Genomic DNA, 48435 nt, shown 5'->3' with positions numbered 1-48435 from the left:
GGCGGCGCGGCCGCGCCACCTGCGAACTCTGCTCGGCAAAATAGTGCTCCAGCAGCTGCTGCATGGCCGCCAGGCCCTGGCGCAGCTCACCGTTGGTCAGCTTCTGCGGATTGCGCACCAGCTCGCGCGTCAGCTGATCCAGCTGCTGCGCCAGCGCCTGGGTATCGGGTTTGCGTTCATCGCCGAGGCTGCTGGGGCGCAGGCGGCGAATAAAGCGCGCGTCGCGCAGGCGCAATACCGGGTGGATGCGGATGATGGCGTGGGCCAGCTGTTCGATATGGTGCAGTTGAAAGGCGTTGCCGTCGGCGTCGAGAAAACCGCGCCAGGTGCACACCGTGCCGTCGTCGGCCAGCTCGCCTTCGCAGCGGTAATGAATGCGGCTCAGGCCATCCTCGCCCTTGACCCACAGCGGCGTCAGGTGGCGATAGCGCGGCAGGTGCGCATGGCCGATGTCTTTTTCGCAGAAGGTGAACACCACCTGCAGGTGGCGCTCTTTAGCCGACTCTTCACCGGGGGGGAAATGGAAGTCGTGCGCTTCAAACCGATACAGCTTCTGCTCCGGCGCCAGCAGCAGCGTCAGCGCATCCAGCAGGCTGGATTTACCCCAGGCGTTTTCGCCGAGCAACAGCGTGTTGTCGTCCAGCATCAGGGACAGCCGATTAATGCCGCGAAAACCTACAATTTCGATACGCTCCAAGAACATCCGCCGCCTCCCGTGCGCGCCGTCGCCTCTTCAATGAGGTGACCTTCACAGAGCATGGTCAAAAAACCCCTTGCAGGTCAAGCGGCCAACGTCAAATCTGCCGCTTTACTCCGGCCGGGCTTTTGGTTAGCGTGTGCTCCTCGCCGCCGTTCGGCGCGCTTCAAAACTCAAGGACACAAGCTGCACCATGTACTCAGGACTGTTGATTATTCTGTTACCGCTGATTGTCGGTTACCTCATTCCCTTACGCCATCGCCCGCTGCTGGTGCTGATCAACCGGCTGCTGAGCTGGATGGTGTACGTGATCCTGTTTTTCATGGGTATCAGCCTGGCGTTTATGGAGGATCTCAGCAGCAACCTGGTGCTGATCTTCCAGTACAGCGCGGTGTTCTTCTTCTGCATTCTCTGCGCCAATCTGCTGTTGCTGGCGCTGCTGGAGCGGCGCATGCCGTGGCGCAGCAGCCATAAACAGGAAAAGCTGCCTTCGCGCGTGCACATGGCGCTGGAGTCGCTCAAGCTGTGCGGCGTGGTGCTCGGCGGCTTCCTGCTCGGCCTGACGCAGTGGCAATGGCTGCAGTTCGCCCATAAAGGCAGCGAATATGCGCTGATCTTCCTGCTGTTGCTGGTCGGCATTCAGCTGCGCAACAGCGGCATGACGCTGCGCCAGATTGTGCTCAACCGCCGCGGCACGCTGGTGGCGTTGGTGGTGACCGTCGCGTCGCTGGCCGGCGGCGCGCTGGCGGCGCAGCTGCTGGGGCTGCCGGTCAAGGCCGGGCTGGCGATGGCCTCCGGCTTCGGCTGGTATTCGCTGTCGGGCATTCTGATCACCGACGCCTACGGCCCGGTGATGGGCAGCGCCGCGTTCTTCAACGATCTGGCGCGCGAGCTGGTGGCGATCATGCTGATCCCGACGCTGGTGCGCCGCAGCCGCTCCACCGCCCTCGGCCTGTGCGGCGCCACCTCGATGGACTTCACCCTGCCGGTGCTGCAGCGCAGCGGCGGGCTGGACATGGTGCCCCCCGCCATCGTGCACGGCTTCCTGCTCAGCCTGCTGGCGCCGGTGCTGATCGCCCTGTTCTCCTGATCCTTTCCCCTGGGGGCCGCCCGGCCCCCAAAGGGTAATAATTCCCATCCGCACGGCAAAATTGCGCTAAATCAAACTTGCCCGCAGTAGTCGCACAAAAGCCTTTTGCAACCCCGATCGTCGATCTATGCTTTTAAACAAGCATTACAAATGCAACTTTAAAAATAAAAGGAAGCGACTATGTTCTGTGTGCAATGTGAACAAACCATCCGTACCCCGGCAGGCAACGGCTGCGCGTATGCTCAGGGCATGTGCGGCAAGACGGCGGAAACCTCCGATCTGCAGGATCTGCTGGTGGCGGCGCTGCAGGGGCTCTCCGCCTGGGCGCTGCAGGCGCGTTCGCTGGGCATCGTCGACCACGAGATCGACAGCTTCGCCCCGCGCGCCTTCTTCTCCACCCTGACCAACGTTAACTTCGACTCTCAGCGCATCATCGGCTACGCGCGCGAAACCCTGCTGCTGCGCGATTCGCTGGCCGCCCGTTGCCGGCTGCTGGACGCCGGCGTACGCGTCGATCACCCGATGGCGGCGCTGCAGCTGGCCGGTGACGATATGCCTGCGCTGCTGCAACAGGCGGCGCAGTTTGCCCTCAACAGCGACAAGACCGAGGTAGGCGACGACGTCCACGGGTTGCGCATGCTGTGCCTGTATGGCCTGAAAGGCGCGGCGGCCTATATGGAACACGCGCACGTGCTCGGCCAGTTCGACGAGCAGCTCTATGCCGACTACCACGCCTTTATGGCCTGGCTCGGCACCCGGCCGCGCGACGTCGACACCCTGCTGAACAACGCCATGGGCATCGGCAAGATGAACTTCAACGTGATGGCGATCCTCGATCGCGGCGAAACCCAAGCCTACGGCGATCCGCAGCCCAGCGCGGTCAACGTGCGCCCGGTGGCCGGGAAAGCCATTCTGATCTCCGGCCACGATCTGAAAGATCTGCGTATGCTGCTCGAACAAACCGAAGGGCAAAACGTCAACGTCTACACCCACGGCGAAATGCTGCCGGCGCACGGCTATCCGGAACTGAAAAAATTCAAGCATCTGGTGGGCAACTACGGCAGCGGCTGGCAGAACCAGCAGACGGAATTCGCCAAATTCCCCGGCCCGATCGTGATGACCTCCAACTGCATCATCGATCCGAACGTCGGCAACTACGGCGATCGCATCTGGACCCGCAGCATCGTCGGCTGGCCGGGCGTCAACCATCTGGAAGGCGACGACTTCGGCGCCGTGATCCGCCAGGCGCAGGGCATGAACGGCTTCCCTTACACCGAGATTGAGCACCTGATCACCGTCGGCTTCGGCCGCCAGACGCTGCTGAACGCCGCCGACACGGTGATCGATCTGGTGTCGCAGAAAAAACTGCGCCACGTCTTCCTGGTCGGCGGCTGCGACGGCAGCCGCGACGAGCGCAGCTACTTCACCGACTTCGCCCGCAGCGTGCCGCAAGACTGCCTGATCATGACGCTGGCCTGCGGCAAGTACCGTTTCAACAAGCTGGACTTCGGCACCCTGGAAGGGCTGCCGCGCCTGCTGGACGTCGGCCAGTGCAACGACGCCTACTCCGCCATCATGCTGGCGGTCAAGCTGGCGGACACGCTCGGCTGCAGCGTCAACGAGCTGCCGCTCAGCCTGGTGCTGTCCTGGTTTGAACAGAAGGCGATCGTCATTCTGTTGACGCTGCTGTCGCTGGGGGTGAAAAACATTGTCACCGGCCCGACCGCGCCGGGCTTCCTAACCGACAACCTGATGGCGATCCTCAACGAGAAATTCGGCCTGCGTCCGATCACCACCGTCGAGCAGGATATCAACGCGCTGCTCGCCTGATGCCGTTACGTTATGGGGCCGCCTGCGCCGGCCCCTTTGCTTTTTGAGGTGCCCCGATGACTCAACCCACTCCGCTTTGCCCGAACCGCATGCAGGTGCATTCCATCCAGCGTGAAACCGCCGACGTCTGGACGCTGAACCTGATCTGCGACGTTTTCTACCCCTATCAGGCGGGCCAGTTTGCGCTGGTCAGCATCCGCAACAGCGAGGAGACGCTGCGCGCCTATACGCTCTCCTCCTCGCCCGGCCAGAGCCGCTTTCTCAGCATCAGCGTGCGCTGCCTGCCGGACGGCGTCGGGTCGCGCTGGCTGACGCAAGAGGTCAAGCCCGGCAACACGCTGTGGCTGTCCGATGCCCAGGGCGAGTTCAGCTGCGAGCGTCACCCGGCCGATCGTTATCTGATGCTGGCCGCCGGCTGCGGCGTGACGCCGATCGTCTCGATGTGCCGCTGGCTGACCGCCAACCGCCCGGCCTGCGATATCGCCGTGATCTTTAACGTGCGCACCCCCGCCGACACGATTTTCGCCGATCAATGGCGCGCGCTGTGCGCCGCCCATCCGCAGCTGCGCCTGACGCTGATGGCCGAGCGGGATCTGCAACCCGGCTACCTCAGCGGCCGCATCGATGAACAGACGCTGCGGCAGGCGGCGCCGGATATCGCCGAACGCACGGTGATGACCTGCGGCCCTGCGCCCTACATGGAACAGGTGGAGCAGCTTTGCCGCCGGCTCGGCGTGCCGGCCGAGCGTTTCCATAAAGAGCAGTTCCACACGCCGACAACGCAGGCCGATGCCACCGAAGGGCTGACGCTGCGCGCCGCCCGCCCGCTGCGCGAATTCCGCGTGCCAGTCGGCAGCACGCTGCTGGCGGCGATGGAGGCCAATGCCCTGCCGGTCAACGCCGCCTGCCGCGCCGGGGTGTGCGGCTCGTGCAAAACCCGCATCCTCGAGGGCGACTACACCACCACCAGCACCATGACGCTGAGCGCAGAAGAGGTAGCGCAAGGCTACGTGCTGGCCTGCAGTTGCCAGCTGCAGGGCGACGTCACATTGGCGTGATCCCCAGGCCCCATCGCCGCGATGGGGCATTTATCGGCAAGCTCCCTCATCCCCGCCCGGTTACACTTTCCTCCGTCCTACGCTCTTTACCCTTCCTGACCGCATCTCGTCCACAGCCGGTAAGCTATGCTTGCAGTTGTTCTGCTGACACTCACCGGATCGAGTACACATCGTTTTTCAAACCATGTTTGGGGGAACCATGAAGCAAACCGTAGCCACACTGATCGCCAAAACGCTGGATCAAGCCGGCGTAAAACGCATTTGGGGCGTGACCGGCGATTCGCTCAACGGCCTGAGCGACAGCCTGCACCGCATGGGCACCATCGAATGGCTGGGCACCCGCCATGAAGAGGTGGCCGCCTTCGCCGCCGGCGCCGAAGCCCAGCTCACCGGCCAGCTGGCGGTGTGCGCCGGTTCCTGCGGCCCCGGCAACCTGCACCTGATCAACGGGCTGTTCGACTGCCACCGCAACCATGTGCCGGTGCTGGCGATCGCCGCACACATTCCTTCCAGCGAAATCGGCAGCGGCTACTTCCAGGAAACGCATCCGCAGGAGCTGTTCCGCGAATGCAGCCACTATTGCGAGCTGGTTTCCAACCCGGAACAGCTGCCGCGCGTGCTGGAGATCGCCATGCGCAAGGCGATCCTCAACCGCGGCGTCTCGGTGGTAGTCTTGCCGGGCGACGTGGCGCTGCGCATGGCGCCGGAGGACGCGACCCTGACCTGGCATACCCCGGCGCTGCCGCTGGTGCAGCCGCCGATGAGCGAGCTGAACAAGCTGGCGGAGACGCTGAATCAGGCGAAGAACATCACCCTGATGTGCGGCAGCGGCTGCGCCGGCGCGCACGATGAGGTCGTCAAGCTGGCCGAGCTGCTGCAGGCGCCGGTGGTGCACGCGCTGCGCGGCAAGGAGCACATCGAGTGGGATAACCCGTACAGCGTCGGCATGACCGGGCTGATCGGCTTCTCCTCCGGCTATCACGCGATGATGAACGCCGACACGCTGGTGCTGCTCGGCACCCAGTTCCCCTACCGCGCGTTCTACCCCACCAACGCCAATATCATTCAGATCGACATCAACCCCGGCAGCATCGGCGCGCACTGCCCGGTCAACATGGCGCTGGTGGGCGATATCCACACCACCCTCAGCGCCCTGCTGCCGCAGCTGGAGCCCAAGCGCGACCGGGCGTTCCTCGACAAGGCGCTGGAGCATTACCGCAACGCGCGCAAGGATCTCGACGGGCTGGCGACCGCCAACGACGACCAGCCGATCCACCCGCAGTATCTGGCGCAGCAGCTCAGCCAGTACGCCAGCGACGACGCCATCTTCACCTGCGACGTCGGCACGCCGACGGTGTGGGCCGCCCGCTACGTGAAAATGAACGGCAAGCGCCGCCTGCTCGGTTCGTTCAACCACGGTTCGATGGCCAACGCCATGCCGCAGGCGATCGGCGCCCAGGCCACCGCGCCGGATAAACAGGTGATCGCCATGTGCGGCGACGGCGGCTTCACCATGCTGATGGGGGATTTCCTGTCGCTGGCGCAGCTCAAACTGCCGGTGAAAATCGTGGTGTTCAACAACAGCGTGCTGGGGTTCGTGGCGATGGAGATGAAGGCCGGCGGCTATCTGACCGACGGCACCGACCTGCATAACCCGGACTTCGCGGCGATCGCCAACGCCGCCGGCATCAAGGGCATCCGCGTGGAAAAAGCGTCGGATCTGGACGGCGCGCTGCAGGAGATGTTGGCGCACCCCGGCCCGGCGCTGCTGGACGTGGTCACCGCCAAGCAAGAGCTGGCGATGCCGCCGCAGATCAAGTTCGAACAGGCCAAAGGCTTCAGCCTGTACATGCTGCGCGCCATCATCAACGGCCGCGGCGACGAAGTGGTCGAGCTGGCGAAGACCAACTGGCTGCGCTAAGCAAGCTGCCCCCGGTGAAATAAGGGTATATGATGCCATGTACCCTTTTCCTCTCCCTTACATTCCAGGAACCCTATGCTTATCGATCTACGCAGCGACACCGTCACCCGCCCCAGCGCCGCCATGCGCCAGGCGATGGCTCAGGCAGAGGTCGGCGACGACGTCTACGGCGATGACCCGACGGTCAACGCGCTGGAGGCCGAGGCGGTACGCCTGTCGGGCAAAGAAGCGGCGCTGTTTTTGCCCAGCGGCACCCAGGCCAACCTGGTGGCACTTCTGAGCCACTGCCAGCGCGGCGACGAATATCTGGTCGGCCAACAGGCGCACAACTATAAATACGAGGCCGGCGGCGCGGCGGTGCTGGGCAGCATCCAGCCGCAGCCGATCGAGGCCGACGCGGACGGCACGCTGCCGCTGGATAAGCTCGCCGCCGCCATCAAACCCGACGATATCCACTTCGCCCGCACCCGGCTGCTGAGCCTGGAAAACACCATCAGCGGCCGAGTTCTGCCGCAGGCGTACCTGCAGCAGGCGTGGCAGTTTACCCGCGAGCGGCAGCTGGCGCTGCATATCGACGGCGCGCGCATCTTCAACGCCGCCGTGGCGCTGAACCTGCCGTTGAAAGAGATCGTGCAATACTGCGACACCTTCACCATTTGCCTGTCGAAAGGATTGGGCGCGCCGGTGGGATCGCTGCTGTGCGGCAGCGAGGCCTTCATTCAGCGCGCGCTGCGCTGGCGCAAGATGACCGGCGGCGGGCTGCGTCAGGCCGGCATCCTGGCGGCGGCCGGTCTTTACGCTTTGGAGCATAACGTCGCGCGGTTGCACGACGACCATGACAACGCGGTCTGGCTGGAGCAACAGCTGCGGCAGATCGGCGTAGAGATCGCCGAACCCGGCGCACAGACCAACGTGCTGTACCTGCGCCAATCACCGGCGCTGGCGGCCAAATTCGGCCCGTGGATGCGCGAACGCGGCGTGCTGATCAGCAGCGGCCCGCTGACGCGCATTCTGACCCACCTCGACGTCAGCCGTCAGGATCTGCAGCGGGTGGTCGAGCTGTGGCGAGAGTTCCTCCAGCAGCACGCCTGATCCCTCCTCCCCGGCGCGCCGGGGAGCCCTTCACCGCCCGCCGATGGCCTCGACAAAACGGCGAGTGATCTGCTGCGGGCGCGTAATGGCGCCGCCCACCACGACCGCATGCGCCCCCAACGTCAGGCAGCGTGCGGCCATCGCCGGCGTTTCGACATTGCCCTCGGCGATGACCGGCACCGGCACCGCCGCCAACACCGCGCGCAGAAAATCGAAATCGTCCTCCGCCAGTCGGGCGCCCCGGCTTTCGGCGGTATAGCCGTGCAGCGTGGTGCCCACGCAGTCGAACCCCAACCTGGCAGCCTCTTGCGCCTCTTCCACGGTGGCGATGTCCGCCATCAGCAGCAGCCGGGGATACCTGGCGCGGATCGCGGCAACCAACGCCGCCAGCTGCAGCTCCCCTGGCCGAGGGTGGCCGGTCGCGTCCAGCGCAATCATCTGTGGCGCCGCAGCCATCAGCTCATCGATTTCACGCAGGGTCGGCGTGATATAGACATCGCTACCGGCATAATCACGCTTGATAATGCCGATCACCGGCAGCGCCACCGTGCGCATGATGGCTTTAACGTCTTCGACGCCGTTGGCGCGGATCCCTGCCGCACCGCCTTGCTCAGCCGCCAGCGCCATGCGTGCCATGATAAAATCGCTGTGCAGCGGCTCGTCGTCCAGTGCCTGGCAAGACACCACCAGCCGGCCCTTAATCTGCTGCAAAATGGAAAGCGTCATAAATCCAACAACTCCTCGACTTCGTTTTTAATAATGGTCACGTGCGGGCCATAGATCACCTGAACGCCGTTGCCGCGAACGATCACCGCCCGCGCGCCGCTGGCCTTCAGTCCGCCCTCGTCCAGCAACCGGCTCTGTTTTACCGTCACGCGCAGCCGCGTGGCGCAACAATCCAGTTCGACGATATTCTCTTTGCCACCCAGCGCCGCCAGCACCTGCTGCGAGCGTTCAGTGCCGCTCATCACCGTTTCCGGCACGGTTTCCACCTCACGCCCCGGCGTTTTGAAATTGAAGCGCAGGATCAGGAAACGGAACGTGAAGTAGTACAGGAAGAACCAGGGCACCCCGACCAGCGGCACATACATCCAGTGGGTTTTCGCTTCGCCCTGCAGCACGCCGAACAGCATGAAATCGATAAAACCGCCGGAGAACGTCTGGCCGATGGTGATATGCAGAATGTGCGCGATCGCGAACGCCAGGCCGTCGAACAGCGCGTGCACCACGTACAGCGCCGGCGCGATGAACAGGAACGAGAATTCGATAGGCTCAGTGATGCCGGTCAGGAAAGAGGTCAGCGCCGCCGACAGCAGCAGCCCGCCGACGCGCTTGCGGTTCTCCGGGCGCGCGCTTTGGTACATCGCCAGGCAGGCGCCGACCAGGCCAAACATCATAGTGATAAAGCGGCCGGACATGAAACGCGCCGTGCCGATGTAGAACTGCTGCGTATTCGGGTCGGCCAACTGGGCGAAGAAAATGCGCTGCGTGCCTTCCACCAGCTGTCCGTTGATCACTTCGCTGCCGCCGAGCGCGGTGGTCCAGAACGGCAGGTAGAAGATGTGATGCAGGCCGAACGGCCCAAGCATGCGCAGCACGAAGCCGTAGATAAAGGTGCCGAGATAGCCGCTGGCGTCCACCAGGCCGCCCATGCCGAAGATCAGCCGTTGGAAAGGCGGCCACACCACGGTCATCAGGGCGCCGACCGCCATCGCCGCCAGTGAGCTGACGATAGGCACAAAGCGCGAGCCGCCGAAAAAGCCCAGGAACGGCGGCAGCGCTATTTTGTTGTAGCGGCCGTGCAGATACCAGGTCACCAGACCGATGACTACCCCGCCGAACACCCCGGTCTCCAGCGTCTGGATCCCGAGAATCGTTCCCTGCCCCAGCGCGCCGGCGTTCTGCGTGGCCAGCGTGCCGTTGATTTTCAACAGCGCATTGATGGTGGCGTTCATCACCAGATAGGCGATCAGCGAGGCCAGCCCCGCCGTGCCCTTGTCGCTTTTGGCCAACCCCACCGCCACGCCGACCGCGAACAGGACCGCCAGGTTGGCGAACACGATGGCGCCGGCGCTGGCCATCACCGTAAATACGCTTTGCAGCCAGCCGACGTCGAGCCAGGGATACGCCTCGACGGTATTGGGGTTGGACAGCGCACCGCCGATCCCCAGCAGCAGGCCGGCCGCCGGCAGCACGGCGATCGGCAGCATGAACGATTTGCCGAACAGCTGGGCTTTTTCGAACCAGCCGCCGGAGCGCGACAATTCTGGTGTTGACATAAATTTTTCCCCGCTATCATTTTTATGATGAAAATTTTTACCACATTAAAATTTATTTAATGGAAATTTTATTCATAACGATGATCGGCTTCACAATCCGTCGATTTTGCTGGCGAGCGGCGGCGTCTTTCCGCCACAATAGAAACGGGCATACTCAGAAAGGTAACGTGATGAATACAGGCAACTTGTTATTGCGGCTGCGGCAGGATTTGGCGGGGTACAGCCCCACGCTGCAAAAGCTCGGCAACTATCTTCTTGCGGAGCCCTCCCGCGCCGTTTACCTGACCATCACCGAACTGGCGCGTGAAAGCGCCACCAGCGAAGCCAGCGTCACGCGGCTGTGCCGCCATCTGGGCTGTAAAGGCTATACCGAATTTAAAATGGCGCTGGCCCTCAGCCTGCAACAAAACCAGCCGGAGGCGACGACGCGGCAAAGCGCAACGGAAAATTTGGTGGAAGAGAGCGTGCAGGCGCTGCGGGATACCGACGCGCTGTTGGATCCTCAGGCGCTGCAACAGGCGGCGGACAGCCTGCAGCGTTGCGCTTCGGTACAGATTTACGGCGTCGCCGCCAGCGCCATCATCGGCGATTTTCTGCACTACAAACTATTGCGCTTCGGCAAACCGGCGCAATTGTTCAGCGACATGCACCGGGCGGCGATGAACGCCGCCTCGCTGAGTGAGCGGGATCTGCTGATCGTCATCTCCAGCTCCGGCTCCACCAAGGACGTGCTGCATGCGGTGGCGTTGGCCAAAGGGCGCGGCGCACGCGTGATCGCAATCAGCAACACCCAACGCAGCCCGCTGGCTAAAATGGCGGATACGCTGTTGGTGGCGGCCAAACCGGAAGGGCCGCTGACCGCCGGCGCCCTGCCGGCCAAGGTCGGCGCCATGCTGCTGGTGGAGTTGATGATCGCCGAACTGGCTCAGCGCGATCCCGCCTACGCTCAGGCGATGCAGGCCACCGCGAGCGCTACCCTACCGCTGCTGTTGTAATCAGAAGATCCAGCGGCCATAAACCCAGTACCACAGCCCCAGCACCGCCACCAGGTTGAGCGCCACGCTGAGGATGAACCAGGTTTTAAACGGCTGCTTCTGGGTTTTGTGGCGAAACAGCTGCTGTGCCGCCAGTGCGCCCAACCACCCGCCCAGCGCGCCGAACAGCAACAGCGTCGCCTCCGGTACCCGCCGCCACCCTTTGCGCGCCGCCAGCTTATCGCCGCCGTAGATCAGAAACGTCAACAGGTTGGCCAACAGCAACCACATCCACACCGGATGCAGCGAGAACAGGCTGGCGACCAGCGCCAGGCCCAGCAGGGCGTAACAAATCACATTGAGCTTCATGACATCCGGTTTTTCGTTCGGTAAGGGGGCGCGTAGTGTGAACCTGCGCCATGATGGATGCAACCGGCTTATACCCATACAAAAAGTGCATTTAAACCCTGAATTTGGCATCCTGTCGTTCTGCCAATCCTCTACCGCACAAGGCGGCCCGATGACACCCCAACGCGTACTGGTTCTTGGAGCCAGCGGCTATATAGGCCAGAACCTGATCCCGCACCTGATCGAACAGGGGCACCAGATTACCGCCGCCGCGCGGCGCATCGAGTGGCTGCAGGAGCGGAACTGGCCGCAGGTCAACTGCCTGTATGCCGATCTGTATCGCCCGGAGACCCTGAGCGCGGCGCTGTGGGAGATCGACACGCTTTACTATCTGGTGCACGCGATGGGCGACGGCGACGATTTTATCGAGAAGGAGCGCCAGGCGGCGGAAAACCTGCGCGACGCGCTGCGCAATGCCAGCGTCAAACAGGTGATCTTCCTCGGCGCGCTGCAGCCGAACGACGACAGCTCACCGCACCTGGCGGCCCGCCGCCTAACCGGCGAGATCTTGCGCCAGAGCGGCGTGCCGGTGACCGAGCTACGCGCCGGCATCGTCGTCGGCCCCGGCTCGGCGGCGTTCGAAGTGATGCGCGACATGGTCTATAACCTGCCGGTGCTGACGCCGCCGCGCTGGGTGCGCTCGAAGTCGTCGCCGGTGGCGCTGGAGAACCTGCTGGTTTATCTGGCCGATCTGCTGGCGCACCCGGCGCAGGAACACCGCATCTTCGACGTTGCCGGGCCGGAGTACCTCAGCTATCAGGATATGTTCAAACGCTTTATCGCCCTCAGCGGCAAGCGGCGCTGGCTGATCCCGATCCCTTTGCCGACGCGGCTGATTTCGGTGTGGTTCATCAGCCTGATCACCTCGGTGCCGCCGCCGATCGCCCGCGCGCTGATCCAGGGGCTGAAGCACGATCTGCCCGCCGACGGCCGGCCGCTGCAGGCCCTGATCCCGCAGCGGCTGCACACCTTTGATCAGGCGGTCGCCACCACGCTGCAGCGCGAACAGGAGGTGGTCGATTCCGCCGACTGGGGCTACGATCCGGCGGCGCGGGCCCGCTGGCGCCCCGGCTACGGTTACTATCCAAAACAGGCCGGTTGTTCGCTTGACACCGCCGCCACCCGCGAGGCCCTGTGGCAAACGGTGCAGCAGCTGGGGGGCGAAGAAGGCTATTTCTACGCCAATATTCTGTGGCGGCTCCGCGCTCGCATGGACGACATGATCGGCAACGGGGTGGTCTACGGCCGCCCGGCGCGCGCGACCCTGGCGCTGGGCGACGAGATCGACGGCTGGAAAGTCATCACGCTGAAGCCGCTGCGGCAACTGGCGCTGCTGTTCGGCATGAAGGCACCGGGGCTGGGGCGGCTGAGCTTCAGCATCACCGATCACGGCGATCGCCGCACGCTGGACGTGCGCGCCTGGTGGCATCCGGCCGGCTTCAGCGGACTGCTGTATTGGTTCGCCATGATGCCCGCACACCTGTTCATTTTTCGCGGCATGGCGAAGCGCATCGCCGAGCTTGCCGAGAGCCGGGATCGCCAACAGCGCTGAACGCCGTTCATTTGTCGATCAACCGCACAGTTTGCCGCTGTGCTTCGGGGCTTTCCGATTGCATAGCGCACGAAATCACGGAAGAATGGCATCTTATTTGCTGGGAGCGCCGCAAGCGCCCGCCGGTGTTCCGATTTTGGGTGAGAATAGAGTCCGTTATGAAGGTATTGGTCACCGGTGCCACCAGTGGGTTAGGCCGTAACGCCGTTGAATATCTGCGCCGCCAGGGCATCAAAGTGCGCGCCACCGGCCGCAACCAGGCGATGGGCGGCCTGCTGGAAAAAATGGGCGCGGAGTTTATTCATGCCGATCTCACCAATCTGATCTCTTCGCAGGCCAAGGCGATGCTGGCGGACGTCGACGTGCTGTGGCACTGCTCCAGCTTTACCTCGCCCTGGGGCACCGAAGAGGCCTTCGAACTGGCCAACGTCCGCGCCACCCGCCGCCTTGGCGAATGGGCGGCGGCCTACGGCGTAGCGCAGTTCATTCACATATCTTCCCCGGCGATCTATTTCGATTACCACCATCACCGCAACGTGACCGAAGACTTCCGCCCGCAGCGCTACGCCAACGAATTCGCGCGCAGCAAGGCCGCCGGCGAGCAGGTGATCCAGCAGTTGGCGCTGTCCAATCCGCAGACTCATTTCACCATTCTGCGCCCGCAGGGATTGTTCGGGCCGCACGACAAGGTGATGCTGCCGCGGCTGTTGCAGATGATCAAACGCTACGGCAACCTGCTGCTGCCGCGCGGCGGCGCGGCGATGGTGGACATGACCTATCTGGAGAATGCGGTGCACGCCATGTGGCTGGCGACGCTAAAAGAAGATACCCCGTCCGGCCGCGCCTACAACATCACCAACCAGCAGCCGCGCCCGCTACGCACCGTGGTGCAGCAGCTGATCGACGATCTGGGCATGAAATGCCGCATCCGCTCCGTCCCCTATCCGATGCTCGATATGATGGCGCGCGGCATGGAACGCCTCGGCAGCAAAAGCGAGAAGGAGCCGGTGCTGACCCACTACGGCGTCGCTAAACTCAACTTCGACCTCACGCTCGATACCACCCGCGCGCAGCAAGAGTTGGGCTATCAGCCGATCGTCTCGCTGGAAGAAGGCATCGCGCGCACCGCCCGCTGGCTGAAAGATCACGGCAAGCTGCACGGCCTGTAATCAACGCGCCGCGCCGTACTTCACCAGCAGCGCATCGACAATCGCTTCACTCTCTGCATCCGGCTCGCCGCGCACATCGTCGGGCCGGAAGTGCATCTGAAACGCCGCTACCACGTTGCGCTGCTGCCGCGCATCCCATGACGGGTCGATCGCATAGCCGTAACGCGCCAGCTTTTCGAGCAGCGGCGCCATCGGTACCGGCGCATGACGATCGCGCCCCGCCAGCAAACGCTGCACGTCTCGTTCATCCGGCCAGGCGCCGATGCCGGCCTGGGCCAGCTGCCGCCAGGGGAACAGCGGGCCGGGATCCTGCTTGCGCTGCGGCGCGATATCGCTGTGCCCCACCACGTCCTGCGGCTGGATGCCATAGCGTTGGATAATGTCGCGGCTCAGCGGGATCAGCACGGCGATCTGCTCCGCCGTATAGGGTTGCCAGTGGGTGAACAGCATGCTGCGGGTGAAGCCCTTGTTGACGATTTCGATGCCGATCGAGGTGTCGTTGAGGTTGCTGCGACCGCGCCAGGCGCTGGTGCCGGCATGCCAGGCGCGCATCGCCTCCGGCACCAGCCGGTACACCGTCGGTTTGCCGTGCTCGCGCTGTGGGTGTGCCGGCAGCAGATAATGGGCGCTGACGTGCTCGTCGGTCAGCGTTTTCAGCGATGAATGGAAGTCTTCCGCCGTGTAGTGCATCACCAAAAACCGGATGCGCTGATCGGCACCCTGCGCCTGATGCAGGGTTTCGAGCTGGTAAGCGCCGCGATCGACGAGCGTGTCCTGCTGTGGATTTTGGCACCCCGCCAACAGCGCGGCGGCGATAATCCCTGGCCAAATTTTCACTTATCCTCCTGATTGTCGTCCGTGAAAATGGTAAGGCGACGCGATTAGCCTGTATCCAATCATCACGCTCATCGAGAAATGATGACAGATAGCGCCGATGTGCAAGCGAGTGTTTCTCTCGGCTGGCGCCCTGCGCCCCCCATGATAGTCTCAAAGTATTATCTGCGCTGAAAGAGCGGAGTCGAACATGTTCACACCACGCTATCTGTCCTGGTTGCTCTGTGCCGCCATGCTGCCGCTCAGCGGCTGCGATCAGCAAAAAGTCGCCGGTGCGATGGGCGGGAGCACGCCGCCCTCGGCCGCTCCCGCCGCCACTGCAAGTGCGCCGGCCTATACGCCGCTGACTGCCGATCAGCTGTACCAGTTGGTCAGCCCGGTGGCGCTGTTCCCCGATAAGTTGCTGGCGCAGGTCTTGGCCGGCGCGGGCTATCCCGACCAAATCAGCGCCGCGGATGCCTGGCTGGCGCAAAACCGCGGATTGCAACCGGCGGCGCTCAGCTCGGCGGCCGACGCTCAGCCCTGGGATCCCAGCGTGCGCGGCCTGGTACAATTTCCCGACGTGCTCGATCAGATGGCGAAGAATATCCCCTGGACCACCGCCCTGGGCAGCGCCTACCTCAACGATCCCACCGACGTGATGAACGCCATTCAGGTAATGCGCCAGCGGGCGGCCAGCCAGGGTACGCTGAAAAACACCCCACAGCAGCGCATCGTCGTGGCTCCCACCACCCGTTACGTGGAGCAACAGTCTTATCGCCAGAGCGTGGTCGCAGCGCCGGGCGAAACCATCGTCATCGAGCCCAGCCAGCCGGATACGGTTTACGTCCCGCATTACGATCCCTGGGTGGCCTACGGCACGCCGATCCCCGCCTACCCCAGCTATCAGTATCAGCCTTCGGGCTATAGCGGCGGCGACATGCTGGCCGCCGGCGTGATCAGCTTCGGCGTCGGCATCGCGGTCGCCTCTTTGCTCAACCAACACAACAGCGGCTGGCACAACTGGGATATGCGCTGGGACGATCGGCGCCAGCCGGTGGTCTACCGCAATGCGCCCTACGTGTCGCATTCCACCACCGTGGTGAATCGCGTCACCAACATCAACCAATATAACAACGTCAACAATGTGAATCGCAGCAGCACCAGCACGGTGAACAACTACAATACGCCCCCCGCCGCGCCGACGCCGCGCTTCAACGCATCGGCGCCGAACGCGGCGCCGCAACAGCCGCGCGTCGCGCCTGCAGCCCATGCGCCGATGACCATGCCGAACTTTGCGCATACCCAGCCGGTAGCGGCCGCGCCGCACGTGCAACAATCGGTCAACGCGTCCCATGTGCAGCAGCCGATGAGCATGCCGACGTTCACGCATACCGCGCCTGCGGCGCCCCACGCGCAGCAGCCGATGGCCGTGCATTCAGCGCCGGTACAGACGCATCCGATGCCGGCCGTCGCGCCGGTGCATCAATCCGCCGTGCGGCCACCGGTTCAGGTCGCGCCGCACGTCGTTCAGCCGGCGGTGCGCGAACCGGCCGTAGCGCCGCACCCGGCGGTAGTGCGCCCGACGCCGATGCCGCAAGAACGCGTCATGCCGCATCCGGCCCCGGCGCCGCAGATCCGCCCGTCGTTCGTTCAGCCGATACAGCATCGCCAGGAGCCGGCGCCGGTAAAACCGCAGGAGCACCGCCCGATCGTCGAGCAGCACAAGGTGGGGTAAAGCAAGAGAACGCCGCCCCGGCGGAACGGCCAGGGCGCGAGAATGGCGTTAGCGGCTGACTTTCACCGCGGTGCCGCTGACGGTCACCATCAGCATGCTGCCGTCTTTACCAACAGTTTCATAATCGATATCAATGCCGACCACCGCGTTGGCGCCCAGCTCTTTCGCCTGATCTTCCAGCTCTTCGAACGCGATCAAGCGCGCCTTGCGCAGCTCTTTCTCATAAGCGCCCGAGCGGCCGCCGACGATATCGCGCACGCCGGCGAAGAAATCACGAAAAATGTTGGCGCCGAGGATCGCTTCGCCGGTCACAACGCCGCAGTATTCGGTGATGGTGAACCCTTCCAGGGTCGGGGTAGTTGAAAGCTGCATCAGAATTCCTTGTTTGATTAATTCAACGTATCTATGACCAGAGGATTGGCATTATGTTCGCTTAATCAATGGCACGCAGTACGAATGCAAGGCCAAAAAACGCATTTATACTGTAAGCTATCGGTCTTCATGGTAGAGACTTTCACATAAGGTAATAAGATGAAAACAAAAACGATTGCGGCTGTTTTACCCTTAGCGCTGTTGCTGAGTGCCTGTACCACGGTGGAACCGGCATACAAGGATATCGGCACCCGCAGCGGCAGCTGTGTGGAAGGCGGCCCGGATACGGTCGCGCAAAAGTTCTATGACCTGCGCATCCAGCAGGGCGCCGGCCTGCCGGACAGCAACCGCCTGGCGCAGCTGCAGCCTTACCTGAGCAAAGTGCTGTATCAGGATCTGGTCAGCGCCGGCCAGAACCCGGGCAAGCACCGGATAACCGGCGATCTGTTCTCCGGCAATGCGCAGGGGCCAAGCAGCGCGTCCGTCGCCAGCGCCTCGACCATTCCTAACACCGATGCGAAAAACATCCCGCTGCGCGTTGACTTGAGCTACCAAAAAGACGCCAACAGCACCGTGAACTGGCAGGACGAAGTGCTGATGGTGCGCGAAGGCACCTGCTGGGTGGTTGATGATATTCGCTACCTGAATGTTCCAGCGCACGCCACCAACGGCAGCGTGCGCCAGGTGCTGGAAAACCAGTAACCCGCAATACCCCGGCCGACGCGGGCTTGCCGCGTCGGTCATCCCCGCCGTCCGCCCACCGCTCGAATTTCGTCCAATAGAAAAAATTTCGCTACCGATCTCACAGCCTGCGCCACAAATCCCCTCCCTCGGCTTGAGTCGCGGTATCTTGTGCTAATCTTTTACTGTCCCGCCGCACACTCATAAATTTTAACGCACAAAGATTGCATAAGTATTCTGTGGAAGTTAACATTTGCGGCATCAATGTCTATTCAATTCTGGCGCATGAGTATTCAACTTAACGGTATCAATTGCTATTACGGCGCTCACCAGGCGCTGTTTGACATCACGCTGGATTGTCCAGCCGGGGAAACCCTGGTGCTGCTTGGCCCAAGCGGCGCCGGGAAAAGTTCATTGCTGCGGGTGCTGAACCTGCTGGAAATGCCGCGTTCGGGCCAACTGCAGATCGCCGGCAACCAATTCGACTTTAAGCAGGCGCCGGGCGAGAAAGCCATTCGCGAACTGCGCCAAAATGTCGGCATGGTCTTCCAGCAATACAACCTGTGGCCTCACCTCACCGTGGTTCAGAACCTGATCGAAGCGCCTTGCCGCGTGCTGGGTCTGACCAAGGCTCAGGCGATGGAGCGTGCCGACAAGCTGCTCAAGCGTCTGCGCCTGACCGACTTCGCCGATCGCTTCCCGCTGCACCTTTCCGGCGGCCAGCAGCAGCGCGTGGCGATCGCCCGTGCCCTGATGATGGAACCGCAGGTGCTGCTGTTCGATGAACCGACCGCGGCGCTGGATCCGGAAATCACCGCTCAGATCGTCAGCATCATTCGCGAACTGGCCGGCACCGGCATCACGCAGGTGATCGTCACCCACGAAGTGGAAGTGGCGCGCAAGACCGCCAGCCGCGTGGTGTACATGGAAAACGGCCACGTGGTGGAGCAAGGCGACAGCAGCCACTTCACGCAGCCGCGGACCACCGAGTTTGCCAACTACTTATCACACTAACAATTAACTTGCTGTAATTTGGGGAGTTTGCGATGAAAAAACTAATAATCGCCGCCGTTCTGGCCGGCATCAGCGTTTCCGCCTCCGCAGCCGAAACGATCCGTTTCGCTACCGAAGCCTCCTATCCTCCATTTGAATTTATTGACGCCGGCAACAAGATTCAGGGTTTTGATGTCGATCTGGCCAACGCACTGTGCAAAGAGATGCAGGCCGAGTGCACCTTCACCAACCAGGCGTTCGACAGCCTGATCCCGAGCCTGAAGTTCAAGCGTTTCGATGCGGTCATGGCCGGTATGGACATCACGCCGGAGCGTGAAAAGCAGGTGCTGTTCACCAAGCCGTACTACGATAACTCGGCGCTGTTCATCGCGCAGAAAGGCAAAATCGCCGACGTGGCGGCGCTGAAAGGCAAGAAAGTGGGCGTGCAAAACGGCACCACCCACCAGAAATACCTGACCGACAAACACCCGGAAATCACCACCGTGCCTTACGACAGCTACCAGAACGCCATTTTGGATCTGAAGAACGGCCGCGTTGATGCGGTGTTCGGCGATACCGCGGTGGTCAACGAGTGGCTGAAGCAGAATGACGCGCTGGCGGCAGTGGGCGCCAAAGTGACGGATAAAGACTACTTCGGCACCGGCCTCGGCATCGCGGTACGCCAGAAGAACACCGATCTGCAGGGCAAGTTCAACGCCGCTCTGGACAAGATCAAGCAGGATGGGACCTATGAAACCATCTACAAAAAATGGTTCCAGCAGTAATACGCCCCGATGAATGAATTACAACCTTTAGCAAGCGCCGCCGGCATGACCGTCGGCCTTGCCGTTTGCGCCCTGATCCTCGGGCTGATTCTGGCGATGCTGTTCGCCGTATGGGAATCGTCCCGCTGGAAAGCGGTCAGCTGGCTCGGCACCGCCTGGGTGACCGTGCTGCGCGGCCTGCCGGAAATCCTGGTGGTGCTGTTTATCTATTTCGGCTCGTCGCAGCTGCTGCTGATGCTCTCCGACGGCTTTACCCTCAACCTCGGTCTGTTCCAGCTGCCGATTCAGCTGGCGATCGACAATTTCGAAGTCAGCCCGTTCCTGTGCGGGGTGATCGCTCTGGCCCTGCTCTATTCCGCCTACGCTTCACAGACGCTGCGCGGCGCGCTCAAAGCGGTGCCGCAGGGGCAGTGGGAATCCGGCCAAGCGCTGGGGCTCGGCAAGGCGGCGATCTTCTTTCGCCTGATCATGCCGCAGATGTGGCGCCACGCCCTGCCCGGCCTCGGCAACCAGTGGCTGGTGTTGCTGAAAGACACCGCGCTGGTGTCGCTGATCAGCGTGAACGATCTGATGCTGCAAACCAAGAGCATCGCCACCCGCACCCAGGAACCCTTTACCTGGTATGTGATCGCCGCGGCCATCTACCTGCTGGTGACGCTGTTCAGCCAATACGTCATCAAACGCATTGAGCTGCGCGCCACGCGCTTTGAGCGGGGGCCGGTCTGATGATTGAGTATTTACCGGAGATCCTCAAAGGGTTGCACACCAGCCTGACGCTGACCGTCGCCGCGCTGATCGTCGCGCTGGTGCTGTCGCTGCTGCTGACGGTGATCCTGACGCTGAAAACGCCAATCCTGACGCCGCTGGTCAAGATCTACGTGACGCTGTTCACCGGCACGCCGCTGCTGGTGCAGATCTTCCTGATCTACTACGGCCCCGGTCAGTTCCCGGCGATCCGCGACTACCCGTGGCTGTGGAACCTGCTGTCGCAGCCCTGGCTATGCGCGATGATAGCGCTGGCGCTGAACAGCGCGGCCTACACCACGCAGTTGTTCTACGGCGCGGTGCGCGCCATTCCCGCCGGACAGTGGCAGTCGTGCGAAGCGCTGGGCATGTCGCGCCGGCAGACGCTGCGCATCCTGCTGCCGTTCGCCTTCAAGCGCGCGCTGTCGTCTTACTCCAACGAAGTGGTGCTGGTGTTCAAAAGCACCTCGCTGGCTTACACCATCACGCTGATGGAGGTGATGGGCTACAGCCAGCTGATGTACGGCCGCACCTACGACGTCATGGTATTCGGTGCCGCAGGCCTGGTGTACCTGTGCGTCAACGGCCTGCTGACGCTGCTGATGCGCTTGGTGGAACGCCGCGCGCTGGCGTTTGAACGCCGCAACTGAGGCCGCCTCCCTCCATGAGCCCCGCCATTGTGCGGGGCTTTTTTTATCCCCATAGCAATACTTAATCATTTATATTGCATTTTAATTCACTCAGTGGCAGGGTTATCAGCAGGCGAACACGTAAAAACCTCTGGCGATTACCAGTAAAAACAAACGATAGCGAATAATCACTTTCAGGATTCAGACAGGAGCTCTACGCATGAAAAAACTGCTGCTTGCCGCGACAATGTTGGCCGGGATCACCTTTAACGCCACCGCGGCCGAGACCATCCGCTTCGCCGCTTCCGCCACCTACCCGCCGTTCGAATCGCTGGACGCCAACAACCAGATCGTCGGCTTCGATATCGATCTGGCCAACGCGCTGTGCAAGCAGATGCAGGCGCAGTGCACCTTCACCAACCAGGCGTTCGACAGCCTGATCGCCGCGCTGAAATTCAAGAAATACGATGCGGTGATTTCCGGTATGGACATCACGCCGGAGCGCAGCAAACAGGTCGCTTTCACCCAGCCTTACTACGCCAACTCGGCGATCGTGATCGCGCAAAAAGGCAAGTTCAGCTCGCTGGCGGATCTGAAAGGCAAAAAGCTCGGCATGGAAAATGGCACCACCCACCAGAAATACATGCAGGACAAGCATCCGGAGATTAACACCGTCTCTTACGACAGCTACCAGAACGCCATTCTGGAGCTGAAAAACGGCCGTATCGACGGCGTGTTCGGCGACACCGCCGTGGTGAACGAGTGGCTGAAAACCAACCCGCAGCTGGCGCCGGTGGGCGAGCACATCACCGATGCGCAATACTTTGGCACCGGCCTCGGCATCGCGGTACGCCCCGACAACCAGGCGCTGCTGGCCAAGCTGAACGCCGCGCTGGACGCCATCAAGGCCGACGGCACCTACAAGGCCATCAACGACAAGTGGTTCCCGCAGTAAGCAATAAGGCCCGGTTATCCGGGCCTTATGTTTTATAAAATCCGCACCAACAGCGTCAGCACTTCGTAGTGCGCGGTATGCGGGAACATGTCAAACAGCTGCACCCGTTCGATGCGGTACCCCGGCAACATCTCGATATCTTTCGCCATGCTCTCGGCATTGCAGCTGGAATAAAGAATATAGTCCGGCGCCATCCGGCTCAGGTAGTCGCACAGCGCCTGGCCGATGCCGCGCCGCGGCGGATTGACCAGCACCAGCTGCGGCACCTGACCTTCGGCGGTGGCGAAGCGGGTGGAATCGAGCGCCTGAAAATCTACGTGTAGCAGCCCTAACCGCTGCGCCGACTGGCGGGCGCAGGCGATCGCTTCCGCGCTGATTTCGATGCCGGTCAGCCGCGTTTGCGGTTGCGCGCAGTGCAGGCCGAAACCGCCGACGCCGCAGAACAGATCCCACATGCTGTCGATACCCAGCGCGCGCACCCAGTCGCGGGCGGTGGCATACAGATCGGCGGCCACCTGCGGGTTGGTCTGGAAGAAGCTTTGCGGGCGGATGAACAGCGGCACCTGATTGAACCGCTCCTCCAGCGCCTGCTGTTCGGTCAGCGCAATCTCGCGCTCCCCTTCCATGATCGCCATGTGCACCGGCTGAATATTGGCGGAGATCACCTTGAGCTGCTGCAGCTGCTGCTGCAGCCACGGCAGCGCGGCCCGCAGCTGCGCCAGCTTGGTTTCCGAACGCAGCACGAAGCGCAGCATCACGCCGCCGTCGAGCGTGCTTTCGGTCAGCAGCAGGTACTTCAGCTCGCCGCGTTTGCGCGCCACGTTATACGGCGTCAGGCCCGCGCGGGCGATAAAGCTTTTCAGCACCGCAAACATCGGCGCAAAGCTGGCGGGATACAGTGGGCAGTCGCTCAGATCGACCGGCGTGCCGTTGCGGTGCAGCATGCCGAGCAGCGGGCGCTCCACGCTGCCGCTGACCACCATCTTGGCTTTATTGCGAAATGCGCTCAGCTCTCCCGCCACCGGCTGCAGCCACTGCGCGACGTCGCGCCCGGCCAGCAACGATTGCAGGTGATGCTGTTTGTCGGCCAGTTGCTGCGGATAGGGCTTTTCCAGCCACTGACAGGAACGGCAGGTGCCCGCCGTATACAAAGCGCAATGCATGAAGATTACCGTGAAGTTCAGGATGACGAATTAAGGGCGCAGAGTTTACCACTCCGCGCGCCTAAAATCTCACTTGCGCGCGGCGAAGAAGCGGCGGCTGGCGGTAGGGACGAACAGCAGCGCCAGGATCACCACGTCGGGGATCTTTTGCAGGATCAGAACGTGCAGGATTTGGCCGCTGGTTTCCCCTTCCACGGTAAACACCTCGGGGAAAACGCTGCCGATGGTGGCCAACAGCAGGTAAAGCACCACGATGCACTGGCAGACCACATAGCCCCAGCGCCCCCAGTTGCGGCCGCGCATCACCGCAAAGCCGCAGCTGATTTGCAGGCACAGCAGCATCAGGCCGGCCAGAAAAATAAGGGTAGAATCCCACGCCTGCGCGCTGGTGTTGACGAACTCCTGCGCACCGTCGACGCCCAGTTCGCCCAACAGCAGCACCACGCTGATACACTTGATCGCGACCATGGCGGTACCCGCCACCATCACCGGCACCGGCGCATCCGAAGTCGATCCCATTCCCTGCCCGCTTTTCAGCATGTCTGACATATCCGTGTTCCGCTACGACGCGCCACCAATACAGATGGCGCATGTAAAGTCAGGTAGTTAGTTGCAATACTTATTGATTGCAAAAATAGCAGGTTTGTTACGATTCAGCTACGGGCCGCCCGCTGTAATTCACGCGATCGTTGTTTTTCCGAGCGCGCCATAAACCACCAGGCGATCAGGCCGAGAATGCCCACCACCAGCAGGATCAGGCTGGCCAACGCGTTAATTTCCGGATTCACCCCCATGCGCACGCTGGAGAATACCAGCATCGGCAGCGTGGTGGCGCCCGGGCCGGAGACGAAGCTGGCGATCACCAGATCGTCCAGCGACAGGGTGAACGCCAGCATCCAGCCGGAGATCAGCGCCGGCGCGATCATCGGCAAGGTGATGACGAAGAACACCTTCAGCGGCGGCGCCCCCAAATCCATCGCCGCTTCTTCAATTGAGCGATCCACCTCGCGCAGGCGCGAGCTGATCACCACCGCCACGTAAGCGGTACAGAAGGTGACATGCGCCAGCCAGATGGTGAACATGCCGCGTTCCGACGGCCAGCCGAAGGCGTGCCCCATCGCCACGAACAGCAGCAGCAGCGACAGGCCGGTGATCACGTCCGGCATCACCAGCGGTGCGGTCAACATAAACGCAAAACCGGTCGAACCGCGAAAGCGGCCGAAGCGCACCATCACCACGGCGGCGATGGCGCCCAGTACCACCGCGGCGGTGGCGGAGGCGGCGGCGATGGTCAGGCTGAGCCCTACCGCGCTGATCATCGCCGAGTCGTGAAACAGTTCGGTATACCAGCGCGTGGACCAACCGGCCCACACCGTCACCAGCTTGGAGCTGTTGAAGGAGTAGATCACCAGCATCAGCATCGGCGCATACAGGAAGGTAAAGCCGACCGTCAGGATGGCGATGCGCCACGGTGAGCGTACTACCGGCAAGTTGTTCATTCCTGCCCCCCCATTTCCTTGTTCTGGTGTTTGTGGAACCACAAAATTGGCACGATCAACAGCAGCAGCATGATGGTAGCGACCGCCGAGGCCACCGGCCAGTCGCGGTTATTGAAGAACTCCTGCCACAGCACGCGGCCGATCATGATGCTGTCCGGCCCACCGAGCAGTTCCGGGATCACGAACTCGCCCACCGCTGGAATGAACACCAGCATCGAACCGGCGATGATGCCGCCGCGCGTCAGCGGCACGATCACGCTGAAGAAGGTTTTCAGCGGCCGGGCCCCCAGATCCAGCGACGCCTCCACCAGCGAGTAATCCAGCCGGATCAGCGCCGTGTAAATTGGCAGCACCATAAACGGCAGATAGGAATAAACGATGCCGATATACACCGCCAGGTTGGTGTGCAGGATCACCAGCGGCTGGTCGATCACCCCTAGCCACATCAGAAAGTTATTCAGAATGCCGTTGTTTTTCAGAATGCCCATCCAGGCATAGACGCGGATCAGGAACGAGGTCCAGGAAGGCAGGATCACCAGCAGCAGCAGAATGTTGCGGGTTGACGCCTTGCTGTGGGCCACTGCCCAGGCCAGCGGATAGCCGATGATCAGGCAGCACAGCGTCGAGACCGCCGCCACGCGCAGCGACTGCAGATAGGCGTCGATATACAGCGGATCGTCGGTCAGCTGCAGGTAGTTGGCGAAGTTGAGCGCGATGTTCAGCTTGCCGTCCGCCCAGCTCAGCAGCTCGGTGTAGGGTGGCACCGCCAGCGCCAGCTCCGCCAGGCTGATCTTGAACACGATCAGGAACGGCAGCATGAACAGCAGCGTCAGCCATAAATACGGCAGCGCGATCACCAGCTTGCGGCCGTGAGCCATCAGCAGTCGGTGGAACAGCGCCTTTAAGGTGCCGGGCGTTTTGGCCGGCGGTTCCGGCGTGCGTTCAGAAAGCAGGGTCATACGGGTTTCTCCTCACCGGCTCCACTACACCGTCAACACGACGCAGCTGTCGGTTTCCCAGCACAGACGCACTTCATCGCCCCAGGTCGGCATCCCCTTGCGGAAACGGTGGCCGTTTTGCAGCTGGGCGCTGATAATCTGCCCGCTGTGCAGCTTCACGTGATAGATGGACAGATCGCCCAGGTAGGCAATGTGCGCCACTTCCCCCACCGCGAAGTTGCAGCCGTCTTCCGGCACCTGTTCGCACAGCAGGATCTTCTCCGGCCGCAGCGCCACCTGGATCGGTACGCCGTCCACCACCGAGGCGTCCGGATCGACCTTGATCGCATGGCGCAATCCGGGGCTTTGCAGGATCAGCGCGTCGTCGTGCCGCGCCTGCAATACGCAGTCGAAGACGTTGACCGAGCCGATAAATTCGGCGCTGAAGCGGCTGTTCGGATGCTCGTAGATCTCTTCCGGCTCGCCGATCTGCACGAACTTGCCGCGGTTCATGATAGCGATACGCCCCGCCATGGTCATCGCCTCTTCCTGATCGTGCGTCACCATCACGCAGGTCACGCCGACGCGCTCGAGAATATCGGTCACTTCCAGCTGCATGCGATCGCGCAGCTTCTTGTCCAACGCGCCCATCGGCTCATCCAGCAGCAGCAGCTTCGGCCGCTTGGCCAGGCTGCGCGCCAGCGCCACCCGCTGCCGCTGGCCGCCGGAAAGCTGGTGCGGCTTGCGCCTGGCGTACTCCTGCATGTGCACCAGCGCCAGCATTTCCGCCACCCGCTCGGCGATTTCCGCCCGCGGCATTTTGTCCTGCTTCAGGCCGAAGGCGATGTTCTGCTCTACCGTCATGTGCGGGAACAGCGCGTAAGACTGAAACATCATGTTGATCGGCCGCTGGTACGGCGGCACGTGCGACATATCCTGCCCATCGAGCACGATCTGCCCTTCCGACGGCTGTTCGAAACCGGCCAGCATGCGCAGCAAGGTGGACTTGCCGCAGCCGGACGGGCCGAGCAGCGCAAAGATTTCGCCCTTATAGATGGTAAGGCTGACGTCTTCGACCGCGTTCTGCCCGTCGAAGGTTTTGGTGAGGTTACGGATTTCCAGCAGAGGGGTGAAAACCTTCTGCGACTTGGCTTGAGGGCGAGGGATAGCGTCGTTCAATCGGGGTGCTCTCCGGCATAAAGCGGCACAAAACCACGGCGAGCGCCGTGGCCCAAAACGGCAATGCAGGCGGGGCACCCGCCTGCCGGTTTACCGACGATGGGGGACTATCCCCCATCATCACTTCCCGCTTTTAACTTTAGTCCATGCGCGGGTAATGACACGGTCCAGCTTCGGCGACTGCACGTTGAGCGTGAACAGCTTGGCGCGAATATCGGCCGGCGGATAGACGTTCGGGTTATCGCGCACCTCGGCGTTCACCAACGGCGTAGCGTCCTTCACCGCATTGGCGTAGTAAACGTGATTGCTGATGTCCGCCATCACGTCCGGCTTCAGCAGGAAGTTCAGGAACTGGTAGGCGGCGTCCTTGTTCTTGGCATCTGCCGGCATGGCGAACATGTCGAAGTAGGTCAGTGCCCCTTCTTTCGGGATCGCATAGGCCACGTTCACGCCGTTCTTCGCCTCTTTGGCGCGATTGGCCGCCTGCATCACGTCGCCGGACCAGCCGATCGCTACGCAGATGTCACCGTTCGCCAGATCGTTGATGTATTGGGAAGAGTGGAAATAGCGGATATTCGGCCGCAGCTTCAACAGCAGATCGTTGGCCGCGCCGGTATAATCCGCCGCGTTGGTGCTGTTGGGGTCTTTACCCAGGTAATGCAGCACGGTGGCGTAGACTTCGCTTGGCGCATCAAGGAAGGAAACCCCGCAGCTTTTCAGCTTCTCGAGGTTTTCCGGCTTGAAGATCAGATCCCAGCTGTTGACCGGCGCGTCTTTGCCCAGCGCCGCCTTCACCTTGTCGACGTTATAGCCAATGCCGGTGGTCACCATCATGTAAGGGATGCCGTATTTGTTGTCCTTGTCGTTATGCGCCACCAGCTTCAGCATCTCGGGATCGAGATTTTTGTAATTGGGGATTTTGCTCTTGTCGAGCGGTTCGAAGATGCCGGCCTGCGACTGGCGCTCGAGGAAGTTGGACGAAGGAACCACCAAATCGTAACCGGTGCTGCCCGCCATCAGTTTGCCTTCCAACACTTCGTTGGAGTCAAAGACGTCGTACACCACTTTGATACCGGTTTCTTTCTGGAATTTGGCCAGGGTATCCGGCGCGATATAGTCGGACCAGTTATATACGTGCAGCGTTTTCTCTTCGGCTGACGCCGTGACGGACGCGGCCATCAGCAGGCCGGCAACCACACCCGATAACCACTTTTTACGTAGGGTGACCATCCGTAACTTCCTCCAAAACAGGGTGAATCATAGAATTGAACTTGTATCTGCAGCGATACAAAACCTTTCCTGATTGAGCGCAATCGTTGCAACCGCGAACTGAATGGCTATGCATATGATTGCATGCGCCTTTTCTCACTGCCCTGCTCGCGTGGTCACAAGGGAAATCGCAAGCCCTTTGCAGAATCAGCAGCATAGCCGCTGCCACCGCAACCCGCCAGCCCCCAGGGTAAAAAACGCCTTTTATCGATTTTTTATGCAGTTTTTCTCTATGTGATACGCCATTAACGGCACAAAAGGCGAGAAAGATCGGGCGGCCAAGGCCAAAATGCAGAATATTTTATTGCGGAGGGGAATAACGGCAGCATGCCGCCGGAGCGACGGCATGCTTAAGGTACAGCGAGGATCAGTGCAGCATCGGCTGACGCGCGGCGCCAGCGGGGATCTCTTCTTCGTCCCCCATAAACAGCAGATCGTTCGCCCGCGCCTCGAGGATCACCATCGAGACCTGCTCTTCACCCTGCTGCATGAAGTGGGTGAACTGCTCGTAGGTGATGCCGACCGCCACGCTCAACGACTGGCAGACGATCAGCTTCGGCAGGTTGTCGTCCTGAATGTCGACAAAGGCTTTGATGGTCAGCGAACTGGCGTTGATTTGGCTCAGGTCCGCCACCAGCGGGATCAGGGCGGTCGGCTTCACCTCGGCCAGCGCGGAGAACAGGATGACGTTGTCCACCAGATCTATCTTGGCGTCGAACACGCCGTCGAAGTTCTGCATGTGCGGCAGGTGCAGCGCCTGGCAGGAATCGCACTCAAAGAAAGAAATGCCCGACTGATCCAGCCAGCGCCGCAACAGCGCCAAATCGGGGACAATGAGTGAATCCATAATAACCAGCCTCACAATATTCAATACGCGAAAAGGCGCATAGCTTACGGAATATTCACCCGATACGCCACGATCAATGCGGCTTAATTCACTAATTAAGATATTGCTCGGCGGGAAAAGCGCGCCGACCGCTCCGTTAACCGCCGGATTTCAGGCGAAAGCCAGGCCGGCCGCGCTGCTCGATGTATTCGATCATCATGCCGGCGATATCCAGCCCGGTGGTGGTTTCCACCCCTTCCAGCCCCGGCGACGCGTTGACCTCCATCACCAGCGGGCCGCGCTCGGCGCGCAGGATATCCACCCCGGCGACGTCCAGCCCCAGCGTGCTCGCCGCTTTCACCGCGATCGCCCGTTCTCTGGCGGTGATGGCCACCTTGCGGGCGGTACCGCCGCGGTGCAGGTTGGAGCGAAATTCGCCGGGCTTGGCCTGCCGTTCGATGGCGGCCACCACCCGGCCGCCCACCACCAGGCAGCGCACATCGCTGCCCTGCGCTTCGCGCACGTATTCCTGCACCAGGATATGGGCGTTCAGGCCGCGAAAGGCATCGATCACGCTTTCCGCCGCCTGGCGGGTTTCCGCCAGCACCACGCCGATGCCCTGCGTGCCCTCCACCAGCTTGACCACCAGCGGCGCGCCGCCGACCAGCTCGATCAGATCGCCGGTGTCGTCCGGCGAATGGGCGAAGCCGGTGATCGGCAGATCGATGCCCTGGCGCGCCAGCAGTTGCAGCGAACGCAGCTTGTCGCGGGCGCGGGTAATGGCCACGGATTCGTTTAACGGGTAGCTGCCGAGCAGCTCGAACTGGCGCAGCACCGCCGTGCCGTAAAAGGTGATGGCAGAGCCGATGCGCGGGATCACCGCATCGTAACGCTCCAGTTGGCGGCCGCGATAATGAATGGTCGGCGCCGCCGGATTGATGTTCATGTAGCAGGAGAGCGGATCGATGATATCAATGCTGTGCCCGCGATCTTCCGCCGCTTCACGCAGCCGCTTGCATGAGTAGAGCGTTCCGTCGCGAGAAAGAATGGCAATTTTCACTCGTCACCCCAAAAAGACCAACGCCTGCCCGGCAGGCGGGTTAGCGGCCGCGGCGCTCAGGCGCGCGGATCGCTGTCCTGATTATCTTTCGATTGCGGCTTGCGGCGATCGTTTTCCGGCGGCAGGCCGCCGCGCATCAGCGGCCCGAAGCCCTGCACCACGCGCCACACCAGAAACGCCGCCGCCGGCACCATCAGCGCCACGCCGAGGAAAATCATGCCGACCGCCGCCTGCTGCGACGCCAGCCAGCCCGGCAGCTGCAGGTGGCCGTGAATGCTGAGGTAGGCCAACACCAGCATCACGATGCCCAGCCCTTCCAACATCAGCACCGGGCGCGGTAAGTCACCGAATGAACGCATATTTTTCTTCTCCAGAAGGTCTGCCCCCAGTGTAGTGAATTCCCGTCGGCGGTGACAGCCCCGGCCGACTAATTGGTTACATGAATCAGATTAACAGGTAATTCCTGCTTTTTTTTCACCGCCTCAACGGGCATAGTAGGCGCCATCTGACGCAGGTAATGACTTTTTCGGTGACGGGATGTCGTTGCGGTAGCGAACAATTTATTGAAAATCCAATTAAGGAGCGTTGCATGTTTGCAGTAATCTTCGGGCGTCCTGGCTGTCCTTATTGTGTCCGCGCTAAAGAACTGGCGGAAAAACTGACTGAAGAACGCGACGATTTCAACTTCCGTTACGTTGACATCCACGCGGAAGGCATCACCAAGGCCGATCTGGAAAAAACCGTCGGCAAACCGGTTGAAACCGTGCCGCAGATCTTCCTGGATGAGAAGCACATCGGCGGTTGCACCGATTTCGAAGCTTACGCCAAAGAACACCTGAACCTGTTCCAGTAAGTTTTTGAACGACAAAGACAAAAAAGGCGCTTAACGCGCCTTTTTTTATTGCCGCTGCCGCCGGTGCAGTTGCTGCAGCGTCTGCAACAGGCCGAGGGCGAACAGCATCAGCATCGCGCCGAACACGCACCAGAACACTGCGCTGGTGGCGTACGCCAGCTCTTGCCAGAACGAAGAGGACGGCGTCAGCCAGAAGTGGCGGATCAACAGGCACAGCGGCAGCGCATACAGCGCGCCGAGCAGCGGGCAAAGCAGCCGCTTGCGGCTCGACAGATAGCTGGCGATCGCACCGGGGATCACAAACAGCAGCAGGCCGGTTTCGCCGTGGTGCTCATGATCCGTGCTGCCGAACAGGCCGGTTTGCTGGCCGAGAAACACCAGGCTGAACAACAGAAAACAGCTGAGAATGCCCAGCCAATATCTATAACTCGTCATGCGAATTCTCCCCCGCCCAATTACTGCATCAATAGAAATCGGCCTGGCCCCCGCGCGGAGACGCTGAACCGAATTTTTTCCTTGGTCAAAAGAGAGTTAAATGCGCACGGCGGCGCAGGAAATCAGCTTTCTGTGCTGGCTGTCATCGGTCATAGCGTCTAGAATGAACGCCGCCGAACGATGGTTCGCTTCGCCTTACGCTGGTGGTGATTTATGACGTCGTTTTAAGGCTGAATTTATCTCTTATAGTTATCTATATCAAGCACTTACTGGTAAACAATAAGTTATCCTCCGTGAACATAAACGTCGCTAGTTTGTTAAACGGTAACTACATTCTGTTACTGTTCGTGGTACTCGCACTGGGGCTGTGCCTCGGTAAACTCCGTCTGGGCTCCGTCCAACTCGGTAATTCCATTGGCGTTTTGGTGGTTTCGCTGCTGCTCGGCCAGCAACACTTCGCCATTAACACCGAGGCGCTGAATCTCGGCTTTATGCTGTTTATTTTCTGCGTCGGCGTGGAAGCCGGACCCAACTTTTTCTCGATTTTCTTCCGCGACGGTAAAAATTACCTGATGCTGGCGCTGGTGATGGTCGGCTCGGCGATGGTGCTCGCCATCGGTCTCGGCAAGCTGTTCCACTGGGACATCGGCCTGACCGCCGGCATGCTGGCCGGCTCGATGACCTCGACACCGGTGCTGGTGGGCGCCGGCGACACGCTGCGTAACACCATCGTCAACGGCCCGGCGCTGCTGGCGGCGCAGGATCATCTGAGCCTCGGCTACGCCCTCACCTACCTAATCGGTCTGGTCAGCCTGATCTTCGGCGCGCGCTACCTGCCGAAGCTGCAGCACCAGGACCTGTCCACCTCTGCCCAGCAGATCGCCCGCGAACGCGGCCTGGACACCGACAGCCAGCGCAAGGTCTACCTGCCGGTGATCCGCGCCTACCGCGTCGGCCCCGAGCTGGTGGCCTGGGCCGACGGCAAGAACCTGCGTGAACTGGGCATCTACCGTCAAACCGGCTGTTACATCGAACGCATCCGCCGCAACGGCATTCTGGCCAACCCGGACGGTGACGCGGTGCTGCAGGTGGGCGACGAGATCTCGCTGGTCGGCTATCCGGACGCCCACGCGCGGCTGGACCCGAGCTTCCGCAACGGCAAGGAAGTGTTCGATCGCGATCTGCTCGACATGCGCATCGTCACCGAAGAGATCGTGGTGAAGAACAGCAACGCGGTGAACAAACGCCTGAGCCAGCTGAAGCTGACCGACCACGGCTGCTTCCTCAACCGCGTGATCCGCAGCCAGATCGAAATGCCGATCGACGACAGCATCGTGCTCAACAAGGGCGACGTGCTGCAGGTGAGCGGCGACGCACGCCGGGTGAAGAGCGTGGCGGAGAAGATTGGCTTTATCTCGATCCACAGCCAGGTGACCGACCTGCTGGCATTCTGCGCCTTCTTCATCATCGGCCTGCTGATTGGCCAGATCACCATTCAGTTCAGCAACTTCTCGTTCGGCATCGGTAACGCCGCCGGCCTGCTGATGTCCGGCATCATGCTCGGCTTCCTGCGCGCCAACCACCCGACCTTCGGCTACATTCCGCAGGGCGCGCTGAACATGGTGAAAGAATTCGGCCTGATGGTGTTTATGGCGGGCGTGGGCCTGAGCGCCGGCGCCGGCATTGGCCACAGCCTGGGCGCGGTCGGCGGCCAGATGCTGATCGCCGGGCTTATCGTCAGCCTGGTGCCGGTGGTTATCTGCTTCCTGTTCGGCGCTTACGTGCTGCGCATGAACCGCGCCCTGCTGTTCGGTGCCATTATGGGCGCCCGCACCTGCGCGCCGGCGATGGAGATCATCAGTGACACCGCTCGCAGCAACATCCCGGCATTGGGCTACGCCGGCACCTACGCCATCGCTAACGTGCTGTTAACGCTGGCGGGTTCACTCATCGTGGTGCTATGGCCGGGCATACTCGGCTGATCGATTAGCGGGAGAGATGGATCGGCGATAAAAATATTTTGATTTTTTTGTCGCCGGCCAGAACTTTCGTTGGGGGCCGCAGTCTGAATTAGTGCCACTGCTTTTCTTTGATGTCCCCATTTTGTGGAGCCCGATAATCCCGCCTTTTAGGTTCAAGATTATCGGGTTTTTTGTTGCCTGAAACGGCCCACATACCTACTGTCGCTGCCTCGTCGTCAGGCATAAAGCATCCTGCCTCTGAGCGTCGCTTACGCCAGCATCCCTATCAATGTGCAGGTTTCAACATAGAAACGCTGCTTGTGGGTTCGCCACTGTTCAAAGAGACGGCGTCAAAAACGGTACTTAACAACAGCACTCTCGTCGCCGTCGACTGGGTGCTCTTTGGTGGCTCATCCTATCATCTTCCTGTATGCCATCACGTCATGGTAGTGCACTGGGGGAAGTGCCAGCATTGTCCCCCATGAGAGTCGAGGCGAACTAATCCACCTGTTTTATTTTTTCTTTAATTTTAATTAGCTTTTTTATATACGCATTGCTCTTATCCCCTTTGGCTATTTCCGCAGAAATCAGCGAGAGGAAGCTGTCATTAAAGTCATCTTTGGCTAATGGATTAGCGCCATGAGCTAAAAGAACCTCAATGTGTTCTGGGCAACTGTTATACAGGGCATTAATTAATGGCATTCGGTTCATAGCGCCTTTGATGTCAACATCAACTTGGTATGCAATTAACATCTTTAATGTTTCGGTGTTCGCCGCATCAAAACTTTCAAATATAATGGGTTGATTATGAACCTTATCTCTGGCATTTGGAGAGAGCCCGCCCTCTAACATAGCTTGTATCCATACACCTTTATTCGCCTTCATAACAAATTCAGCCGGGCTACTCCCCCCCTCAGCTCTTGGCTGAAGTGGATCTGCCCCCGCCTTGACCAAATCCGTAATGATCTTGAGCCGCTCTGGCGTGTTCTTGTCAAAGATTGCGTTGTTTATCGCCCAAAATAGCAACGTCATCTCCGCCTTGGCCGGCCGATTTAACGTTTCTTTGCTGACCGTCGGTAAAACCTTATCCAGCTTTTGCCTGTCACCCTCGTAGATGATGTTGGCGATGTCCAGCTGCGTCCCTTCAAAATAATCCTGCGGTTGTAGATCCCTACCTTGTTCGCATCCCTGCATCATGAGCATCGACAGCAACATGATAATGATAAGAGTGCTGTGCCTCATGCCATCTCCATTTTTAACATAACCACGGCCCAACTTTGCTTTATTACCGTATCAGTATCCCACTACACCCTTGGGATACTGAGAACGGCTTATTTACTGACAGGGAGAGGTGGCCATTTCCCACCACGCTTAATTAGCTCGTCTTTGATGCGCTCAAGAGACTCTTTCGCCTCACTGCCGTCCGGACTCCTATTAATCAGCCGTTGTAGTTGATTACCCATCGTCCAACCCGAGTTGCCTCTTATATCGCTATCGGCGCCTTTTTCTAATAAAAGAATGACGTGGTCATAGGAGTGATAGTCTAAAGCATCGATGAGCAGCGTATCACCCAGTGAATTTCTTATATTTATATCAGCACCATGCTCCAACATGACCTCTAATGTTTCTGTGTTTTTTGCAAAGATGCTATTAAATATAATGGGTTGATTATGAACCTTATCCCTAGCATTTGGAGAAAGTCCGCCCTCTAACATAGCCTGTATCCAGATGCCTTTATCCGCTTTCATAACAAATTCAGCGGGGCTGCCTGGTGCGTTAGGCTGAGGTTGTAATGGCTCAGCCCCCGCCTTGACTAAATCTGTAATGATCTTGAGCCGCTCTGGCGTGTTCTTGTCAAAGATGGCGTTGTTTATCGTCCAGAATAGCAACGTCATCTCCGCCTTGGCCGGCCGATTTAACGTTTCTTTGCTTACCGTCGATAAAACTTTATCCAGCTTTTGCCTGTCACCCTCGTAAATGATGGTGGCGATGTCCAGCTGCTTCCCTTCAAAGTAATCTTGTGGTTGTAGATCCCTACCTTGTTCGCATCCCTGCATCACACATATAGACAGCACCACGGTGATAATGAGAATAATGTGCTTCATGCCATACCCATCCCATCCACGTCAAACGCCAATTATTTCACCCACCTGAGAGCCAACTAATTCATAATGTTTATTTTCTCTTTAATTTTAATTAATTTCTTTATATAAGAATTATTTTTGTCTCCCTTGGCTATTTCCGCAGAAATCAAAGAAAGGAAGCTGTCATTAAAATCATCTTTGGCTAATGGGTTAGCGCCATGAGCCAAAAGAACCTCAATGTGTTCTGGGCAACTATTATACAACGCATTAATTAATGGCGTTCTGTTCATAGCACCTTTGATATTAACATCAACTTTGTAATCTATTAGAGTACTCAGCGTCTCTGTATTAACCGCTTGAAAGCTCTTGAAAATTATTGGTTGATTGTTTATTTCATCCCTTGCATTAGGCGATAGTCCGCCTTCAAGCATAGCCTGTATCCAGACGCCTTTATCCGCTTTCATAACATATTCAGCCGGGCTACTTCGCCCTTCCGGTCTTGGCTGCAGTGGATCTGCCCCCGCCTTGACCAAATCCGTAATGATCTTGAGCCGCTCTGGCGTATTCTTGTCAAAGATGGCGTTGTTTATAGCCCAGAATAGCAACGTCATCTCCGCCTTGGCCGGTCGATTTAACGTTTCTTTGCTTACCGTCGGTAAAACCTTATCCAGCTTTTGCCTGTCACCCTCGTAGATGATGTTGGCGATGTCCAGCTGCGTCCCTTCAAAATAATCCTGTGGTTGTAAATCCATACCTTGTTTGCACCCCTGCATGATGAGCGTAGACACTACCATCGTGATAATGAGTATGATTTTTTTCATATTCTTCCCTTGATTGTGGCAATGTCATCGTCTTTTTCATTTTCAATGCATTGTATCGCCTGGTCTATACCGTGCTTATCCAGCAGTGAACCTGTTCCACCAGGAAGCGTGTGTTTTACTCCCACGGCGTCAGGCGCCAACATGGACAACCGTTCTTTCGCCATCACCGCCGGGGGATAAAATTTAAGGTCTTTGGCATCCTCCCACAAATCAACCTCCTGCAACTTGGTCAACAGTTCCCCTTTTACGCGATACGCCTGAATATTATCGGTACTGCCTATAATCGAACCGCCGTATTTTTTTACGGTTCCCGCATTCAGGCCTGCAGCATTAAACGTCCAAGCCGGTTTGCCACTGGCCATGGAGGCCGCAGACGCCATGCCACCGCCCAGCGAATGGCCAGATATCCCAGCACCGCCTTTAATTGCTTTACCTATATTGACCGCTTTTTTGTAGTATTCCGAATTAAACCCCAACCCTTGAGCGCCATTATTTGACCAGTCACTCAGGTTTTTAATGCCTGACAAATCACCGTTCAGTAACGCTTTCTGGGCAGCCTTGCTTATTCCCTCCGGGAACTGAGGCGCACGCGATCCGCGGAACACCACCGTCGGATTCATCGCTTTACCAAAGACGTTTTCATCTGGCTGATAAACCCGAGCCAGAAAGCCCGGTGTATCCTCATCGTCATAGAGCATATCTTTGCTTAAACCGAGTTTACCCAGCGCCCCATCATTGTTACTGATGTCCTTCCAGCCCTCAGGGATGTCTATCGTGTCCTTGAGCGGGTTAGTGGTCTTGTAAACATTCTCAGCCAACTTCGCCTTTTCGACCGCGACGTTGTTCTCCGCCAATCGCTGTGCCGCCATGCGCGCATCCGGGTAAATGCTGCGGTTGCCTCGCCCTATCAGGTACTGGCGTTCTTGCCAGCGTTCTGCCTTGGTCATCGGACGGATGGCCTGTACCGTGGCGGCAACGGTTGCCACTGCGGTAGCGATAGCTTGCTGCAGAGGGGGATTCCGGGTCGTATTCTGCCTCGCCGGCAGCACCGTCGGTTTTGCCCGCCGGCCATAGCGGCTGACCATTTCTTCATAGCGGGCGATCACGCGCCCTGTAGGATAAAAGGCAGGAAGAGAGCTGCCGGGATAGCGCTGTAATCGGCCTTCCGCATCGACGTAAAACGCGTATTTGGTCGGCGTCCAGGCGCCTATTTCCTCATCAATCGCCAGCAAACCGCCCCGGTTGAGATCATCGAATACGCTGCGCTTCACAGCCGCGTCCTCACGATAACCGGTGACGCCAATACCGGATTGAGTATTGCGGGTTATGGAATACCGGCTGCTTATCGATATGCCGGCTGCGCCGCCGAACAGATAATGCCGCTCCAGCTCATGGCGCGCTTGTGTCGGGGTGAGTATCCGGGAGAAACTTTCCGGCGCCGTGTGTTCAGAAAAGAGAGAGAGCAGCTTCATACGGCACCAGTCCGTACGTCGCTTCCCTGGGGCGGCGTTCCGGCCCCTTTCCTTGTCACCTCGCCGAGATTTAGCGAACGATAACGCATTGGATATCCTTATCTTGCAGGTCACTGCATGTCCGTGAGTGTTCGAAAAACTAGCACAATTCAGCAAAGATTGCTTTGTTGTCTTGCTGTTCACACCGTAACACCCGGTGGAGGAAGTCCATGCAATGGCGTTTTTCAGCGGCGGCGTCTGGCATACGCCATAGGAAAATAAATCTCAGATAAAAGTCTGGCGGAAAATCAGAAGAGATATAGAGAAAAGGAAAAATGGCACACCCCATTTGCTTAGGGGCTTTTGCTACCAAAACGTGTGCAGCCCTAGCCCTCCAGGCTGAGTGATTTTCCTGGTCAGTGAGGATTTTGCAGAGTTCATTGCTATTGCCGGTTCATATCCAAAAAGACAACACAACCAGCACGATGAAAATGGGAAACAAACTGAAGTACAAGGCCGTATACTTTCTAACCCAACCGACCCTTTCAGTGGGTTGCTGTTGGAGGAAAGCATAAGAAGCTTCCGGCAAATACTCTCCAGCAGCGATTTTAATTTTCTTACGCTCAAGAATTTTTCTAAAGAACCACGCGACAGGAAAACTCCCCAAGAACCCCATCCGGGCCAAGAACTTATCATAGCCTGGCATGAGCAACCCCGCATCGAGATAGTTCTCGACTAGCTGAGCGTAGTTAGACTTATTCTTAACAAACAGCACTAAACTTACTAAAAATAGCAAGATAAAAACAAACCCAAGCGCCACAAAAACTTTTGTTAAAAACAGCTCCACTGCCGACATCCTCTTCAGTCAAAAAATAGCGTGTTTACGCTGTCACCAAACTTGCTTCCAACTTTATCACCAGCGGCTCCGCCTAGCAGCCCTCCCCCCAGCGATCCTACCAATCCACAGGCAAACGCAGCGGCACCACCTGTAGCAACGCCGGCAGCCACACAAATTCCGCCAACCAGCATAGCTCCGCCGCTTCCCCCCAAAATGGCGCCTCCAGTGCTGAAACCAAACTGACTGTACTCTTTGACTGCGACCTTCGGACAGTCCCCCTCACGCCCAGCGGTGCATGCATACATCACTTCATTGGTTGCATTCAAACCTGAGAACGCAATAGCAATATACCCACCACTTTTCATGAAAGTGGCAGCCCGTGAGGCGCCCTCCAGGTAAGTGGCATAACCTCTAATTGCACCAACCCCCGCTGTAGACCATTCGTGAACAATAGACTTACTGGAAAGATTAAGTGCATGCCGCATATCTTCATAGGGTTTAAACTTCACCGCCTTTTGCACCAGTCGCGACAAAACAGGCTTATTTACCATAACCTTAAGCTCTGCGAATAATGCAGCGCGTTCAGCATAAAATTGTTGGCTAATCAGGCTACCTTGAGAGCGAAATTGACTCTGATAACTCCGTTCAATTTTCTGTAACGTAGACTCAATCTGTCGGAAATACTTCTCACCGACATCGCTCGCAGTACCGAATAACTTGTCTCCTGCCGACGTGAGTGCCGCAATGGCGCCATAGTTTCGTTGCAAAAATCCCGCATCATCTGTGGTCATCGGCGCAATGGTACGATTCACATTTTGCTTCGTCAGCCTTAAAAGGCGCATGGTATCAGGTGTGAGGGGGTTTTCTGGATCCATGAGCAGCACAATTTGCCCCGGCTTTAACCACGAACTATCGGCATTGACCGCCATAAATTGTCTGCTGGCATCGTTGGTGCGGCCACCAAAAAGCTGTTGTGCCTGAAAGGCAAGTGGCCCAGGCTGCTCAACAATGCAATAACCGGGAGGAAGAGGTTTGGCCATTAAGATATCCTTTCTCAAATGAAGCACATATTTCAAATCACGGCAAAGCAGTGTGCATGCAAATAGGCAACGGTTGCAACCACAGGAAAGGATTGTTGTGATGTTTAATGGCGCCGGCCCCAGGCCGGCGCAGCAATGCCCGTTTAGAACCGCTGTTTGATAGGTTCATCACTGTTCAGATTGCCGTTGGCCTGCGCTTCCCCGCAGGTGGTGGGGCCAAAGGCCACCACTTTGCCGTCGCTGTTTCTGAAGCCGACGTAGAACGGCGTCACGGTGCCGTTCGGCAAGCGGTGGTTATAGTCGTGGCACACGCCCTGGCCGTTCAGCGTCGGCCGGGTGGCGATCGGCGCGCCGAAATCCCGGCTTATCGAGCGCTTGTCGGCGCCGACGTGAAAGGCCTCGGCGATCTTTTGATCGCGCAACAGGCTGAAGGTATCGCAGCCGGTTAACAACAGGCTCACCGCCACAACGGCACTCCCTAACCCTTTATTCATTTTTCACTCCCTCTATATATATTGAACCTGGCGGCAATTACGCTGTTTTGCCGGGTAAACGTCGGCGAGCGCCCAAGGGCGTGCCTGCTCGCTAGAGCATTAAAAAGAGAAGCCATACAAATTAATGATTCAACGAATGAGATAACCGCCCCATCGCCGTGGAAAGAACCGAATGGAGACGCGTTACAGTTTGCGGATCACATTGCCAATCAGGCATTTCACGGCGTTGACTTGCGCCGTCAGCCCCGGCTTGTCGGCGGGAAACACGCCGTCCAGCGCCGCGGTACCGACGGTGAAGCCAACCGCATTGCCCGTCACCACGGCGGCGATGCGATCTTCGCGGTCGATAGACCCGGCGATATAAACCGGTTTGTCGACCGCATCGCACACCCGCCGAATCAACGTCGGCACGTCGCCGGCAAAGCGGTAGGCCAGCAGATCCAGCCCTGTCACGCCCGGTAAAGCGGCGCGCTGGCGGGCGCTGGCGACAATATCGTCAATGTCACCTTCCAGCACGCTGGGGTGGCCGCTGATGCGGCCGGCAAACGGATAGTAGCGTAGGCCAGACTGACGAATGATCGGCAGCACGCTTTCCGGCCGCGTTCCCCCCATCAATACATCAACGCCCAACGCCAGCGCCGCGCGCGCCGAATTCATCTCGCTTTCCTCATCCAGGCTAACCACTTCCAGATAAGCGGTGGCGCCATCGGCGTGGATCGCCTGCGCCAACTGTTTGAGTTGATCCAGCGGCAGGCCGATATCCTTAAAGCCGATATGCTTCACGCCGGCAGCCAGCACCTCTGGTAGCCGCGCTTGCGCATCGGGCACCGTGCTGTCGTTGCGCGTCAGCATGAAAATAAACTCGGGTGTGTGCATGGTGTTTCCTTATTGTCTTCAGGTGATATGAGTTATTGGGCGTGCAACATTTTTTCCGCCTGCCGGAAGGCGTACAGCAGGCTGGCGTGTTCCGCCCGTCCGCTGCCTGCGATATCGAACGCCGTACCGTGGTCGACCGAGGTGCGGATAAACGGCAGGCCGACGGTGACGTTAACGCCATGATCCACCCCGAGATATTTCACCGGGATCAGGCCCTGGTCGTGATATTGGGCGACCACGATGTCGAACTCCCCGCGCCGGGCGCGCATGAAAACGGTATCGCCGGGCCAGGGGCCGCTGACGTCCAACCCCTGTTCCCGCGCCAGGGCGATGGCGGGCACGATGACGTCAAGATCTTCGCGGCCGAATAGGCCATTCTCCCCGGCATGCGGATTCAGGCCGGCCACCGCAATGCGCGGTTTCGCAATGCCCAGCGCCCGACAGGCCGTTTGCGCCAGATGAAACGCGCGCAGTTCGTTTTCCACGGTCGCCGCGTCGATGGCGTCCCGTAGCGAAACGTGAATGGAAACCAGGATCACCCGCAGCTCGTCGTTGGCCAGCATCATGGCGAAGTCCGGGGTGCCCGAGCGCGCCGCCAGGATCTCGGTGTGCCCCGGATAATCGATCCCCGCCAGGCGCATCGCCTCCTTGTTCAGCGGCGCGGTGACGATGCCGGCGATACGCCCCGCCAACGCCAGATCGATGGCGGCAACCACCCAGGCATAAGACGCCGCGCCCGCGCGCTTATCGAGCCTGCCGAGGGGCAAGTCCGCCGGCAGCGCAACGCCGGCGGAATAGACGGCGATTTCTCCCCGCATCCAGGCTTCGTACCATCCCGCCAGCGAGGCGGGCAGCTCGCGGATGTGCAGCGTCAGCCCCAGACTGGCCGCCGCGCGCGCCAGGGCACCGGCATCGCCAATCACTACATAAGGCGTGCTCAACCGCTCTGTGGCCGCCAGTTTGGCGATGATCTCCGGCCCGATGCCGGCGGGATCGCCCATGGTTATCGCCAGCGGCAAGGTGGAAAGGGTCATCGTTCTTCTCCTTCTCGGTCAGCGCGCAACCGGGTTACGCAGTTCAACAACGTGGCAGCCCGGCCAAAACCGCCCGCCTTGGTGGCGAACGGCAGCCTGCGGCCCGGCAGATTTAACAACCCGAAAGGCACGCCGGGTTCCACCTCACCGAACAGCGTCAATGAGCAGGCCGCCATGGCGTCGACGATACGCCGCGCGGTATCGCCGCCGGTCGCCACCAGCCCGTCGAAGGCGGGCGTGCAACGGCTGACGACCGCGCCCAGCGCAGCGGCATGATCCGCCGCGGCCGCTCGCGACCGGGGCGACATCAGGCAAACCACATCGGCACGCGCAAACGCCGCTCGCACCTCTTGCGCTACCGCCTCGGGATCGGCCGCTTCCGGCAGCGTGACCAGCACCGCGCCCGCCTGCCGCAGGCTTGCCAGCTGGGCGTCATTCGCCGGATGCAGGCTGCCAATCGCCACCAGCACCTTGCGGGCTCGCAGCGGCGGTTGAGCGGGCGGCGCGTTCTCCTCCGAGGACAACGCACGCGACAGCGCCGCCGCCAGGCCCGGCGATCCCACCCACACCACCGGTTCGGCAATGCCGATCCGCCTCACGACCTCATCCAGCTCGCCGTTGTCTGCGGCGTCGAATACCTGAAAGCGCGTCGGTTCCAGCCCCGCCATGCGCTCCATGACGTAGCCGGTGACGATCGGGTTCTTCGGATCGCGCGCAAAGGCGGTCTGCTCCAGCGCGACGCCGTCGACGTATTGCCGGCCGCCCACCGTGGTGCGGCCGGCATCCGGGAAGGCCGGCGCGACGATGGCGAGACGGCGCCCGCTGCCCGTCAGCGCCCCGCGCGTTTCCGGCCCCAGATTGCCGCGCAGCGTGGAATCCACCGTTTTGTAGATGAGGCGCGCCGGTTTCACGCAGGCGGCGGCATGGCGAAAACGCCGCTCTGCCTGCTCCGGCGAAACGAAGCGGGAATCTAAATCGAAGGCGACGATCTCCGCGTCCTGCAACGCGGCATCGGGCAGGCGCAGCATGACGCAGGCGTTCAGTCCGCGTGCGGCGAACGGGGCCGCGCCGTCGAGCGCGCTGGTAAGATCATCGGCGAGAATGGCAATCATCGCAGTTACCCGTAAGTGGAAAGTGATGCACACTTTGGCGGATTTTGCTGGCAATAAAAAACGATTTGCGTAGTATCAATGATTGACAAAAAATCAATCAAAAGGGGGCGCAGTGCGTCAACGAAGATTGCCTAACCTGGCGGTATTGCGGGCTTTCGAAGCTACGGTGCGGTACGGCAGCGTGTCGAAAGCCGCCAAATCTCTCAACGTCACCGACGGCGCCGTCAGCCGCGCGGTGCGCGAATTCGAGCAGACCCTGGGATTCGCGCTGTTTCAACGCACCAGCCGCATGGTGCATCCGACGCCGCAGGCGCAAGAGCTGGCGAGCGAGATCGGCCGGGGGCTGGACAACCTGCAGTCGGCGATCGACCGCGCCTGTCGGCATCATCAGAATCGCCCGTTGGTGATCTCCTGCGAGCCGACCTTTCTGATCCGCTGGCTGATCCCGCGTCTGGCCGGTTTGCAGCAGGCGGTGGGGAAAGAACGCGATCTGCAGCTGGTCTCCGCCGGCGGCGCCGTCGCCTTCTCGCGTGAAGGCATCGATCTGGCGATTCGCCGCAACGATTTCCCGATCGCCGACGACGTGGTCGCCCGCCCGTTCCTCAAAGAACGGGTCGGCCCGGTATGCCGCCGGGAGCATGCCGCGGCGGGGCGTGAACTGCGCGGTACCCTGCTCCACACCGAGACGCGCCCGTATGCCTGGCGCGACTGGTGTGCCCACAGCGGCATCGAGATCCGGCCGGGCAACGAGCTGCGTTTCGAACATTTCTATCTCAGCCTACAGGCAGCGGTCGCCGGTGCCGGTATCGGCATCGGCCCGTTGGCGCTGGTGGCGGATGATATCGTCAACGGCGCACTGGTGGCGCCATATGGCTTTGCGCCTGACGGGACGGATTACGTGCTGATGGCCCAGGTCGACGCCCAGGAGGATGCGATCTTCTCAACGGTGTTGGATTGGCTAATCGCCATGGGGGAAGAAACCGAACGGGCGGTGTTGGTGGGCGAAAAAAAAGCGTAACGGGGGAAAGTCTCCGCCTGCCGCGCAGGGCAAGCGGAGTGGCGTCAGACGGCGATTACTTCTGTTCGGCCTGGCTTACGGTGTCTTCGGCTTTCCAGATGCGGTATTTCACTTCCGCGTCTTTCGGCGCGTATACCACGATCGGCAGGCGGCTGTTGTAGCGCTGCATCGCGGCATCACCCAGGTTGGCGGCGATGAATTGCTTGGTCTTGGTGTTGTCCGGGCAGCCCATCAGCGTGGAGGCCGGATCGGACAGCTTCTCCAGTACCAGGTAGTCATAGCCCCAGCCGGAGAGGGTTTTGGTCTCCAGCGTGCCGCCAATCATGTGGCGGTTGCAGTCCACTTCCAGCGTCTTGCCAATCAGCAGCTCCACCTTGTAGTTCTCTTCGTGCTCTTGCTTCGGCAGGTAGATCACCTGGCGGTTCATGCCCTTCTCGGCTTTCGGGTAAGGCGCGATTTTTTCCAGCGGCTGTTTGCTGATATCCGCATCATCGCCAGAGGTCGCCGCCATGGCGCCGGCGGAAACGGCCATCAGCAGGCCAGAAAATACAACGGATGCCTTGTTCATGTTTTATCCCTACACGTTGTCAAATAATCCGCCTATAAACTAATACACTACAGCCAAGCTCGCCACAGGTTTAATCTTCTTTACAATAGGCGATCAATAGTGACAATCGCCTGATATAGCCGATTAACCGGAGCAATGACTCAGCGTTTCTTCAGGTTGGCAACATAGGCCTTCACCACCTGATAGACATAATCCTGGCATGCCAGCCCGGTTTGCGGATCGTACTTGCCCTGATTGGTGATGTTGTTGGACAACACGCGAATGCCGACGAACGGCACCTTGAACTCGGCGGCGATCTGCGCGGCGGAGGCGGTCTCCATCTCTTCGACCGACGTCCGATAGCGGTCGTGGAAATAGCGAATGCGATCCAGCTCGCTGTTCCATACGTCGGCCGAGCCGATCACCCCTTCCACGACCTTGCCCTGTCGGTAATCGCTCTTAACGCTTTGCGCAATCGCCAGCAGGTTGGGGTCGGCGGGAAACTGACGCAGGCTGTGCGCCTTTTTGTCCTCGCCGGCGCTGCCTTTGGAAGCCAACAGATCCATCGGCCGCCACTGCCGCGAGTCGCTGCCTTCCCCCAACGCCTTGGCCGGCGTTTTGAACGCCCCGAGATTGACCGAATATTTGCCCAGCACGATGTCATATACTTTCAGTGCCGGATCATGGCCGCCGGCGGTGCCCTGGTTGATGATCGCCACCGGGTGAAACTGCGTGGCGGCGATCGCCGTGGCCGCCGCGGCGTTGGACATGCCCTTCAGCGTCTCCGACACCACTACCGGGTAGCCGTCTACGGTGCCGTGCCAAAAGCGCCAGCCGCCGATCTGCTCCTCGCGCGGGTTTTCCAACCGCTGGGCAAAACGTTCCGCCTCCACCGGCATGGCGCCCTGCACCACGATCGGCCCGGCGGCCGCAGGTTGGCCAAAGCTCAGCGGAGAAAAGGCCGCACCGGCAGCCGCCAACAGTAAGACACGCGCTTTATTCTGCATCACCACATTCTCATCCCGAAAAAAAGCAAACGATTACCTTAGCCGAAGGCGGTGGCCTCGGATAGGGTTTTCTTACCGGTGGACTAAGGTTTTCTTAAGACAGAATTATTACAGTGGCGTTATTCAATCCTGCCACCGAGCCTGCGCGTGAATCCAGAATCGTCATTAAATCAATCCTCAACGGCACCGCAAATTAAGACAACCGCCCTTTACTCCCTGCCGGCATCCTTTTACCGTTGGCAGGTTTTTGGCCTGCTGATCAGCGGCCTGCTGTTCCTGTGGCTCTCCCGCAACGAACAGCTGGACTGGGCGATCAGCAACTTTTGGTACGATCCCGCCAGCCGGCATTTCCCGTGGCAAAACAATTATTGGCTGGATCTGATCAACCACCGCCTGCTGAAGCAAATAGTGATCGTCGGGGCGGTACTGACGCTGTTTTGGGGCATCTATCGCCGCAGTGCGCGCCTGATCGTGACCATGCTGTTGATCGGGATCGGCCCGTTGGTGGTAGGCATTCTCAAGGCCACCAGCGCGCACTCCTGCCCGTGGGATCTGATCGAGTACGGCGGCAAAGCGATGTCCTTCCCGCTGTTCGGCGCGGTACCGGCGCTGCCGGGCCCTGGCCGCTGCTTCCCCGGCGGGCACGCCTCGAGCGGTTTCGCGGTCATGGCGTTGTTTTTCCTGTTTTATCCGCAGCGTCCGCGCCTGGCCTGGTGGTGCTGGTGCGGCGGCATTGCGCTCGGCATGCTGATGGGCTTTGGCCAGATCATGCGCGGCGCCCATTTTCTTACCCATAACCTGTGGGCGGGTTGGTGGGTTTGGTTAAGCCAGTTGGCTATTTATTGGACGGTTAGCGGCTATTGGCGCCGCAAGACGAGGTAACGGTTATGGAACAGTTGAACCATTTTCTTTTCGCCTGGATCAATGCGACCCCGGCGTCTCCCGAGTGGATGATCGACTTCGCCACCTTTTTGGCGCGCGATCTGATCATCATCGTGCCGCTGCTGATCGTCGGCCTGTGGCTGTGGGGGCCGCAAAGCCAGCTGGTTTCGCAGCGCCAGGTGGTGGCGAAAACCACTATCGCGCTGCTGTTCGCCATGCTCGCCGCCGCCACCATCGGCGCGCTGCTGCCGCATGAGCGCCCGTTCGTCGCCGGCGTTGGCTATACCTTCCTGGCACATGCGCCGGACAGCTCGTTCCCGAGCGATCACGGCACCGCCATCTTTACCTTTGCGCTGGCGTTTCTGTTCTGGCACCGGGTCTGGTCCGGCGTGCTGCTGATGATCGTCGCCGTCGGCATCGCCTGGTCACGCGTTTACCTCGGCGTGCACTGGCCGCTGGATATGGTCGGCGGTTTCCTGCTCGGCCTGGTCGGCTGCCTGTTCGCCCAGCTGGTGTGGAATCTGTTCGGCGATGTCATCGCCGACAAGCTGTCGCGCCTGTATCGTTTCCTGTTCGCCTTCGCCATTCGCCGTGGCTGGGTGAAAGAGTAACTGCACAACATGACCGGGGCGTTATCGCCCCGTTATTTCACACCACGCCGGTGGTCACGCAAAACGCCCGCGTTTTTCCCGCCCCCAGCATCATTCCCGCCTCTTCCTCCAGCGCATTCGGGCGACAGTTCGCCGGCTGGATAAAAGCCAGCAGCCGCCGGTTGCCCTGAACGGCGATGCGCCGCAGGCCATAGTTGAATTGCCCGGTAGCGAAGCGCGTCACATAGCGCCGGCCTTGCGACGCCAGCATAAAGAACTCGGCCTGATCCACATAGCGCGACAGATCGTCGGAGCACAGCAGTTCCTGCCCGAGCGCATCCCCCAACAGCGCCGGCGCCGGCAGGTTCTGACGGAATACCGCGTCGGGAAGGCAGCCGTAGTTGAGGCGACACACATAGCGCAGCGGCTGCGGCCGCTCGGTTAGGTTGGTGACCGTCATCTCAATGGCGAACTGCGCGCTCTGCGCCGCCAGACGCAGCGCCGGGCCGATGCGCCAACGCCCACCCGCCCGCTCCCCCTCGCCGTGCAACGTCAGCTCATCGCCCGCCAGTTGGAGCCACACGCGTTGCATCTGCAGCGGCTCACCGTCCTGATTCGGCCAGGCAGGACAGAACGCGGCATCGTCAGCGCGCTTTCTTCCGGCGCCCTTTACGCTGCGGCGGCCCGACTTCAGCGAATAACCGTCAAACTCGGCGTCCCAGATCGCGAGGCCCTGATACGGCAAAACCGTCAGTGCGCCACGATGATTCGCCAACGTCAGCATCGGCCCGCGTTCTGTGCAGCGATGCGTACTCACCGCGAAATCCGCATTGCGGAACAGTTCCTGCCGATGCGCCCCGAAAGCTTCAGGAGCCAGATCGATGTTGATCTTCATCTTTTTTCCCTCGACGTTGCGCCCGCGCAGGCCGCGAGCCCTTAAATGTTATTTAAATAACAAATAAAACGCCTTTAAGTTATACCTATAACAGCCTGATAGCGACGATCGGATCGACATTTTTTAAACATCACTAGGTTTATCGGCATCTGAATGTTATTATTTTCACATTACCCATCCCGCTTACTGTCTTAACCTCACTAAGGAATCGCGATGACCACCGAAACCATCGATTACGCCAGCTATGTTGACCACACCCTGCTGGCGATGGACGCCACCGAACTGCAGATCGCCAAACTGTGCGAAGAAGCGCAGCAGCACAACTTCTATGCGGTATGCGTCAACTCCGGCTACGTGCCGCTGGCAGCCCAGCTGCTGCAAGAAAGCACCGTAAAAGTCTGCTCGGTGATCGGTTTCCCGCTGGGTGCCGGCCTGACCGTCGCCAAAGCCTTTGAAGCCAAAGCGGCAATCGCCGCCGGCGCACAAGAGATCGATATGGTGATCAACGTCGGCTGGTTGAAAAGCGGCCTGTTGGACGAAGTGAAAGCCGACATCGCCGCCGTGCGCGAGGTTTGCGCGGCGATCCCGTTGAAGGTAATATTGGAAACCTGCCTGCTCAGCGATGCGCAGATCGTCCAGGTTTGTGAAATGTGTCGCGAACTCGATGTGGCCTTCGTGAAAACCTCCACCGGCTTCAGCACCGGCGGCGCTCGGGAAGAGCACGTCAAACTGATGCGCGAGACCGTGGGCAGCGAAATGGGCGTGAAAGCTTCCGGCGCCGTG

At 60.0% G+C, this 48435-nt stretch carries 51 protein-coding genes (1 of these 51 running past the window's edge); 21 read left to right on the top strand and 30 right to left on the bottom strand.

The features are described from left to right. A partial coding sequence (locus ACJ8QI_RS04430) for a DUF2813 domain-containing protein (RefSeq protein WP_442532122.1) occupies positions 1–703 on the bottom strand: 703 nt, incomplete at its 3' end. A 187-nt stretch (positions 704–890) separates the two neighbouring features. Here ACJ8QI_RS04430 and ACJ8QI_RS04425 point away from each other — a divergent pair. From ACJ8QI_RS04425 to ltaE, 5 genes are all read left to right on the top strand, one after another. Beyond that, positions 891–1787, top strand: coding sequence for a lysine exporter LysO family protein (locus ACJ8QI_RS04425; protein ID WP_004928363.1), 897 nt, complete (start codon positions 891–893; stop codon positions 1785–1787). Positions 1788–1967: 180 nt separating this feature from the next. Continuing rightward, the gene (gene hcp, locus ACJ8QI_RS04420) at positions 1968–3617 is read left to right on the top strand and encodes a hydroxylamine reductase (protein WP_164113778.1); all 1650 of its coding nucleotides are present in this window, start codon (positions 1968–1970) and stop codon (positions 3615–3617) included. A gap of 56 nt (positions 3618–3673) precedes the next feature. After that, complete coding sequence (gene hcr, locus ACJ8QI_RS04415; RefSeq protein ID WP_084826498.1) at positions 3674–4675, top strand: NADH oxidoreductase; 1002 nt, start codon at positions 3674–3676, stop codon at positions 4673–4675. 199 nt (positions 4676–4874) lie between these two features. Then, complete coding sequence (gene poxB, locus ACJ8QI_RS04410) at positions 4875–6596, top strand: ubiquinone-dependent pyruvate dehydrogenase (protein ID WP_442532121.1); 1722 nt, start codon at positions 4875–4877, stop codon at positions 6594–6596. Between the two features lie 75 nt (positions 6597–6671). After that, positions 6672–7688: a low-specificity L-threonine aldolase gene (ltaE, locus tag ACJ8QI_RS04405; RefSeq protein WP_442532120.1), complete on the top strand. Its 1017-nt coding sequence runs from the start codon at positions 6672–6674 to the stop codon at positions 7686–7688. 30 nt (positions 7689–7718) lie between these two features. Here the strand turns inward: ltaE and ACJ8QI_RS04400 are convergent, their stop codons facing one another. Next, positions 7719–8414, bottom strand: a complete 696-nt coding sequence (locus ACJ8QI_RS04400) for an N-acetylmannosamine-6-phosphate 2-epimerase (protein ID WP_442532119.1) — start codon at positions 8412–8414, stop codon at positions 7719–7721. After that, complete coding sequence (locus tag ACJ8QI_RS04395; RefSeq protein WP_387442642.1) at positions 8411–9967, bottom strand: PTS transporter subunit EIIC; 1557 nt, start codon at positions 9965–9967, stop codon at positions 8411–8413. The genes ACJ8QI_RS04400 and ACJ8QI_RS04395 overlap by 4 nt, the downstream gene beginning before the upstream one ends. Before the next feature lie 167 nt (positions 9968–10134). On the opposite strand from ACJ8QI_RS04395, the gene ACJ8QI_RS04390 reads away from it, so the two are divergent. Next, positions 10135–10962 (top strand): MurR/RpiR family transcriptional regulator, encoded by an 828-nt coding sequence (locus ACJ8QI_RS04390; RefSeq protein ID WP_442532118.1) that lies wholly within the window; start codon positions 10135–10137, stop codon positions 10960–10962. On the opposite strand, the gene ACJ8QI_RS04385 is transcribed toward ACJ8QI_RS04390, so the two are convergent. After that, entirely contained in the window at positions 10963–11310 is a 348-nt protein-coding gene (locus ACJ8QI_RS04385) for a DUF1294 domain-containing protein (RefSeq protein ID WP_033654657.1), read from the bottom strand. It lies immediately after the preceding gene. Between the two features lie 151 nt (positions 11311–11461). Between ACJ8QI_RS04385 and ACJ8QI_RS04380 the strand changes: the two genes are divergently transcribed. Both ACJ8QI_RS04380 and ACJ8QI_RS04375 read left to right on the top strand, forming a co-directional pair. After that, entirely contained in the window at positions 11462–12901 is a 1440-nt protein-coding gene (locus ACJ8QI_RS04380) for a DUF2867 domain-containing protein (RefSeq protein ID WP_336842975.1), read from the top strand. 158 nt (positions 12902–13059) lie between these two features. Continuing rightward, positions 13060–14070 carry an NAD-dependent epimerase/dehydratase family protein gene (locus ACJ8QI_RS04375; protein WP_004928393.1) on the top strand — a complete coding sequence of 337 codons (1011 nt, stop codon included), beginning with the start codon at positions 13060–13062 and terminating at the stop codon, positions 14068–14070. Here the strand turns inward: ACJ8QI_RS04375 and ACJ8QI_RS04370 are convergent, their stop codons facing one another. Continuing rightward, a complete protein-coding gene (locus ACJ8QI_RS04370; RefSeq protein ID WP_087762258.1) occupies positions 14071–14907 on the bottom strand; it encodes an N-acetylmuramoyl-L-alanine amidase in 837 nt (278 codons plus the stop codon). 187 nt (positions 14908–15094) lie between these two features. Between ACJ8QI_RS04370 and ACJ8QI_RS04365 the strand changes: the two genes are divergently transcribed. After that, positions 15095–16621 (top strand): DUF3300 domain-containing protein, encoded by a 1527-nt coding sequence (locus ACJ8QI_RS04365; RefSeq protein WP_442532117.1) that lies wholly within the window; start codon positions 15095–15097, stop codon positions 16619–16621. A 48-nt stretch (positions 16622–16669) separates the two neighbouring features. On the opposite strand, the gene ACJ8QI_RS04360 is transcribed toward ACJ8QI_RS04365, so the two are convergent. Continuing rightward, positions 16670–16993, bottom strand: coding sequence for a heavy metal-binding domain-containing protein (locus ACJ8QI_RS04360; RefSeq protein WP_004928400.1), 324 nt, complete (start codon positions 16991–16993; stop codon positions 16670–16672). Positions 16994–17152: 159 nt separating this feature from the next. Here ACJ8QI_RS04360 and ACJ8QI_RS04355 point away from each other — a divergent pair, with 159 nt between their 5' ends. The 6 genes from ACJ8QI_RS04355 to artJ (ACJ8QI_RS04330) all read left to right on the top strand — a co-directional run bounded on the left by ACJ8QI_RS04355 (position 17153) and on the right by artJ (ACJ8QI_RS04330) (position 21780). Continuing rightward, positions 17153–17695: a lipoprotein gene (locus ACJ8QI_RS04355; protein ID WP_049202208.1), complete on the top strand. Its 543-nt coding sequence runs from the start codon at positions 17153–17155 to the stop codon at positions 17693–17695. Between the two features lie 264 nt (positions 17696–17959). After that, positions 17960–18688, top strand: coding sequence for an arginine ABC transporter ATP-binding protein ArtP (gene artP / locus ACJ8QI_RS04350; RefSeq protein WP_038884338.1), 729 nt, complete (start codon positions 17960–17962; stop codon positions 18686–18688). 32 nt (positions 18689–18720) lie between these two features. Continuing rightward, the gene (gene artJ, locus ACJ8QI_RS04345) at positions 18721–19452 is read left to right on the top strand and encodes an arginine ABC transporter substrate-binding protein (RefSeq protein ID WP_004928409.1); all 732 of its coding nucleotides are present in this window, start codon (positions 18721–18723) and stop codon (positions 19450–19452) included. 9 nt (positions 19453–19461) lie between these two features. Continuing rightward, entirely contained in the window at positions 19462–20178 is a 717-nt protein-coding gene (gene artQ / locus ACJ8QI_RS04340) for an arginine ABC transporter permease ArtQ (protein ID WP_025159684.1), read from the top strand. Next, positions 20178–20846, top strand: a complete 669-nt coding sequence (gene artM, locus ACJ8QI_RS04335) for an arginine ABC transporter permease ArtM (protein WP_033637817.1) — start codon at positions 20178–20180, stop codon at positions 20844–20846. Before artQ ends, artM begins: the two co-directional genes overlap by 1 nt. A gap of 199 nt (positions 20847–21045) precedes the next feature. Next, positions 21046–21780 carry an arginine ABC transporter substrate-binding protein gene (gene artJ, locus ACJ8QI_RS04330; RefSeq protein WP_033637816.1) on the top strand — a complete coding sequence of 245 codons (735 nt, stop codon included), beginning with the start codon at positions 21046–21048 and terminating at the stop codon, positions 21778–21780. A gap of 32 nt (positions 21781–21812) precedes the next feature. Here artJ (ACJ8QI_RS04330) and rlmC read toward each other — a convergent pair whose 3' ends face one another. The 9 genes from rlmC to ACJ8QI_RS04285 form a co-directional block, all read right to left on the bottom strand. Further along, positions 21813–22943 carry a 23S rRNA (uracil(747)-C(5))-methyltransferase RlmC gene (gene rlmC / locus ACJ8QI_RS04325; RefSeq protein WP_442532116.1) on the bottom strand — a complete coding sequence of 377 codons (1131 nt, stop codon included), beginning with the start codon at positions 22941–22943 and terminating at the stop codon, positions 21813–21815. A 69-nt stretch (positions 22944–23012) separates the two neighbouring features. Continuing rightward, the gene (locus ACJ8QI_RS04320) at positions 23013–23492 is read right to left on the bottom strand and encodes a YbjO family protein (RefSeq protein ID WP_047727995.1); all 480 of its coding nucleotides are present in this window, start codon (positions 23490–23492) and stop codon (positions 23013–23015) included. Positions 23493–23596: 104 nt separating this feature from the next. After that, a complete protein-coding gene (gene potI / locus ACJ8QI_RS04315; RefSeq protein ID WP_025302238.1) occupies positions 23597–24442 on the bottom strand; it encodes a putrescine ABC transporter permease PotI in 846 nt (281 codons plus the stop codon). Continuing rightward, positions 24439–25401, bottom strand: coding sequence for a putrescine ABC transporter permease PotH (gene potH / locus ACJ8QI_RS04310; RefSeq protein WP_141969814.1), 963 nt, complete (start codon positions 25399–25401; stop codon positions 24439–24441). Before potH ends, potI begins: the two co-directional genes overlap by 4 nt. Before the next feature lie 24 nt (positions 25402–25425). Further along, on the bottom strand, positions 25426–26559 hold the full coding sequence (gene potG, locus ACJ8QI_RS04305; RefSeq protein WP_141969816.1) for a putrescine ABC transporter ATP-binding subunit PotG: 1134 nt from the start codon (positions 26557–26559) through the stop codon (positions 25426–25428). Between the two features lie 120 nt (positions 26560–26679). Continuing rightward, on the bottom strand, positions 26680–27789 hold the full coding sequence (gene potF / locus ACJ8QI_RS04300) for a spermidine/putrescine ABC transporter substrate-binding protein PotF (protein ID WP_442532115.1): 1110 nt from the start codon (positions 27787–27789) through the stop codon (positions 26680–26682). Between the two features lie 406 nt (positions 27790–28195). Further along, positions 28196–28675 carry a YbjN domain-containing protein gene (locus ACJ8QI_RS04295; protein ID WP_060421651.1) on the bottom strand — a complete coding sequence of 160 codons (480 nt, stop codon included), beginning with the start codon at positions 28673–28675 and terminating at the stop codon, positions 28196–28198. A gap of 136 nt (positions 28676–28811) precedes the next feature. After that, positions 28812–29714 (bottom strand): 30S ribosomal protein S6--L-glutamate ligase, encoded by a 903-nt coding sequence (rimK, locus tag ACJ8QI_RS04290; RefSeq protein WP_442532114.1) that lies wholly within the window; start codon positions 29712–29714, stop codon positions 28812–28814. Between the two features lie 56 nt (positions 29715–29770). Further along, positions 29771–30073, bottom strand: coding sequence for a YbjC family protein (locus ACJ8QI_RS04285; protein ID WP_149572172.1), 303 nt, complete (start codon positions 30071–30073; stop codon positions 29771–29773). 230 nt (positions 30074–30303) lie between these two features. Between ACJ8QI_RS04285 and ACJ8QI_RS04280 the strand changes: the two genes are divergently transcribed. After that, the gene (locus tag ACJ8QI_RS04280; protein WP_004938676.1) at positions 30304–30567 is read left to right on the top strand and encodes a GrxA family glutaredoxin; all 264 of its coding nucleotides are present in this window, start codon (positions 30304–30306) and stop codon (positions 30565–30567) included. A gap of 45 nt (positions 30568–30612) precedes the next feature. Here ACJ8QI_RS04280 and ACJ8QI_RS04275 read toward each other — a convergent pair whose 3' ends face one another. Continuing rightward, entirely contained in the window at positions 30613–31002 is a 390-nt protein-coding gene (locus tag ACJ8QI_RS04275; RefSeq protein ID WP_033637808.1) for an inner membrane protein YbjM, read from the bottom strand. 293 nt (positions 31003–31295) lie between these two features. On the opposite strand from ACJ8QI_RS04275, the gene ACJ8QI_RS04270 reads away from it, so the two are divergent. Continuing rightward, positions 31296–32984: an aspartate:alanine antiporter gene (locus ACJ8QI_RS04270; RefSeq protein ID WP_047728000.1), complete on the top strand. Its 1689-nt coding sequence runs from the start codon at positions 31296–31298 to the stop codon at positions 32982–32984. Between the two features lie 88 nt (positions 32985–33072). On the opposite strand, the gene ACJ8QI_RS04265 is transcribed toward ACJ8QI_RS04270, so the two are convergent. From ACJ8QI_RS04265 to ACJ8QI_RS04215, 11 genes are all read right to left on the bottom strand, one after another. Further along, positions 33073–33207, bottom strand: coding sequence for a hypothetical protein (locus ACJ8QI_RS04265; RefSeq protein WP_435957208.1), 135 nt, complete (start codon positions 33205–33207; stop codon positions 33073–33075). A gap of 254 nt (positions 33208–33461) precedes the next feature. Further along, positions 33462–34205 (bottom strand): ankyrin repeat domain-containing protein, encoded by a 744-nt coding sequence (locus ACJ8QI_RS04260; RefSeq protein WP_230490272.1) that lies wholly within the window; start codon positions 34203–34205, stop codon positions 33462–33464. An 89-nt stretch (positions 34206–34294) separates the two neighbouring features. Beyond that, a complete protein-coding gene (locus tag ACJ8QI_RS04255) occupies positions 34295–35068 on the bottom strand; it encodes an ankyrin repeat domain-containing protein (RefSeq protein WP_260515273.1) in 774 nt (257 codons plus the stop codon). 56 nt (positions 35069–35124) lie between these two features. Beyond that, a complete protein-coding gene (locus ACJ8QI_RS04250) occupies positions 35125–35868 on the bottom strand; it encodes an ankyrin repeat domain-containing protein (protein ID WP_141969839.1) in 744 nt (247 codons plus the stop codon). Beyond that, positions 35865–37340, bottom strand: a complete 1476-nt coding sequence (locus ACJ8QI_RS04245; RefSeq protein WP_442532113.1) for a phospholipase — start codon at positions 37338–37340, stop codon at positions 35865–35867. Before ACJ8QI_RS04245 ends, ACJ8QI_RS04250 begins: the two co-directional genes overlap by 4 nt. A 433-nt stretch (positions 37341–37773) precedes the next feature. Further along, positions 37774–38166, bottom strand: coding sequence for a hypothetical protein (locus ACJ8QI_RS04240; protein ID WP_336842982.1), 393 nt, complete (start codon positions 38164–38166; stop codon positions 37774–37776). A 14-nt stretch (positions 38167–38180) separates the two neighbouring features. Continuing rightward, entirely contained in the window at positions 38181–39197 is a 1017-nt protein-coding gene (locus tag ACJ8QI_RS04235) for a hypothetical protein (RefSeq protein WP_100396476.1), read from the bottom strand. A gap of 143 nt (positions 39198–39340) precedes the next feature. Next, the gene (locus ACJ8QI_RS04230; RefSeq protein ID WP_197801812.1) at positions 39341–39691 is read right to left on the bottom strand and encodes a hypothetical protein; all 351 of its coding nucleotides are present in this window, start codon (positions 39689–39691) and stop codon (positions 39341–39343) included. Between the two features lie 183 nt (positions 39692–39874). Beyond that, positions 39875–40567 carry a hypothetical protein gene (locus tag ACJ8QI_RS04225; protein WP_442532112.1) on the bottom strand — a complete coding sequence of 231 codons (693 nt, stop codon included), beginning with the start codon at positions 40565–40567 and terminating at the stop codon, positions 39875–39877. A gap of 32 nt (positions 40568–40599) precedes the next feature. Further along, entirely contained in the window at positions 40600–41601 is a 1002-nt protein-coding gene (gene pdxA / locus ACJ8QI_RS04220) for a 4-hydroxythreonine-4-phosphate dehydrogenase PdxA (protein ID WP_442532111.1), read from the bottom strand. Continuing rightward, positions 41598–42713 (bottom strand): four-carbon acid sugar kinase family protein, encoded by a 1116-nt coding sequence (locus tag ACJ8QI_RS04215; RefSeq protein ID WP_442532110.1) that lies wholly within the window; start codon positions 42711–42713, stop codon positions 41598–41600. The genes pdxA and ACJ8QI_RS04215 overlap by 4 nt, the downstream gene beginning before the upstream one ends. A gap of 112 nt (positions 42714–42825) precedes the next feature. Here ACJ8QI_RS04215 and ACJ8QI_RS04210 point away from each other — a divergent pair, with 112 nt between their 5' ends. Then, the gene (locus ACJ8QI_RS04210) at positions 42826–43731 is read left to right on the top strand and encodes a LysR family transcriptional regulator (protein WP_442532109.1); all 906 of its coding nucleotides are present in this window, start codon (positions 42826–42828) and stop codon (positions 43729–43731) included. A gap of 55 nt (positions 43732–43786) precedes the next feature. On the opposite strand, the gene eco is transcribed toward ACJ8QI_RS04210, so the two are convergent. Both eco and ACJ8QI_RS04200 read right to left on the bottom strand, forming a co-directional pair. Then, a complete protein-coding gene (eco, locus tag ACJ8QI_RS04205) occupies positions 43787–44299 on the bottom strand; it encodes a serine protease inhibitor ecotin (RefSeq protein ID WP_049202226.1) in 513 nt (170 codons plus the stop codon). A 140-nt stretch (positions 44300–44439) separates the two neighbouring features. Further along, positions 44440–45285: a 5'-methylthioadenosine/S-adenosylhomocysteine nucleosidase gene (locus ACJ8QI_RS04200; RefSeq protein WP_442532133.1), complete on the bottom strand. Its 846-nt coding sequence runs from the start codon at positions 45283–45285 to the stop codon at positions 44440–44442. 147 nt (positions 45286–45432) lie between these two features. Between ACJ8QI_RS04200 and ACJ8QI_RS04195 the strand changes: the two genes are divergently transcribed. Together ACJ8QI_RS04195 and ybjG are read left to right on the top strand one after the other, a co-directional pair. Beyond that, positions 45433–46167: a phosphatase PAP2 family protein gene (locus ACJ8QI_RS04195; RefSeq protein WP_070913975.1), complete on the top strand. Its 735-nt coding sequence runs from the start codon at positions 45433–45435 to the stop codon at positions 46165–46167. Between the two features lie 5 nt (positions 46168–46172). Beyond that, a complete protein-coding gene (gene ybjG, locus ACJ8QI_RS04190) occupies positions 46173–46778 on the top strand; it encodes an undecaprenyl-diphosphate phosphatase (RefSeq protein WP_060421609.1) in 606 nt (201 codons plus the stop codon). 37 nt (positions 46779–46815) lie between these two features. On the opposite strand, the gene ACJ8QI_RS04185 is transcribed toward ybjG, so the two are convergent. Beyond that, positions 46816–47652: a hypothetical protein gene (locus ACJ8QI_RS04185; protein ID WP_442532108.1), complete on the bottom strand. Its 837-nt coding sequence runs from the start codon at positions 47650–47652 to the stop codon at positions 46816–46818. A 213-nt stretch (positions 47653–47865) separates the two neighbouring features. Here ACJ8QI_RS04185 and deoC point away from each other — a divergent pair, with 213 nt between their 5' ends. Then, positions 47866–48435, top strand: the 5' portion of a protein-coding gene (gene deoC / locus ACJ8QI_RS04180) for a deoxyribose-phosphate aldolase (RefSeq protein WP_038881133.1). 111 nt of this gene lie beyond the right edge of the window; 570 of the gene's 681 nt are visible here — the first part of the coding sequence; its start codon is at positions 47866–47868; its stop codon lies off the right edge, out of view.

Source organism: Serratia sp. CY84636 (assembly GCF_052166245.1).
Lineage (GTDB): Bacteria > Pseudomonadota > Gammaproteobacteria > Enterobacterales > Enterobacteriaceae > Serratia > Serratia nevei.
The sequence above is the reverse complement of the archived record's forward strand: the minus strand, read 5'-3'. Positions and strand labels throughout refer to the sequence as shown.

Excerpts from the sequence above, each read along its gene's own strand:
- ACJ8QI_RS04425 (WP_004928363.1), top strand. The coding sequence starts at position 891 with ATGTACTCAGGACTGTTGATTATTCTGTTACCGCTGATTGTCGGTTAC.
- hcp (WP_164113778.1), top strand. The coding sequence starts at position 1,968 with ATGTTCTGTGTGCAATGTGAACAAACCATCCGTACCCCGGCAGGCAAC.
- hcr (WP_084826498.1), top strand. The coding sequence starts at position 3,674 with ATGACTCAACCCACTCCGCTTTGCCCGAACCGCATGCAGGTGCATTCC.
- poxB (WP_442532121.1), top strand. The coding sequence starts at position 4,875 with ATGAAGCAAACCGTAGCCACACTGATCGCCAAAACGCTGGATCAAGCC.
- ltaE (WP_442532120.1), top strand. The coding sequence starts at position 6,672 with ATGCTTATCGATCTACGCAGCGACACCGTCACCCGCCCCAGCGCCGCC.
- ACJ8QI_RS04400 (WP_442532119.1), bottom strand. The coding sequence starts at position 8,414 with ATGACGCTTTCCATTTTGCAGCAGATTAAGGGCCGGCTGGTGGTGTCT.
- ACJ8QI_RS04395 (WP_387442642.1), bottom strand. The coding sequence starts at position 9,967 with ATGTCAACACCAGAATTGTCGCGCTCCGGCGGCTGGTTCGAAAAAGCC.
- ACJ8QI_RS04385 (WP_033654657.1), bottom strand. The coding sequence starts at position 11,310 with ATGAAGCTCAATGTGATTTGTTACGCCCTGCTGGGCCTGGCGCTGGTC.
- ACJ8QI_RS04380 (WP_336842975.1), top strand. The coding sequence starts at position 11,462 with ATGACACCCCAACGCGTACTGGTTCTTGGAGCCAGCGGCTATATAGGC.
- ACJ8QI_RS04375 (WP_004928393.1), top strand. The coding sequence starts at position 13,060 with ATGAAGGTATTGGTCACCGGTGCCACCAGTGGGTTAGGCCGTAACGCC.
- ACJ8QI_RS04365 (WP_442532117.1), top strand. The coding sequence starts at position 15,095 with ATGTTCACACCACGCTATCTGTCCTGGTTGCTCTGTGCCGCCATGCTG.
- ACJ8QI_RS04360 (WP_004928400.1), bottom strand. The coding sequence starts at position 16,993 with ATGCAGCTTTCAACTACCCCGACCCTGGAAGGGTTCACCATCACCGAA.
- ACJ8QI_RS04355 (WP_049202208.1), top strand. The coding sequence starts at position 17,153 with ATGAAAACAAAAACGATTGCGGCTGTTTTACCCTTAGCGCTGTTGCTG.
- artP (WP_038884338.1), top strand. The coding sequence starts at position 17,960 with ATGAGTATTCAACTTAACGGTATCAATTGCTATTACGGCGCTCACCAG.
- artJ (WP_004928409.1), top strand. The coding sequence starts at position 18,721 with ATGAAAAAACTAATAATCGCCGCCGTTCTGGCCGGCATCAGCGTTTCC.
- artQ (WP_025159684.1), top strand. The coding sequence starts at position 19,462 with ATGAATGAATTACAACCTTTAGCAAGCGCCGCCGGCATGACCGTCGGC.
- artM (WP_033637817.1), top strand. The coding sequence starts at position 20,178 with ATGATTGAGTATTTACCGGAGATCCTCAAAGGGTTGCACACCAGCCTG.
- artJ (WP_033637816.1), top strand. The coding sequence starts at position 21,046 with ATGAAAAAACTGCTGCTTGCCGCGACAATGTTGGCCGGGATCACCTTT.
- rlmC (WP_442532116.1), bottom strand. The coding sequence starts at position 22,943 with ATGCATTGCGCTTTGTATACGGCGGGCACCTGCCGTTCCTGTCAGTGG.
- ACJ8QI_RS04320 (WP_047727995.1), bottom strand. The coding sequence starts at position 23,492 with ATGTCAGACATGCTGAAAAGCGGGCAGGGAATGGGATCGACTTCGGAT.
- potI (WP_025302238.1), bottom strand. The coding sequence starts at position 24,442 with ATGAACAACTTGCCGGTAGTACGCTCACCGTGGCGCATCGCCATCCTG.
- potH (WP_141969814.1), bottom strand. The coding sequence starts at position 25,401 with ATGACCCTGCTTTCTGAACGCACGCCGGAACCGCCGGCCAAAACGCCC.
- potF (WP_442532115.1), bottom strand. The coding sequence starts at position 27,789 with ATGGTCACCCTACGTAAAAAGTGGTTATCGGGTGTGGTTGCCGGCCTG.
- ACJ8QI_RS04295 (WP_060421651.1), bottom strand. The coding sequence starts at position 28,675 with ATGGATTCACTCATTGTCCCCGATTTGGCGCTGTTGCGGCGCTGGCTG.
- ACJ8QI_RS04285 (WP_149572172.1), bottom strand. The coding sequence starts at position 30,073 with ATGCGTTCATTCGGTGACTTACCGCGCCCGGTGCTGATGTTGGAAGGG.
- ACJ8QI_RS04280 (WP_004938676.1), top strand. The coding sequence starts at position 30,304 with ATGTTTGCAGTAATCTTCGGGCGTCCTGGCTGTCCTTATTGTGTCCGC.
- ACJ8QI_RS04275 (WP_033637808.1), bottom strand. The coding sequence starts at position 31,002 with ATGACGAGTTATAGATATTGGCTGGGCATTCTCAGCTGTTTTCTGTTG.
- ACJ8QI_RS04265 (WP_435957208.1), bottom strand. The coding sequence starts at position 33,207 with ATGCCTGACGACGAGGCAGCGACAGTAGGTATGTGGGCCGTTTCAGGC.
- ACJ8QI_RS04260 (WP_230490272.1), bottom strand. The coding sequence starts at position 34,205 with ATGAGGCACAGCACTCTTATCATTATCATGTTGCTGTCGATGCTCATG.
- ACJ8QI_RS04255 (WP_260515273.1), bottom strand. The coding sequence starts at position 35,068 with ATGAAGCACATTATTCTCATTATCACCGTGGTGCTGTCTATATGTGTG.
- ACJ8QI_RS04250 (WP_141969839.1), bottom strand. The coding sequence starts at position 35,868 with ATGAAAAAAATCATACTCATTATCACGATGGTAGTGTCTACGCTCATC.
- ACJ8QI_RS04245 (WP_442532113.1), bottom strand. The coding sequence starts at position 37,340 with ATGAAGCTGCTCTCTCTCTTTTCTGAACACACGGCGCCGGAAAGTTTC.
- ACJ8QI_RS04235 (WP_100396476.1), bottom strand. The coding sequence starts at position 39,197 with ATGGCCAAACCTCTTCCTCCCGGTTATTGCATTGTTGAGCAGCCTGGG.
- ACJ8QI_RS04230 (WP_197801812.1), bottom strand. The coding sequence starts at position 39,691 with ATGAATAAAGGGTTAGGGAGTGCCGTTGTGGCGGTGAGCCTGTTGTTA.
- ACJ8QI_RS04225 (WP_442532112.1), bottom strand. The coding sequence starts at position 40,567 with ATGCACACACCCGAGTTTATTTTCATGCTGACGCGCAACGACAGCACG.
- pdxA (WP_442532111.1), bottom strand. The coding sequence starts at position 41,601 with ATGACCCTTTCCACCTTGCCGCTGGCGATAACCATGGGCGATCCCGCC.
- ACJ8QI_RS04215 (WP_442532110.1), bottom strand. The coding sequence starts at position 42,713 with ATGATTGCCATTCTCGCCGATGATCTTACCAGCGCGCTCGACGGCGCG.
- eco (WP_049202226.1), bottom strand. The coding sequence starts at position 44,299 with ATGAACAAGGCATCCGTTGTATTTTCTGGCCTGCTGATGGCCGTTTCC.
- ACJ8QI_RS04200 (WP_442532133.1), bottom strand. The coding sequence starts at position 45,285 with ATGCAGAATAAAGCGCGTGTCTTACTGTTGGCGGCTGCCGGTGCGGCC.
- ybjG (WP_060421609.1), top strand. The coding sequence starts at position 46,173 with ATGGAACAGTTGAACCATTTTCTTTTCGCCTGGATCAATGCGACCCCG.
- ACJ8QI_RS04185 (WP_442532108.1), bottom strand. The coding sequence starts at position 47,652 with ATGAAGATCAACATCGATCTGGCTCCTGAAGCTTTCGGGGCGCATCGG.